Origin of the sequence: Pseudomonas sp. CCC4.1, from assembly GCF_035019225.1 — a bacterium.
GTDB lineage: Bacteria > Pseudomonadota > Gammaproteobacteria > Pseudomonadales > Pseudomonadaceae > Aquipseudomonas > Aquipseudomonas bubulae.
In genome coordinates, this window is sequence record NZ_JASJWL010000002.1 from 1 (window position 1) to 57,671 (window position 57,671).

The following is a 57,671-nucleotide window of genomic DNA, read 5'->3' on the forward strand; positions in this document are numbered from 1 at the left end:
AGATGTGTATAAGAGACAGCCCTGTCACTACAGCCACTTGCCCCGTAAACGTCATGCCCATCGTCTTAACCCTCAGCAGAGTGCATCTGTACCCCCGAAACGTTCGGGCACGGCCATCCGCCTATTTATCCGAGTGATAAAAGACTGCCTACAACCATCACCATCACTGATAAAAACCTATTCGTAAGCGCGTATTCACTTGCCCTGTAGCGTGAGAAGGTCTATCAACAGCCATCAATCTCTAAAGAGTTATAGCAATGACTGACCAGACAAACCGCCAATTCCTGCTCGCCAAACGTCCAGTCGGTGCAGCAACCCGCGATACCTTTACCTTCCAGCAAGTGCCCGTAGTACAGCCCAAGGACGGCCAGATCCTGGTCAAAAATGAATACTTGTCCCTCGACCCGGCCATGCGTGGCTGGATGAACGAAGGCAAGTCTTATATTCCGCCGGTAGCGCTGGGTGATGTGATGCGCGCCCTGGGAGTGGGCAAGGTGATTGCCAGCGCCCACCCGGGCTTTGCTGTGGGGGATTACGTCAACGGTGCCCTGGGAATGCAGGATTACTTCACCGGTGAGCCACGGGGTTTCTACAAGGTCGACCCGAAACTGGTACCGCTGCCCGTGTATCTGTCCGCACTGGGCATGACGGGCATGACGGCCTACTTCGCCCTGCTGGACGTCGGCGCACCGAAAACAGGAGACACCGTGGTGATTTCCGGCGCAGCGGGTGCTGTTGGCAGCATTGCCGGGCAAATCGCCAAGTTGAAGGGCTGCCGCGTGGTAGGCATTGCCGGCGGCCAAGAGAAATGTAAGCGGCTGGTCGAGGAGTTCGGCTTTGACGGTGTAATCGACTACAAGAACGAAGATATGCTCGCAGGCCTCAAACGCGAATGCCCCAAGGGTGTAGATGTGTTTTTCGACAACGTGGGCGGCGATATTCTCGACGCCGTATTGAGCCGTTTGAATTTCAAGGCGCGGGTCATCATCTGCGGAGCCATCAGCCAGTACAACAACAAGGAAGCCGTTAAAGGTCCGGCCAACTACTTGTCACTGCTGGTCAATCGCGCCCGCATGGAAGGCTTTGTGGTAATGGACTATGCCGATCGCTATGCAGCAGCCGGACAAGAGATGGCGGGCTGGCTGCTCAAGGGCCAGTTGAAAAGCAAAGAGCATATTGTTGAAGGCCTGGAAAGCTTCCCGGAAAGCCTGGCGAAGCTGTTCAGCGGGGAAAATCACGGCAAGCTGGTGTTGAAGGTCTGACACACCACATACAGGTGGCAGCGGACTTGCTCGCAATACAGGCACCGCGGCCTGTCAAGGCAGACCGCGGCGCGGCAATCGCGGGCTTGCCCGCGATTGCCGAATCAAAACGGTGGCAAACAGCCTTAAGCCAGCTCAGCTACCACGGCAGCGAGTGCCTTGGCCGGATCCACTGCCTGGCTGATCGGGCGCCCGATTACCAGATAATCAGAACCTGCATCCAGTGCCTGGCGAGGCGTCAGGATACGACGCTGATCGTCCTGCGCACTGCCCGCAGGACGAATCCCCGGGGTTACCAGTTGCAGACCCGGGTGCGCGGCCTTCAGCGCTTGCGCCTCCAGGGCCGAACACACCAGGCCATCCATACCGGCCTTGTCGGCCAGGGCTGCAAGGCGTAACACTTGCTCCTGAGGCTCAATATCCAGGCCAATACCGGCCAGGTCTTCACGCTCCATGCTGGTCAACACGGTCACGCCAATCAGCAACGGCTGCGGGCCGGTGCGCTTGTCGAGTACTTCGCGGCAAGCGGCCATCATGCGCAAGCCGCCCGAACAGTGAACGTTAACCATCCATACGCCCATTTCAGCTGCGGCCTTGACCGCCATTGCCGTGGTATTGGGGATATCGTGGAACTTCAGGTCCAGAAATACTTCAAAACCCTTGTCGCGCAAAGTACCGACGATTTCCGAAGCGCAACTGGTGAACAGCTCTTTGCCCACCTTGACACGGCACTGCTTGGGGTCCAACTGATCAGCCAGTTTCAATGCGGCGTCACGGGTCGGGAAATCCAGGGCGACGATAATAGGAGTCTGGCAGTCGGACATTAGCGGGTTCTCAGGCTGGTCGAAATCGGCGCGCATTGTAGCGGAACCAGCCGCTTACCGGCACCCGATGATCGCAAATACACGATTTTAGTCTTTACCAAGCTTATACCGCACATGACTGAATAACCGGCCTACACTGAAAGCAATCAACACTTACTCACTTAACAGGATAAACAGCAGCACACAGCGCAACCCCTGCCCTGTGCTGCACTCAACACGGAGAACACTCTATGCCTTGGTATGCCTGGTTAATTCTCGTCGTCGCTATCGGTGTCATTGTAGGCGCCCTGATGACACTACGTGACACAGCCAATAAAGTTGAACTGACCGATGAGCAACGCAAACGTGTTGCCGAACGCAATGCCGAAATGGACGCCAAGGAATCAAAAGACAGGTAGTCAGACAAGCGCTCAGGGCCTGCATGCCAAGGAATGAGCATCGGTGAGGAAAAACCTACAAACAGTTGCATGATTAACCACTGCATCTGTTTGAAGGTCGACGCTATGATGGTCCATTGCATAAAGAGACACCTGTCATGCGCTATTCACAAGATCATAAAGCCCAAACCCATCAGCGCATCGTTAAAGAAGCATCCGGGCTCTTTCGACGACACGGTATTGGCGCCACAGGCCTGCAACCCCTGATGAAATCACTGGGCCTTACTCACGGTGGTTTCTATGCTCATTTTTCATCCAAAAACGACCTGGTAGAAAAAGCCTTGCAGCACGCAGCCAACCAGGTTGACGGTATCTGCGCCGAACTGTTCAGCCAGCCCCACCCCCTGCACGCATTTATCGATGCTTACTTGTCTGAGTGGCATCTGACCTCCCCCCATGAGGGTTGCCCGTTGCCGACCATGTCCGCTGAAATGGCCCAACAGGGCCAGGCAAGTGTCACCACCGACCATGTCATCGATGCCAGGCTCAAACAGATCCAGGCGACCCTGCAAGGGTCAGACACTGAAGACAAAAGCATCGTGATTTTCGCTACCCTGGTAGGCGCACTGGTTCTGGCTCGCGGCGCAGAGAGTGATGCACTGAAACAGAAGATTTTCGAAGTCACGCGCAGTACATTGAAGTCGTCAGCGCCTTATGCCTGAACGCTTGCTGACAGCCACAAAAAAGCCAGTCTATGACTGGCTTTTTTCGTTCTGTTACCTGGCTTAGCTGATTACGATCTTGTCGCGGTTTCTCTCCAGAATAACCTTGCCTATGCCTTTGACCTCAAGCAACTCATCGACTGAAGTAAAATCACCATTGGCCTCGCGATAAGCCACGATCGCCTTGGCTTTAACAGCCCCTACACCAGAGAGTTCACGCTGCAGGGTAGCCTCATCTGCGCTATTGATATTAATCGTCACCACTTTGGCATCCAGCACTACTGGCGCAGCAACCACCGGTTCAACTGCTCCGGCCGCAGGTGCGGCATGGGCCACACTGGAAACACCTACCATCAAGGCAAAGAAAATCGAAGAGAGAAAAGCAGTACGCATAATTGACACTCCATAACATCGTTAATTTAAAAACAGCTTTCCTGAGCTGTATTTCAAACTTAGGCGATGGTTATGGAGTGTCAAAAACCAGAGCGTTGCAGGGTGTGTATATCTTTGATTCGCAGAAAAACCGCTCCACCAAACAAGAAAAAAACCACAAACTTGCAAAGGTTTGGCTATCGCTTTTAGGTGAATTTTACTCAAAAATGATAAATTTTCTAAACCTTCCCTAGCAGATTCCCCCTTAGGTCGATATGATCCAAAACCATGTCCGGTCTAGATGCCGACCCCCCCCCCGAGCAATCATCGACCTTACAGATGGCGAAATCTGTCACAATGCAACTCATAATGGACTGCCATATGAAATTTAAAAAATCGCATGGATTCTAACTAAAAAATGAATACTGAATTCACACTTGAATCACTCATAATCTCCATATCCATTATCTTGCTGTTTCTGCTCTCATCAACCTTGATCAAAAATAAAATAGAGCAAAATGAAATAAAGCACGAATACAAATTCATCAACGGCTTGCGTGGTCTAGCAGCAGTATTCGTCGTTATCAATCATGCCCCTTTCATGCTGACTAACATGGGCCTTAAGAACGACAACTTCTCCTCATGGGCGTGGATATATGCAAATCTTGGCTCCTTCGGCGTACAAATATTTTTTTGCATAACAGGCTTTTTGTTCTTCGATAAAATAATCAAATCCCCAAATATTCAGTGGGAAAAATTCTTTGAAGGCCGAGTAAGACGTGTAGCACCCTTATACTATTTCTCGTCATTTGTAGTTTTTTTAATTGCGACGTTATATTCCAACTTTGATATCTTCAACAAAGAATCACTTATGACAGTGGCCAGTATGTTAACATTCAATTTTTTGGATGGCCCCTCCAAAATCGGCGGCATTGCACTAACGCCTCTCAATTCAGTGACCTGGACACTGGTTCATGAGTGGCGATTTTATGCAGTACTGCCTCTTATCGCACTTACCTACAGATCCAGATATAACAAATTAATACTAAGCACTGCATTATTATTAGCCGCCGTCGATCTAAGCATGAGCACAGTTGTGTGCTGGCCGTACTTTCTGACTGGTATCATTGCAGCAGTTCTTCACCAAAAACTCACTTACATAAAACCGGCAAGCTGGCCTTTATCCATCATTGCACTATGCATCTTTATATACACTTGCGGGACTAAAGCACCTGAAGGATACGGCGCACTGCGATTCGCGCTCACGTCCTGTTTCTTCTTATGTATTACACTGGCAAATCCAAGAGCCCTGCATGCACAATGCCTAAACCGATTGAGTGACATCAGCTACAGCATATACCTGATGCATCTACCAATCCTGTATTTAACATTCAAAGCAGCGTCACACATGGTCGATTTATCCACCATGTCAAAGACAGCTTTCTGGTCAATCAATATGATTGCAGTACCGTTGATCACAATAGTCTCTACACTGACCTTCATTCATATTGAAAAGAGGTTCATGAGCAAAAAAGCCAACACGATTACTGTCGCTGCTGGCACCGCAGCTGCTGCCGAAAGTTAAAGCCTAACTTTATATGCCGCACCTGTGATGCCATCAAAACATTGCCAATGAAGCGTTCACCATTTTAGTGAACTCTGCATTGGCAAGATCTTGATACGCGCCGGCTCCATTGACCTAAAACAGCACCTTTCAAGATGGCTCAACACGACGCTGCTGATGTATCCAATCTACAATCTCACCTTCGGGTGCATAACCACTGACCGTCTCGCGCAGCAGCTGGCGAACACGCAAATAGTCATCCTGATCTACCGCTTCAAGCAGTTGCGTCAATCGCTGCTTCAGCTCATCCCAAGGTAACATGTCTTCGTTGGCAGACATGATCATGGGGTGTCGGGTCGCGACTACGTTATCGCCAATCAGTAACTCTTCGTAAAGCTTTTCGCCAGGACGCAACCCAGTGAACTCGATCTCAATATCGCCATGTAGATTTTTATCCGAACGAACGCTAAAACCAGAGAGATGGATCATTTTCTCGGCGAGCTCGACAATGCGTACCGGCTCACCCATATCAAGGACGAATACATCGCCACCCTGCCCCATTGAGCCGGCCTGAATCACCAACTGAGCGGCCTCGGGAATCGTCATGAAGTAGCGGGTAATCTTGGGGTGAGTCACGGTTAGCGGGCCACCGGTCTTGATCTGCTTGTGAAACAGCGGAATCACCGACCCTGAAGAGCCCAATACATTGCCAAAACGCACCATGGTGAAACGGGTTTTATTTACCCGCGACACATTGGCCGAGTCGCCAAACAGTACAGGCGCGACTTCCCGACTGAGTGCTTGAAGCGTCATCTCAGCCAGACGCTTGGTGCTGCCCATGACATTAGTCGGCCGTACGGCCTTGTCGGTAGAAATAAGAACGAAGTTCGATACTCCCGACTGCAGGGCCGCCTGAGCAGTGTTGAGCGTGCCTATAACGTTGTTTAACACACCTTCGGCAATATTGTGCTCAACCATTGGCACATGTTTATAAGCCGCAGCGTGATAGACCGTATCGACATGCCAGGTCTTCATCACATCCAGCAACTTGTGCGGATTGCGCACAGAACCCAGGATCGGCAGCACCTTCACCGAAAGAGACTCCAGATTGACCCGCTGCTCCAACTCGCCAAATATGCTGTACAGATTGAATTCGCCGTGTTCGTACAGCAGCAGCGTGGTTGGCTTCAAAGCCAAGATCTGCCGGCACAGTTCCGAACCAATCGAACCGCCAGCGCCTGTAACCATGACACATTGCCCCTTGATACAACGCTCCTGCAACTCACCTTGCGCGGGAACCGGGTCGCGACCCAGCAAGTCGGCAATATCCACTTCCTGGATATCATCAACCTTGACCCGGCCAGTGGCCAGATCCATAAACCCGGGCACACTGCGAACGTGGAGAGGAAATCCCTCAAGCAAACCCAAAATCTCGCGGCGCCGGGCCCGAGACGAAGATGGCACTGCCAACAGCAACTCCTGGGCGCCGGTACGTTCGATCATCTGCTGAATACGTTCGGGTTTGTAAACCTGCAAGCCAGAGATGATACGATCTGCAATACTTTCGTCATCGTCGATAAACGCTACAGGCCTCATAGCACGGCCCATGCGCAAGGCGGCAACCAGTTGGTTGCCAGCGGCACCGGCACCGTAGATGGCCACCCGCGGCAAACCGTCATCGCGATTGGTAAACGGCACGTGTTGAACTGCCGCAAACCAGTCGCCCAGAAAGTATTGACGCATGGCAAGGCGCAAACCACCGAGCAGGATTAGGCTTAGCCACCAGTAGTTGAAGATTATCGAGCGCGGCACAGTATTTTCAGGGGTGCTATACCAATACATCACCACTGCCAAGATCAATGAAGAAAGACTGACAGCCTTGATAATGGCGATCAGAGCATCATTGCCGAAATAGCGCATGACGGCACGGTACATGCCGAAACGGATAAACAGCGGGATGGCAATCAAAGGGGCGCAGATAAACAGCCACAGATGTAGCTTGACCGGATTGATCATATCGTCAATCCCTAGGCGCACGACAAATGCAAGCCATAGGGCGAACCAGACGAGAACCACGTCTGTCACCACTTGAATAACTCGTTTATCCCGTCTCGACAGGTTGAGTAAGTACGCTCGAATTTTATCCATATATCCTTTGAACACCTACGCTACTCCAAAAAACCATCAACAAGCTGACACTCTATACACCACTCTATTTATCCCTAAGTTGAGCGTCAGACCAGTGAAGCTTCCTGCACGACATCACTCAATACCTTGCAGGTCAATTCTATTTCTTGCTGTGTCAGTGTGGGATGAACCAGAAACATCATGCTCGTCTCGCCCAACTCTTTCGCATGCGCTAATCGTAACGAAGGACGCCAGCCCGTACCTTCAAATGCCTTTTCTAGATACACCTCAGAACATGAACCGGAAAAAGCAGGTACACCGCGCGCGACCATCTCGTTGAGAATGCGATCACGGGACCAACTAGCCTTAAGGGCTTGCGGACGTACAAATACATAGCACTTGTAGGCCGCGTGCACATCAGCGACCGGCAACACGGGTACACGAAGTGCAGGCAACTGCCGGGCCTGGGCCCAAATACGTGAAGCATTTTTCAGCCGAGCGGCATGCCACTCTTGCATCCGGCGCAACTGGATGCGTCCGATAACAGCCTGAACCTCAAGCATCCGCCAGTTCGTGCCGAAGCTTTCGTGCAGCCAGCGGAAACCTGGTGCATGCTCACGCTCGTAAACCGCTTCCCAGCTCTTGCCATGATCCTTGTAAGCCCACATGTCGGCCCACAGCTGGCGATCATTGGTGGTGACCATGCCGCCTTCGCCGCCCGTGGTCATGATCTTGTCCTGGCAGAACGACCAGGCGGCGATATGACCGATGGAGCCGACAGGACGGCCTTTGTAATGAGCTCCATGAGCTTGGGCGCAATCTTCGATCACCTTCAGGTCATGCTCAGCCGCCAAATCCATGATCGGATCCATGTCACATGGCCATCCAGCCAGATGAACACAAATGAGGGCTTTGGTACGGGGCGTCAACACTGCACTAATGGTTTCAGCAGTGAAGTTCTGCGAGTCAAGGTCGACATCTGCAAATACCGGCACAGCCCCAGCATTAACAATGCTTGAAACCGAAGCCAGGAAGGTACGAGAAGTAACAACAACTTCATCACCCGGACCGATATCAAGTGCCTTCAACGCCACATCCAGTGCTACCGTACCATTGGCTAGGGCCACGGCATATTCCGTGCCTGACCAGGCGGCAAATTCTTTTTCAAAAGAGCGGGTTTCTTGCCCAGTCCAATAGTTGACCTTGTTCGACAAAATTACCGCACGGACAGCGTCGGCTTCTTCTTCCGTGAAGGAGGGCCAAGGAGAAAATGGTGTATTCAGCACGATTCAGTACCCATGATTTGAATGATAGAAATTTGGTCCGTGCACGTCCGACTGTACAAAAACTCATGCAAATGAGTTACCACTATAAACCATTAATGCTGTAAAGCTTTCGCTGGAACACCCACAACAGTCATATTGTCGACAACATCATTGACCACGGCCGCACCTGCCCCAACCTTGACCCGGGATCCAATGCTGACCGACTGCTTAACGGATGCACCTATTCCAATCCAGCTCAATTGACCAACATGGACTGTACCCGCCAACCTTGCGCCTGGGCTGATGTGGACACATTCTTGCAAAATACAATCGTGGTCAATACTGCACCCGGTATTAAGAATGCTTCCATCACCTACGTTTGCGCCTGGATTTACCACTACCCCTGCAAATGCCACGACGCCTTTACCCATAGTGGCGTGTCGACTGATTGTCGCTGCCGGGTGAATAAGTGTGATTAGCATTGCTCCGGCATTATCGAGCTCTTTCATTTTCATGCAGCGAATATCATTATTGCCAATCGCAACTATGACACCGTCGAACTCCTGAAGGCGCTCCAATAATGCATGTGTATCACCCACCACAGGCCAATGGCCCACAAACTGGATAGATGGCCAGTTATCATCAAATACTTCAACAATGTCCCAGTCACAGCATTCAGCGGTATCTGCTACAACTTTGGCATGCCCACCTGCCCCCACAATGGCGAGTTTTTTTTCAGCTGGTGCAGTCCCTGTAAACTTTGATATCGTGACCTCGCCGGCAGCGGAGATACCCTCGCGGACAAGCACTTTCTTAAGAGTAAGCCCGATAATTTTGAGGTCGAGCCAAAATGATTGGTTTTCGACATACCAAATATCGTATTGGAATTTCTGCTCCCAGCTGATTGCATTACGGCCATTAACTTGTGCCCAACCTGTAATCCCGGGTTTTACATCATGTCGGCGCGCCTGTTCAACGCTATACAGTGGCAAATACTCCATTAACAACGGCCTGGGGCCAACCAGACTCATATCGCCCTTCAAGACACTCCAAAGTCCAGGCAACTCATCCAAGCTGCTTGAGCGTAAAAAAGCTCCGAAAGAGGTCATGCGTTCCGAATCAGGCAAAGGATTACCATGTGCATCAACCGCATCTTTCATGGTTCTAAATTTCAGCATTTCAAAAGGCACGCCGTGCAAACCGGGCCTTATCTGCCTGAACAATATTGGACTTCCCAATTTAAGTCGCACAGCTAAACCTAAACAAGCGATGACTGGTGAAAGAACAAGCAGACCAAAAAAAGATGCTGTTATATCGAATAGACGCTTAATCAATGTCAAGCTCCTGCAAGTAAAAATTCTGCATCCGTTCCCAATGAGCAGTACGATCAAAACGCTCAACAATTCTAGCGCGGGCGGAAGTTCCCATTTCAGTCATACGGTCATGGGGTGTTTCAACCGCTTGCATCATTGCACTCGTCAAGGACGTGACATCACGGGGCTGGGCCAACCAACCATTCATACCTGACTCAATAATTTCGTTACAACCACTGATATCTGTTACAACAGCAGGTATGCCCATGGCACATGCCTGCAACACGACATTGGGAAAGCCCTCCCGATAGCTTGACAAGACAAGGGCGTCGGACGCTGCCAGGGCATCACGTATATCTTCCTGAAACCCCAACGTATGAATCCTTGGATGCTGCTTCAACAATGCGAATGTTTCTGCATCTATCGGCGCTTCAGAGTCCAAGCCTCCGACCACAATCAAATGGGTGTGATCAGGAAGTCTCAAAAAAGCCTGCCCCAACTCCTTCAGACCCTTGTCTCTGTTCAAGCGTCCGATAAAGCAAAAAACGAACTCATCGTCCATTATTCCCAGGCTTTCTTTAAGCGCTTTAGAGTTAGTTATAACGAACTGGTTATCAGGTCGAAAAAAATCAAGATCCACACCCGCAATATTCCCATGCCCAATGACAGACATCTGCTTTTTAGTCACGCGATAAGCCAGCAAATCTTTTTTCACACCCAATCCTTCAGGGACGACTGTGGTGGCACAGACACAAATCAATCGATCTACGTTGATAAGAAGTGTTTTCTTGAAACCGGTCTGGGTGGGGAATATAAGTCCGGTAAACGTATGAATCCTGACAGGAACCCGGCACAAAAAAGCCGCAATCATCGTCACCAGGCCCGCCTTGGGTGTATACGATTGAACCACCGAAGGTTTTAATTTACGAAGCAACCTGCACATCGAGAGAATTGAAATAACGTCAGCGAATGGACTGATGCCCCGCTTCATTGCTACAGGATGAACGGGGACGGCTTCCCGAACAGCAATTCTATCTACCGGTCCATCAGCAGAACAAGCCAGATGTACCTTGAACGAATGGTTCAGAAACTTTGGCTGATGAGCCAATATGGTCATCAGTGTTTCCGGAACGGTTGTGACAATTAATAAAGTTGCTTCTTTCATGACTCAACCTTTAAACGGATCAAAACAGACAAAGCTCAAGCTGTATAAAGACGAGTCCAGATGCTGACGATCTCATCAATAGAGTAGTTTTCAACGATCCGCAATCTTGCGGCGCGCGACATGTTATTTTTTTCACTGGCCGTCTTAGCCAGAGCAATGCTCATGGCCTGAGCAAGACCCTTAGGATCCTTGGCTGGAACTAAGTATCCGCAACCACCCACGACTTCTTTAACGCCGCCGCAATCGGTTGCTACCACGACTTTCTCGGACGCCATGGCTTCAGCTACCACCAAACCAAAGCCCTCCCAGGCCGAGGAAAGCACGTATAAATCCGCTGCATTATATATATCATTGACGTCTGATCTGACGCCTAAAAATCTCACCAGCGGGGTAAGTTTCAAGGTAGCTACGAGATCTTTCAGCTCCTGTCTCAGCGGACCATCACCTACAATCCATAGCTTCACCGTTTGTTTGTTATCGGACAGTACTTTAAATGCATGTATTAGATTTTTATAGTCTTTGGCATCAACCAGTCGACCCACCGCTACAAGCAATTCGTCCTGATCAACAAGACCTTCCGAACTCCTGATGGCTGCCCGCGTAACCGGGTCAGGCTTGAAGCGTTGGGTATCAATACCATTCGGAATGGCCAGCATGGTACCTGGCGGACAGGCTTTTTTTTGTTCGAATATATGCACAGCTTCAACCGTTACATTGGTTGTCACATCAGCTAAAGAATGCGTGAGCCGATAAGCGAGCATTCTTGCCTTACCGCCTTCATTGGTATTGTGTGCTGTATTGATCAGTCTTTTGATGGTACAAATCGGCCTGATCATTCGAGAGAAGAGGTTCGCATGCACCATGTGCGCATGAACGACATCAGGATCAAAATCCTTGATAATACTCCTCAACTTAATAAAGCCTTTGAGAAATCCAGGTACTGTTTTCTCTAGATTCAACCCCAAAAGCTCAACACATGGACTTTTGGGTCGCAACAGAGCAGGCCCGGTTAGATAGCAGATTTTCACCTCATGCCCGCTCTCGTGAAAACGATCGGCAAGGTCCAGAACCTGTCTTTCCGCACCACCCACACCAAGACCTGTGATGATATATAAAATTTTCATACTAAATTTTTCGCCTGTTGCTCACACGAAACACGACACACTGAAAATATCGCACTATGCACTTTAACTTCCTGACAGCACCTGCCTCGCGCAACACCTGTTCTTTATAAAATAAACCAAAACCCTGGGGATTTCGTTTCAGATTATTGAAAAAATTAGCTGAATACCCATCCGGTAAATATTCGCACAAATAGATATATTTGCTGTAAAAGTACAGGATCTCACCTTCGTCGGATATTCTGTTCCAGATCAACAATTCAGGGACAAATATCTCGTCTTTAAAACGAGGAAAAGGATGTTTAAGCAATGCACTTTTCTTGAATACATAAGCCAGATCCCCTAGAAAGTGATTGGCTGCTTCAGTAGGTGTCATCTTCGAAGCGACAGTATCGTCGTCTGAGAATACGGCCCCGATAATATTACCGGCCAGATCGGCCCTCCTATAACAAAGCCCGGCAATACCATGGGTGTCCAGGTTCTGCAAGTCTTCGTTAATGACTTCAATAGCATTCGATGTAAGCGCATCGTCACTATCGACCAACAACACCCAATCCCCTGTTCCGGCTGGAACCCCGGCGTTAATCGCTATATGTTTTCCGGCGTTTTCTTGCTGCAAAATCTTGATAGAGAAACTGGAATTCTGCTGAAACTCCTCCAGCAATGAAAGCGTTTCGTCTTGGCTTCCATCATCAACTACGACCCACTCGAAGGACTTATTAGTCTGCTTCTCCAGGCTTTCATACAAGCGGCCCAAGGTGTAAGCACGGTTATAAGTTGCTGTCAGTACAGTAATCATAAATACCGCTCATCTATTTTATTTTGTACGCTAACAAAATCAGCGAGATGGAGAATAATACCTCAGCCAAAACCAGGCCATACACGATACCAGCCAAGTCATACCAGAGAGAAAACAGAGCTGCCAAACACAAGGAAAGCAACGAAAAAAACATCAAACACATACTGAGGATTTTATCTTTCCCTAAAGGCATGAATATCGTCAGACCTATGGCCTGATTCATCATGCGAAAGGGTATGATCATGACAAATACTTGCAGGATAGATTTAGCTTCATCAAAGCCAGGACCTAACATCAGATTAATTAAAAAATCGCCCAACGCATAAATTATTGTAGCCCCAGCAACGCCGGCAGCAAACAGGAATGCTACGATAAAACTCGACAGCTTCAAGTTGATACTGGTTGTTTTCAAAAGCCGCCTGCTTAAGTAGGGATACAACCCGATCAACACTGGCCCTACCAGACCAACAGAAGCTTTTATAATTTTTTCAGCAGGCACAAACTTTGCAACCGATGCCTGCCCACACATAACCCCGACAAGCGCGGGCCCTGCACTCAACATAATATTATTGGAGCTTTTGTAGATAAAACCATGAAAGCCCGACTTTATTTGCTCGACCCCACTTTTGAAATCAATATTGAAACCACCCACTATTTTGTACGCAAGATAGAGTCCAACCAAAGTATTAAACAGAGAAAAAGAGGACATGATCATTAAAGCAAAACTGGCATTGGCAGAGACATTCAGCAGCAGGTATAAAACTAACAAACCGGCAAATCTCAACACCAATTCGAAGGTCACAACAAACGTAAGCTTCTCCAGCCCCTGAAATAGCCAAATATTACTGAAGCTAAATGCCAGAAAATAAAGATACCCCCACAGGATTAATTGCAAATCGAGATCAAAATCCAGAATTGACAGCACGCCCATGGACACCGCAATCATGCCGCTCGAGAGTAATAACTTGGCTGAGTTGACACCATTATAAATCGCAGAAAGCAGCGACTTATTCTCTGGCCCGCACACTGCCACCTGCCTCGCCCCACTCAAGGAAAAACCATACTCGACGATGAGGGAGCACAACAAAGCAGTTGTTTGAATGATCAGCACCTGACCATATTGATCGACGCCCAGTGCTTTGGCCAGAATCGGAATTTCTAGAATGGGTATTAAATAGCTAACCAGCTGAGCTACCAACAACAAGCTGACATTTTTAAATTGCAACCTCATTTTCGTCATCACCCCCTGTGACCTGGACATGTTCGCTCATGATGAACTGACGCGACAATACCGATAGGGCGGATGTCATCAAGATCCATATTCCCCACTCAGATAGTTCTGTACTGAAAGGATGGAGCATCAACAATAGGGCAAAACCTAACGAACCGCCTAATGCAGCAATGGCATAAATAAAAATATATTTTGCTTTGTGTTCATGCATTGCGTAGCGACACAATCGTATTGCAAATATCAGCAAGGGTGAGAATATGAGAATCAGAAGGCCGATAAAACCCAAAATACCCAGATCGCCACCGGATGAAATAAAAGCGTTGTGCACAACCATCGGACTACCATCCACTTCAGACGTCGTACTGCCGAAACCGCAACCAAATGGCATGCACGTTTCAAAAGACCTCAGACCATCAGCTAGCATTCGAGCTCTTACAGGATCCCCTGCTGCCAATCTGTCCACGACTAGAGGATTCTGATTGAAATTAAGAATATCGTAGCCGGTGCTGTACAGCATCAACACGGCAGTGAATGAAATGATTGAAATAAAAAACAGGAGTAATGTCAGCTTTGGTCTGACATGCATGCTGAGCAGCAGTATCAAGAGTATCACAAGCAAAAATACAATAAATCCTGTACGACTGGAATCCATAACAAGTATGTACGCGCCGGCGATCATGACCAGTAGGCTAGTTACTTTACTTCTGCCATCAAAGAGCGTACCCACAATTACAAAACCTGCGAAGAATGCACACGTTTTCCACAACACGCCCGGATAGGCAAATAAACTTCCTTGCCGACCATCGCCCAACTCAATATATAAACCTGTCAGGTAATATTTCGCCATGCAAAAAACCAGGAAACCTGTCAATATCGATCGCGAGGCGATCGAATGATAGTCACCTTGTTCCAAAAACTGAGAGTGCGCATAAACACAAACAAAGACAACACCAATACACATCATCTTCAACCCTTGGTAAAAGGTTTGAATTTCAGCATTGGCCAATGCTGACAGTACAAAGGCGCTAAACAACACGAAAAACCCGAGGATATATACAGCCAACTCGGGACTTACCTTGAAAGACAATCGTTCAGGGGCTGAGATTAACCCGACCACTACGATCAAGCCCCATAAAGCCCAATATCCTGCGGGACTGATCAAACTTCTGACATCACCCAATACGACCAATAGGCAAGCACTCAACACGATACCGTAAGACGCTGCATTTTTTTTCACGTTTCCCACTTACACCTGCCTACTTACACGTGATTTAACAAACTTTAGCCTCAGAGTCACACAGTAAGCGTTTAGCCACTTGCAATAACCTCCTAAAACTCTGCATCTGTTCCAGCGCTTTAGCTAATGCACATCACATCACATCACGAACAATGCAGCAGCCTGATCTTTATCGTTGATAAGATACCCTCCAACGTCGGGCCAATGAATATTCAACGCTTCGTCATTCCAGCGAATGCTGCGCTCAGATTCCTTATTATAGAAATTGGTCGTTTTATAACTAAATATCGTGCTTTCTTCGAGCGCAAGGAAGCCATGGGCAAATCCAGCAGGTATCCACAGCATTTTTTTATTCTCTGTATTCAATTCCAGTCCAAACCATTCGCCATACGACGGAGACCCCTGACGAATATCCACAGCGACATCGAAAGCTGCGCCATGGTTCACACAGACCAGTTTGCCTTGCGCGAAAGGCTCTAGTTGATAATGCAACCCTCGCAGAACACCCTTTTTGGAACAGGATTGATTATCCTGAACGAAAGGATCAGGAACGGGCAGCCCCAAGTGACGCAATCCTTCCTCGAATTTTTGAAGATTGAAACTTTCCATGAACCAGCCGCGTTCATCTTCGTAAACGTCCGGCTCGATGATCACCACGCCAGGCAATGTTGATGGCATAAATTTCATGCACCGCTCCCCTCAGATAACAGCTTGCCCAGGTATTGTCCGTAACCGGTTTTTTTAAATCTTTCGGCCTGCTCAGCCAACACCTGAGAGGTTATCCAGCCATTGTTGAATGCAATTTCTTCCAGGCAAGCAACCTTCAATCCCTGGCGCTTCTCAATGGTATGGACAAAATGACTCGCCTCCAGCAGTGATTCATGGGTCCCAGTGTCAAGCCAGGCAAACCCGCGCCCCAATATTTCAACGCTCAGTTCTTTCTGTTCTAGATATGCCTGGTTGACATCGGTAATCTCAAGCTCGCCCCTTGCCGAAGGTTTGATCTTCTTCGCTATCTCAACAATCTGGTTGTCGTAGAAATACAGCCCGGTCACTGCATAGTTCGATTTGGGTTTAGGCGGTTTCTCCTCGATGCTAAGCGCCTGGCCAGAGCTGTCAAACTCCACGACGCCAAAACGCTCGGGGTCACTGACGTGATAACCAAAAACTGTAGCACCTACCGTCTTTGACATTGCTGAGCGCAAGTTGTCCGAGAAGTGCTGTCCATAGAAAATATTGTCACCCAGAATCAGGCAGACCGGATCTTGACCAATAAAGGCCTCACCAATAATAAAGGCTTGTGCCAGTCCGTCGGGACTAGGTTGTTCGGCATAACTGAGCTCAATACCATAATGACTGCCATTACCTAGCAATTTTTCAAAACTTGGCAGATCTTCCGGAGTAGAAATAATCAGAATTTCCTGTATCCCCGCCAGCATCAAAACAGACAGCGGGTAAAAGATCATCGGCTTGTCGTAGATCGGCAGCATCTGTTTAGAGACTCCCAGCGTGAGCGGATGCAGGCGCGTACCCGAGCCACCAGCAAGAATGATGCCTTTACGCTTGATCGAGATCATGTTTCAAGCACTTCCTTAATTATTCGAATGCACCACTCGCAGCGCTGGCCGGTGATGAGATAAATTTTAGTTTTAAAAAAGTACGCTACCGCCCCAGGATTCTTCGTCGATTTCCTGAGAACGGTTGTAAGACTATTGATAGCCCCGGCTTTAGTCTGCGTTTATTCAACGATTGGCGATACTCGCCAAAGGCAGGCTGATCTGTTGCTGACGATTCATCAAGTTAATAAGCAGGATGACCCGCTCTTCGCCGTCCATTGTCATGAAAATGGACTCAATACCTGCGAAACCTTGATCAAGGATGGTGACTTTATCGCCAGGGTTAAATTTGGCGATAATATGAGTACTCGCGCGACTCTGCAGCTGCATAATCAGCTCGTGACCGACTGCCAGCGGCCGACCACCAAAGGCCACCACGCGAGCTACGCCACGGGTGGAGCGTAGAGGAGCCCAGTTGGCACCTTCAGGCATATGTATAAACAAGTAGCCAGGAAACAGCGATTCCTCAGCGTAGTGCATCTGGCCACGCAGGGTTCGCTCACGCCTGCATGTGGGCCGTGAACACCCATAACCCTGGCGTATAAGGTTTTCTTCTGCACGCTCGTCCTGTCTGGGCTTGCATTGCACCAGATACCACTCGCCGGTTGTGGCCACTGTCGATTCCTGAGCTGCTGCGGTGCTGATCATGGGCATGGATAATTCATTTAGTAAGTTCTTCCGTGTTTTACCATCGTACAGTGCATGTGCCAATAACAGGGTGGCCTTCAGCTCGCCGGGATGAATGCCTCAACGAATCTGTTTTGAGTTTGATACAGGTTTGACAATTTCACTTCCACCACCCGTTCCGCCACTATTTCGCCATACCCCAAGCATATTTCTCGGCCCAATGCTTCATACCTGAAACAAAGCCGAGCAAACCATGCTGATCGGCATGGGAAAATTGCCACCCAAGATGCTGATGCCTGCGCGAATGATACAGCGCTTGCCCTCCAATTCAACATAACCGCTTGGGTGCCCGTACTTTTGTATCTGGTCTGCGTCTGCAGAGTGTCATTCTTGACTTATGCAGAACCACTGATGAGCAGGCATCTCGGTGATGTGCTGCTTCAGCCGTCTCAGACAAGGATCAATGTGTGCCGACTCTCTGCTCAATTCCAGGCGCAATTAGCCTTAAAGCACCAACGCCAATAATTTCGGCGAGGGAGCATCACTGCACACAATCGAATCCTTGAGACCTGCCGCCAAAAAATTATGGAATGCATCCGACATGATCAGCTTGGACATGGGTAAGCATCAGCACTTTGATACCGGCAAGTACAAAGTTTTCGCGGATGCAATGCACCGATGACACCGCTGACAGTGCGCTCATTACCCTGAAACAGACCGCCGTCGATTAACAGATTACTCAGGGTGCCCATCTGCAACTGATGGTGCGAACCCATGACGCCGTTGACGGCGCCATGTTGAAACATGAGCTGATAAGGTACAGGTTGCTCTCAGTACAGCTCCATGAAGAAGCAATTAATCCATCAACTAGTGGCTAGCAATGTGTCAGCCCAGCCCCCTATCAGCGCAGATCCTTTTGTAAAAGGTTACCAGCACCCGTTGTTTCAGTCGGATCTCTTCGGCTTTGCACCGAGAGAGGCTGGTGAAGCCCGTCACGACGCTGAGCTACAAAGTACTTGGCGATAACGATCAAGATGCCAAACAGAGCGCCCAGCACCAACCCCAACAAGGTAATCAAGGCTTTTTTTGGCTTGATTGGAGCCACGGGTTCCAGAGCCTTGCGGTCAATGGATACCAGCTTCAAATTAGTAAAATCGAGATTGCTAACCCCACCCAAACGGACAATTTCTGCACGCAGTGGCTCGACACCACTTAAAAAGAGGTCTTCATTTTGACGCAGCTTAAGAACTTCGACTTCACGGTTGCTTTGCAACAACAACAGTTCACGAGCGATCTGGGCGATACGGTTTTCGGTAAAATCGTCGTTACTACGATTCTTCAAAGCAGCACGCTCTGCCTCTAGCGCCTCTACACCAAGAAAGTACAAGGGGATCTGTTGATTGTTTATTTCGGTGCGCATAAGACTGGAATCAGCCGGTCGCGCAGAATCGCCCAAAGCGGAGGGGGTTGTAGGCTTTTGTATACCCAGCGCCTTGGCAATGCCAATGGCCTCACTCAACTGGGCCATACGATCCATGCGTCCAGTCTTGAGCTGTTGACGCAAAGCCTTGAGTTCGTCCTGCAATTGCGCGCGCTTGAGATTATCCGTCTCGAGCAAGGTAGCAATCCGCGCCTGCTTTTCGGTCTCATAGTTGGAGCGAGCAGCGTCGATCTTACCCTTGAGCTCGGTTAAACGATTATTGACGATAACCTTCAGATCGGCGGAAATTTGATCACGCTCAGCTGTAATGGCGTGATCCACAAATCCGTTAAGAATTTGCACACCGTCCACACCCTTGGGGTAGTTCAGCTCCAAGCCTATGGAAACATTAAGCGAATCAGCTTTTGTTGGATCAGGCAGAATCAGCTTCAGCGAGTCACGATTGAAATCTTCAAAACTCTGTTCCAAGGTCCGGCCCGGACGCTTGAATTGGCTGAACAGAGCCTGATTAGCTTTGAAAAAGCTCAGGCGCGTCTCATAGGACTCAAGTGATGAACCGACTTTTAACAAAGCTTCTTTAGGCGGCAAGGTGTAAACACCCGAACGATTGAGGGCATCCAGTTCGTTGATCGCGGCAGGCCGCAAGATGCTGCTCACCTGGTACTCAGGCGTCACGAAATAGGCATAACCCAATGCTGCAATGCCACAAAGCGCGCTCGTTGCAATGATGATGGATTTTTTGTTCCAGACCGCCTGAAATAAAGTGAACAGGTCCACTTCAAACGACGGATTTCCAGCGGGGATACGGGATTTGCTATTCACAACCGGGGCCTGCCTTCTAAAAGAAACTGCGGACTCGTTATGCAGGAATTCTTACATACGCTTAACTGGCTTTTATTGTTTTAATCATCAGGCTTGAGCATCAATGCGCACCTGATAAAGCATAAAAATCACTGGCAATCGAGAGCAGCCCGCATTTTGCCAGCATTCCAGAACATTTCAATATAAGAGTGGCACAATGATGTTATTTCCGGCTCAACGGAATGTTTGAGGCTTAAACCATTCTTTAAATACCAACTATCCAAACATTCCTTTCCCTGCCTAATGCGCCATCCATGGTGCAAATGGGATCCAGACGCGCCTAAATTGCTGGCTTGGCTTGCACCATCAGCTCGAGCTTCAGCTTGCGGGCTTTGCGACTGTAGGCTAGCCAACCCAGAACAGGGCCGATAGCCATACCTAGCAGCAGTGCGCAGATGATCAACAACGACCCAGGTAATTCGGGTGTGCGCCAGCCCAAAAACACCAATGCTACAGGCTGTTGATTTTCCAGGATAAAAATAAGCACCCCAAAAATGACAATCAGCCCAAATACCACTGACGCAGCACGCTTAAAGGTACGCATCGGCAACTCCTGTTCCCTGAAGGTTAAATGTCGTCTTCCTCATCCTCGTTCACCCGGTCTCGCAGCTCTTTGCCCGGTTTGAAATGAGGCACAAATTTTCCATCCAGGCTGACCGACTGGCCTGTCTTGGGGTTGCGACCTACACGAGGGGCGCGGTAATGCAGGGAGAAGCTGCCAAAACCACGGATTTCAATACGATCCCCGGTCGCGAGGCATTGAGACATTTGTTCAAGCATGGTCTTGATGGCCAACTCCACATCCTTGGATGAGAGTAGCCCTTGATGGGTGACAATTCGTTCGATCAACTCCGACTTCGTCATATTTTTCCCTTCTTTTTCAAGCAGCTAGATCAGCGCTCCCAAGGTTTTAGCATGATCGAATGAATTTGAACAGCCCAGGGATTGACTTATCTTTACAACCCGCATAAGCACTGTAAAAAATCGACTCCACCACCCACCATCATAGCCATCAGGCCCAAATAGCCCATGGTCGCTCACAGGCCGCACAACGACAGCACTCACCCTGCCCCACAGCTAGCTCCCTGACGTGCAGCAAACCGACCTACACAAGATCCTGCCAAGCACCATCACAAATCGCAGGCACAAAAAAGGGCGACCTAAGTCGCCCTTTTTCTATGGTCAATCAGAACTTAGTTCTGTTTTTCCATTTGTGCACGCAGCAGGTCGCCCAAAGTGGTCGGACCAGCAGCAATGTCAGAGGTAGCTGGCTTGTCGCGCAGGCTCTGGATTGCTTCTTTCTCTTCAGCATCATCTTTCGACTTGATGGAGAGTTGGATTACGCGGCTCTTGCGATCAACGCTGATGATCTTGGCTTCTACTTCTTCGCCTTCTTTCAGAACGTTGCGCGCGTCTTCAACGCGGTCACGGCTGATTTCGGAGGCTTTCAGAGTCGCTTCGATATCGTTGGCCAGAGTGATGATGGCGCCTTTAGCGTCAACTTCTTTCACGATGCCCTTAACGATTGCGCCTTTGTCGTTCTCTTGTACGTACTCGGAGAACGGATCGCTTTCCAGCTGCTTGATACCCAGGGAGATGCGTTCGCGCTCTGGATCAACAGACAGGATAACGGTGTCCAGCTCGTCGCCCTTCTTGAAACGACGTACGGCTTCTTCGCCAACTTCGTTCCAGGAGATGTCGGACAGGTGAACCAGGCCGTCGATGCCGCCGTCCAGACCAATGAAGATACCGAAATCGGTGATCGACTTGATGGTGCCGGAGATTTTATCGCCCTTGTTGAACTGGCCAGAGAAATCTTCCCATGGGTTAGATTTGCACTGCTTGATGCCCAGGGAGATACGACGACGCTCTTCGTCGATGTCCAGAACCATAACTTCCACTTCGTCGCCGACTTGTACGACTTTCGAAGGGTGGATGTTTTTGTTGGTCCAGTCCATTTCCGAAACGTGTACCAGACCTTCAACGCCTTCTTCCAGCTCTGCGAAGCAGCCGTAGTCAGTCAGGTTGGTTACACGAGCGGTAACGCGAGTGCTTTCTGGGTAACGGGCTTTGATAGCAACCCATGGATCTTCGCCCAGTTGCTTCAGGCCCAGGGAAACACGATTGCGTTCGCGATCATATTTCAGAACCTTGACATCGATCTCGTCGCCAACGTTGACGATTTCGGAAGGATGCTTGATACGCTTCCAAGCCATGTCAGTGATGTGCAGCAGGCCATCAACGCCACCCAGATCGACGAATGCGCCGTAATCGGTGAGGTTTTTGACGATACCTTTAACTTGCTGACCTTCTTGCAGCGATTCCAGCAGAGCTTCACGCTCGGCGGAGTTCTCTGCTTCCAGCACGCTGCGACGCGAAACAACTACGTTGTTGCGCTTCTGGTCCAGCTTGATGACCTTGAATTCCAGCTCTTTGCCTTCCAGGTGCGTAGTATCGCGCACTGGACGAACGTCAACCAGAGAACCTGGCAGGAACGCACGGATGCCGTTAACGTCGACAGTGAAGCCGCCTTTAACCTTACCGTTGATAACGCCCTTGACCACTTCTTCTGCTGCGAAGGCTGCTTCCAGAACGATCCAGCATTCAGCGCGCTTGGCTTTTTCACGGGACAGTTTGGTTTCGCCAAAGCCGTCTTCGACCGCGTCCAGCGCAACGTGAACTTCATCACCGATGTTGATGTTCAGTTCGCCAGCGTCGTTGTGGAACTGCTCCAGCGGGATGAGGCCTTCCGACTTCAAACCAGCGTGAACGGTTACCCAACCAGCTTGGTAATCGATATCAACGATGATAGCGGTGATGATCGAGCCAGCCTGAAGATTCAGGGTTTTTAGGCTTTCTTCAAAGAGTTCTGCAAAGCTTTCGCTCATTTTAATTCCTGTTGTTCAAGGGCGAAGGAATACGCCCATCAGCCACATTCCAGACAATGTGGGTTACGTTCATATAAAAGAAGGCATGCAGGACTATTTCTGGTCTCCTGCACGCTTTCTTGGTCATCCAGCGATATCGCGAAGTGCGATTTCGCTCATGATGCGTTCCAGCACCTGCTCGATGGACAACTCCGTGGAGTCCAGCTGTATGGCATCAGCCGCCGGCTTGAGCGGGGCTATTGCACGCTGTGTGTCACGCTCGTCGCGGGCACGAATCTCATCTAGCAGACCCGAGAGACTAACATCATCGCCCTTGGCCTTCAACTGCAAGTAACGGCGGCGGGCCCGTTCCTCAGCGCTAGCGGTCAGAAAAACCTTCAATGGCGCGTCAGGAAAGACCACGGTACCCATGTCCCGACCATCTGCAACCAGCCCCGGGAACTCAAGGAAAGCACGCTGACGCTGCAGCAACGCATCGCGAACAGCCGGCAAAGCCGCGACTTTCGAGGCTCCGGCCGCTACGGTCTCACTGCGGATGGCGTGAGTCACGTCATCACCTTCCAGAATGATCCGCGCCGGCTTACCGTCCGTCGCGCCGATGAACTGCACATCAAGATGCGCAGCCAGTTTTTCCAGCAACGCCTCGTTATCCAGGGCCACACCATGGTTACCTGCGGCAAACGCCAGCAGGCGGTACAGAGCACCGGAGTCGAGCAAATTCCACCCCAGGCGCTTGGCCAGGATGCCAGCAACCGTGCCTTTACCTGAACCGCTTGGGCCGTCGATGGTGATAACCGGTGCCGAAACCATCACGAGTTTGCCTCTTGAGCAACACGCATGCCCACTTGCTTGCACAGAGCAAGGAAGTTGGGGAAAGAAGTCGCCACGTTGGCGCAATCATGGATACGGATGGGTGCGGTTGCGCGCAACGAAGCCACACTGAAGGCCATTGCGATACGGTGATCGCCATGACCATGAACCTCACCACCGCCAATAGTGCCACCATCAATGATGATGCCATCCGGTGTCGGCTCGCACTTCACGCCCAGGGTCAGCAAGCCATCTGCCATTACCTGGATCCGGTCGGACTCCTTGACCCGCAGCTCTTCAGCACCCCGAAGGATCGTACGACCCTCAGCCACGGCCGCGGCCACAAAGAGTACCGGGAACTCGTCAATCGCCAGCGGCACCAGCTCTTCCGGAATCTCGATACCCTTGAGTTTAGCAGCCCGCACGCGCAGGTCCGCCACTGGCTCACCGCCCACTTCGCGTTGATTTTCCAGGGTGATATCCGCCCCCATCAGACGCAAGATGTCGATAACGCCGGTACGGGTCGGATTGATGCCCACATGCTCAAGCAGCAGATCCGAGCCTTCTGCGATCGAAGCGGCGACCAGGAAGAACGCCGACGAGGAAATATCCCCCGGCACTTCGATATGGGTCGCCGTCAGCTTGTGGCCCGACTCAACCGAAGCAGTAGGACCATTAACAGTTACCGGGTATCCGAAGCCTTGCAGCATGCGCTCGGTATGGTCACGAGTCGGTGCAGGCTCGGTTACCGAGGTCTTGCCTTCTGCATACAGGCCCGCCAGCAACAGGCAGGATTTAACCTGGGCACTGGCCATCGGCAAGGTGTAATCCATACCCTTGAGCGCATGACCACCACGAATGGTCATCGGCGGGCGACCTTCGGCAGCGGTCTCAATCACGGCACCCATTTCACGCAATGGATTGGCCACACGGTTCATCGGGCGCTTGGTCAGGGACGCATCGCCGGTCAGGGTGGTGTCGAAGCTCTGTGCTGCCAGCAGGCCGGACAACAGGCGCATCGAAGTACCCGAGTTGCCCAGGTAGATCGGGCCAGGTGGCGCTTTCAGACCGTGCAGGCCAACGCCATGAATGGTCACGCGACCATGATGCGGGCCCTCAATCACCACGCCCATGTCACGGAACGCCTGCAGCGTCGCCAGGGCATCTTCACCCTCAAGGAAACCTTCCACTTCGGTCGTACCTTCAGCCAGCGAGCCGAGCATGATCGAGCGGTGGGAAATGGATTTGTCGCCTGGTACGCGAATTCGGCCAGTTACTTGACCACCAGGATTTGCCAAAAAAATCAGATCGTTGGAATTCATAGCGTCCACATATGCCCGGCGGGCCAGGATTTTACTGAAATGCTCGCGGGCAACCCGGGCGCGAGTGAAAACGCCCAGCAATTGATGCCCATCCCCTGCATCGACCGCGTCGCGCAAAGCGTCGAGATCACTGCGAAATGTATCCAATGTGCGCAGCACTGCCTCGCGATTAGCGAGAAAAATGTCATGCCACATTACCGGGTCGCTGCCGGCGATTCTTGTGAAATCACGGAAGCCACCCGCTGCGTAACGGAAGATGTCCAGATTCTCGTTGCGCTTGGCAAGAGAGTCCACCAGCCCGAAAGCCAGCAAATGAGGTAAATGGCTGGTTGCAGCCAGTACCTCGTCATGTCGCTCGACCTGCATATGCTCGACGTCTGCCCCCAGGGCGCGCCACATCGCATCAACCAGAGCCAGCGCATCGGCATCGGTCTGAGCCACAGGCGTCAAAATCACCTTGTGCCTCTCAAACAGACTGGCATTCGAAGCTTCTACACCACTCTGTTCAGACCCGGCAATCGGATGGCCAGGTACAAAGCGCGCAGGCATGCCACCAAAGGCTTGTGCCGCTGCCCGCACAACATTGCCTTTGGCACTGCCCACATCGGTAAGCACCGCGTTACCCAGATCCATGCCCGCCAGAAGGCCGAGCATTTTTTCCATGGCCAGAATCGGCACGGCCAACTGAATCACATCTGCGCCCACGCAAGCAGCGGCCAGATTTGCTTCACAGCGATCGACCACTCCCAGCTCAACGGCCAGAACACAGGATTCGGGATCGAGATCAACACCGACCACTTCGTCGCACAGACCGCTCTCACGCATGCCCTTGGCGAAAGACCCGCCAATCAGACCCAACCCGACAACGACCAGCCGCCCTATTACAGGCCTTACAGATTGCACAGACATTACATCAACCACGAGCAAGAACCTTGGACAGCGCTTCAAGCAGGCGAGTGTTTTCCGCCGGCAAACCAATAGTGATACGCAGATGGTCAGGCATTCCGTAGTTGGCCACCGGACGCACTATGACACCTTCACGCAACAGCCCCTGATAGACGGGAGCCGCTACCTGACCGAGATCCAGCGCGATAAAATTGCCGCGCGACGGGATCCAGCCCAGGCCCAACTCACGAAAACCGTCCTGTAACTGCTGCATGCCGGCCTCGTTCAGGCGGCGGCTTTGCTCCAGGTAATCGCTGTCTTTCAGCGCCGCGCAAGCCGCAGCCAGCGCCAGACTGTTGACGTTGAATGGCTGGCGAACGCGGTTCAGCACATCGGCCACCACCGCCGTTGACAACCCATAACCCACCCGCAACGCGGCCAGGCCATAGGCCTTGGAGAACGTGCGGGAAACCAGCAGGTTGGGATACCCCGACAAAAACTCCAGACCATCGGGCAGATCACCGCCCTCTGCGTACTCGATATAAGCTTCGTCCAGCACCACAAGCACGTGTTCGGGCACGTCCTGCAAAAACTCGTTCAGCGCATCGACGCCAAACCAGGTACCGGTCGGGTTGTTCGGGTTGGCAATAAAGACCACCCGGGTATCACTGTCGATGGCAGCCAGCATGGCAGGCAGGTCATGCCCCCAGTCCTTGGCCGGCACAACGCGGGCCTGGGCACCTACCGCCTGGGTCACAATCGGATACACGGCAAATGCATGCTCACTGAACACGGCATTTAGCCCCGGCGCCAGGTAGGCACGCGCCACCAGCTCCAGAATATCGTTAGAACCGTTGCCCAGTGTTACCTGGTCAAGCTGTACGCCACACTGCTCAGCCAACAGGCTTTTCAGGGCAAAGCCATTGCCATCCGGGTAGCGCGTCAATTCGGCCAGCTCGGCACGAATGGCTTCCAGCGCCTTGGGGCTCGCACCCAAAGGGTTTTCGTTGCTGGCCAGCTTGACGATCGTGGCCGGATCCAGATCCAGTTCACGCGCCAGCTCATCCACAGGTTTACCCGGGACATAAGGCGAAAGTTGTTGTACGCCCGGCTGTGCCAGGGCGAGGAAATCACCGCTCATGTTTTATCGCCTCAGAGAACCGCTTTCGGGTAGGAACCCAATACTTTAAGCGCTACGGCTTCTTGACTGATCTGCTCCAGGACACTTTTGACCAAGGGGTCGCGGTGATGACCAGCAAAGTCGATGAAAAACACATAGGTCCATTTACCGCTACGCGAAGGACGCGTCTCAATACGCGTCAGATCGATCCCGTTCTCATGGAACGGCACCAGCAGCTCATGCAGGGCGCCAGGACGGTTGCTCATGGACACAATGATCGACGTCTTGTCATCGCCAGTGGGTGGCACTTCCTGACTGCCAATCATCAAGAACCGCGTGGAGTTGTCCGGGCGGTCTTCAATTTTTTCGGCCAGTCGGGTCAAGCCGTACAGGCCAGCAGCCATATCACCGGCAATGGCAGCGGAGTTCCACTCACCCTTGACCCGTTTGGCCGCTTCGGCATTGCTCGACACCGCAATACGCTCGACATTCGGGTAGTGTGCATCCAGCCATTTGCGGCACTGAGCCAGCGACTGGGCGTGGGAGTAAATGCGGCTGATACTGTCCGTCTTGGTGTTTTCGCCGACCAGCAGGTGATGGTGGATGCGCAGCTCTACTTCACCGCAGATCACCATGTCATGCTCAAGGAAGCTGTCGAGAGTGTGGTTGACTGCGCCTTCTGTGGAGTTTTCCACTGGCACCACGCCAAAATTCACTGCACCGGCAGCCACTTCGCGGAATACTTCGTCAATGGCAGCCATCGGCTTGCTGATCACGGCATGCCCAAAGTGCTTCATGGCCGCAGCCTGGGTAAAGGTACCCTCGGGGCCGAGATAAGCCACTTTCAGCGGCTGCTCCAGCGCCAGGCACGAGGACATGATTTCGCGGAACAACCGCGCCATCTCTTCGTTGCCCAACGGGCCTTTATTGCGCTCCATAACGCGCTTGAGCACCTGAGCCTCACGCTCAGGCCGGTAAAATACCGGCACTTCACCCTCAGCCAGGGAAGCCATCTTGACCCGCGCCACTTCCTGGGCACAACGCGCCCGCTCGCTGATAAGCTCCAGGACTTTTTCGTCCAGACTGTCGATACGCAGGCGCAGCGCCTTGAGTTCTTGCTCGGACATTAGCCGTGTTCCTTTTCGAACTCTGCCATGTAAGCCACCAGCGCGTTAACCGCGTTGATATCCACAGCGTTATAGATCGATGCGCGCATGCCACCAACGGAGCGGTGCCCCTTGAGGTTCAGCAGCCCGCGTGCTTCAGCGCCTGCCAGGAATGGCTTGTCGAGGCGATCGTCCGCCAGACGGAACGGGACGTTCATCCACGAGCGATCAGAAAGGTTGATCGGGTTGCTGTACAGGCCACTGGCGTCGATAAAGTCGTACAAGGTACGTTTTTTCACTTCATTGAGCTTGCCGATTGCCTCGACACCGCCCTGCTCCTTGAGCCATTCGAATACCAGACCTGACAGGTACCAGGCCAGGGTCGGTGGCGTGTTGTACATCGAGCCGTTGTCAGCCGCGACCTTGTAATCGAGCATGGTCGGGCAGATCGAACGCGCACGACCCAGCAGATCTTCGCGAATGATATTGACCACGATGCCACTTGGGCCGATGTTTTTCTGGGCACCCGCGTAGATCATGCCAAAACGGGACACATCAACCGGGCGCGACAGAATATCCGAAGACATGTCAGCGACCAATGGCACATCGCCAGTCTCAGGGATCCAGTTGAATTCCAGACCGCCGATGGTTTCGTTTGGCGCGTAATGAACGTAGGCCGCGTCTTTCGACAGATTCCACTCATTTTGACCAGGAATCGCGAAGTAATCGTAAGGTTTGGCGGTTGCTGCCACGTTGACGTGACCGAAACGCGACGCCTCTTCAATGGCCTTCTGCGACCAGATACCGGTATCGATGTAATCCGCCTTGCCATTTTCAGGCAACAGATTCAGCGGGATCTGGGCAAACTGTTGGCTGGCACCGCCTTGCAGAAACAGGACTTTGTAGTTCGAGGGAATAGACAGCAGGTCACGCAGATCCTGCTCAGCCTTGGTCGCAATGGACACGAACTCATCGCTGCGATGGCTCATTTCCATGACCGAGAGGCCCTTGCCATGCCAGTCGAGCAACTCGGACTGGGCACGCAACAGAACAGCTTCAGGTAGCGCAGCAGGACCTGCGCAGAAGTTATAGGCTCGTTTGCTCACTTCCACTCTCACTCTGATTTGGTGGTCACGCAATAAATCAACTCTCGACACATTGTTGCTTGTAGAAGCGGGCTTGCTAGCGATACGGGCAGTAATGTCTATCTGACATACCGCGCTGATGCCATCGCGAGCAGGCTCGCTCCCACAGTGTCGCAAACTTTCATACTGGACATACAACAAGGGGGCGAATTCTCATCCGCCCCCTGTGTGTCCGCTTATTCCTGCGGCTCTTCGTCAGCGCCAGCCTCTAGCGGCTGCTCGTCGTCTGCGCCATCCTGGATGGCCTCACCGTCGAACTCTGCACCGCCTTCATCTTCGAGCTCTTCGCCTTCAACTTCAGAAGGCTCCTGAACCCGCTCAAGCCCTACCAGCGTTTCGTCACTGGCCAGCTTGATCAAGGTGACGCCCTGGGTATTACGACCCAGGCTCGACACTTCGTCGACACGCGTACGTACCAGAGTGCCCTGATCCGAAATCAACATGATTTCTTCACCGTCCTGCACCTGAACCGCACCGACCAGACGGCCATTACGCTCGTTGCTGACCATGGCGATAACACCCTGGCCGCCACGCTTGTACTCTGGGAACTCGCTGATCGCCGTACGCTTGCCATAGCCACGCGCCGAAGCGGTAAGGATCTGGCTACCCTCCTCAGGGATCAGCATGGAAATCAGCTTCTGCCCTTCTGGCAGACGCATGCCGCGTACACCGCGGGCAGTACGGCCCATGGCACGGACATCGGACTCTTTGAAGCGAGTCACCTTGCCACCGTCGGAGAACAGCATGACTTCACGCTCGCCATCGGTGATCGCAGCGCTGATCAGCACGTCGCCTTCGTCCAGTTCCAGCGCGATCAAGCCTACGCTGCGCTGACGGCTGAAGGCTTCCAGAGGGGTCTTCTTCACGGTGCCGTTGGCGGTCGCCATAAAGATGAAGTGACCCTCGGTGTACTCTTCGACCGGCAGCATGGTGGTGATGTATTCACCCTCATCCAGCGGCAGCAGGTTCACCAGCGGACGACCACGGGCAGCGCGGGACGCCTCAGGAATTTCATAGGTCTTCAGCCAGTACACCTTGCCCTTGCTGGAGAACAGCAGCAGCGTGGTGTGACTGTTGGCAACCAGCAGGTGAGCGATGTAGTCCTCATCCTTGACGCCAGTAGCCGACTTGCCTTTACCGCCACGACGCTGGGCCTGGTACGCAGCCAATGGCTGGGTCTTGGCATAGCCACCGTGGGAAATGGTCACGACGCGCTCTTCTTCCGGGATCATGTCACCCAGGGTCAGATCAAGACGGTGATCCAGGATTTCGGTACGACGCACATCGCCGTATTCGGCGCGAATGACTTCCAGCTCTTCGCGGATCACTTCCATCAGGCGCACGGCGCTATTGAGGATGCGGATCAGCTCACCGATCTGGTTGAGAATTTCCTGGTACTCGGCCAGCAGCTTTTCGTGCTCCAGACCGGTCAAGCGGTGCAGGCGCAACTCAAGAATGGCCTGGGCCTGCTCCGGCGACAGGAAGTATTTGCCATCACGCAGACCGTATTGCGGATCGAGGTTTTCCGGACGGCACGAATCGGCACCGGCGCGCTCAACCATGGCCACTACCGCTGTCGACTCCCAAGGGGTGTTGATCAGCGCTTCCTTGGCTTCGGACGGGGTTGGCGAGGCCTTGATCAGTGCAATGACCGGATCGATGTTGGACAGGGCTACGGCCTGGCCTTCAAGGATATGGCCTCGCTCGCGGGCTTTGCGCAGCTCGAAAACAGTACGACGGGTAACCACTTCACGACGGTGACGTACGAAAGCTTCGAGCAGGTCCTTGAGGTTCAGGATGCGCGGGCGGCCATCGATCAGGGCAACGATGTTGATACCGAAAACACTTTGCAGCTGGGTCTGGGCATAAAGGTTATTGAGAATAACCTCCGGCACCTCACCACGGCGCAGCTCGATCACAACGCGCATGCCGTCTTTGTCGGACTCGTCACGCAGCTCGGTGATGCCTTCAAGCTTCTTCTCTTTTACCAGCTCGGCGATCTTTTCGATCAGGCGAGCCTTGTTCAGCTGGTACGGCAGCTCGGTGATGACGATCTGTTGACGACCACCGACCTTGTCGATGTCTTCGATCATCGAGCGGGCGCGCATGTAAATGCGGCCACGGCCCGTGCGATAGGCTTCGATGATACCGGCACGGCCGTTGATGATGGCGGCAGTCGGGAAGTCCGGGCCCGGGATGAACTGCATCAGTTCATCGATGCTCAGTTCCGGGTTGTCGATCAGCGCCAGGCAGCCGTCGATGACTTCACCCAGGTTATGCGGCGGAATATTGGTGGCCATACCCACGGCGATACCGCTTGAGCCGTTGACCAGCAAGTTGGGAATTCGTGTCGGCATGACGGCCGGGATCATTTCCGTGCCGTCGTAGTTCGGCACCCAGTCCACGGTCTCTTTGTGCAAGTCGGCCAGCAATTCGTGGGCCAGCTTGGTCATACGCACTTCGGTGTATCGCATGGCCGCAGCGTTGTCGCCGTCGACCGAACCGAAGTTGCCCTGACCGTCTACCAGCAGGTAGCGCAGGGAGAATGGCTGAGCCATTCGAACGATGGTGTCGTAAACAGCAGTATCACCATGCGGGTGATACTTACCGATTACGTCACCGACCACACGGGCAGATTTCTTGTACGGCTTGTTCCAGTCGTTGTTCAGTTCGCTCATCGCAAACAGCACACGCCTGTGCACGGGCTTCAAGCCATCGCGCGCATCAGGCAGTGCCCGCCCGACAATTACGCTCATTGCGTAGTCGAGGTAGGACTGTTTCAGCTCGTCTTCGATATTGACCGGGAGGATTTCTTTGGCCAGTTCGCCCATGAGAAGCCTGATTCCTTTTTCGGGTGAAACTTCGCCACATCCATTCGGGACGAACGAAGCTCGCCGCCGCTGGCCACGTGCCACGCAACGACTTACGACAAATCAACAAGTTATGTCACGGATTTGCGCAGTAAGGGCAACCCTTGCGGGTCACCCTGGAAACCGCCGAATGTTATCACAATCGCCGCCACGCACCTATCCCTCAGATGTGCATGGAGCGTAGTAATTACGACGTTTATCGGCCTGAAGGGCCCCAGAGGGACTCTGAAGGCGATTTGAAGCACCCGCGTTCCTCTTCGCGGCCTTCGGCAGCGACGACAGGCTTGCGTTTCAATGCAAGCGCTTGCGGCACATCAATTGCGCCATCTTTGCCGCATCCGGGCGTTCAATCACACCCTTCTCGGTGACAATCACATCGATCAGGTCCGCCGGCGTCACATCAAACACCGGGTTGAAGGCCTGCACATCCGCGCCGACCCGCTTGCCACCCACTTCCAGCAGTTCGCGGCCGTCACGCTCCTCAATCGGGATGTCATCACCCGAGGCCAGATCCATGTCGATGGTCGAGCTCGGGGCCACCACCATAAAGCGCACGCCGTGGTGCATGGCGTTGACCGCCAGTTGGTAGGTGCCGATCTTGTTCGCCACATCGCCATTGGCAGTGATGCGGTCAGCGCCCACGATCACCCAGGTGACGCCTTTGGTTTTCATGATATGCGCTGCTGCCGAATCGACATTGAGCACCACCGGGATGCCTTCATTGGCCAGCTCCCACGCAGTCAGGCGCGAACCCTGCAGCCAGGGCCGGGTTTCGTCGGCATAGACCTGCTCGATCATGCCTTCGAGCCAGGCCGCCCGGATGACCCCCAGCGCCGTACCAAAGCCGCCTGTGGCCAGGGCTCCGGTGTTGCAGTGGGTCAGCACCGCCTGGGCATTGCCCTGATGGCGGCGAATGACATCGACACCCAACTGCGCCATGGTCAGATTGGCCTCGCGATCACTTTCGTGGATGGCAACAGCCTCTGCCTCAAGCACCTGCAATACATCCGCGCGGTTTTGGCTTCGAGCCAGACGTTCGCGCATGCGATTCAAGGCCCAGAACAGGTTCACTGCCGTAGGACGCGAGTCCGCCAGCAGGGTGAAGTCCTCTTCCAGCGCTGCCAGCCAGTCACCACCTGCAGCCTTGCGCACACGCGCAGCCAGCACCACGCCATAGGCCGCCGCGATACCGATTGCCGGGGCGCCGCGCACGACCATGTCGCGAATCGCTTGCGCCACACCGTCAACGCCGGTGTACGCCAGCCAGCTCTCTTCAAAGGGCAGAATGCGTTGATCCAACAGATACAGGGCGTCATCCCGCCAATCGATGGCCTTAACCTTTTCCGCAGCCAACAGTCGATCGCGCATGCCTTCCCCCATTACCTGGTAACAAAGCGGCCGATTATAGCGAGCCCACCCCCAAGACGCTCGGGTATACTTCGCCTCCTTTTATAACGCACTGGAATCAGTTTTCGATGCCGACCCCAACCACGCCCCTGGACTTACTGCTGTTACCCACCTGGCTGGTGCCTGTAGAACCGGCCGGTGTCGTACTCAAGGATCACGGCGTGGGCATTCGCGACGGCTGCATTGTGTTCATCGGCCCGCGCGAACAGGCGCTGAAGCTCACCGCCACGCAAACCCGCGAGCTGCCGGACATGCTGCTCAGCCCGGGGCTGATCAACGCGCACGGGCACGCGGCCATGACGCTGTTCCGCGGCATGGCCGACGACCTGCCCCTGATGACCTGGCTCGAACAGCATATCTGGCCGGCCGAGGGCAAATGGGTCGATGAGCAGTTCGTGCGCGACGGCACCAACCTGGCCATCGCCGAACAGCTCAAGGGCGGCATCACCTGTTTCAGCGACATGTATTTTTTCCCGAAAGTTGCCAGCGAGTGCGTGCACAAGAGCGGTATCCGTGCACAAATCGCCATTCCGATTCTCGACTTTCCGATTCCCGGCGCCAGCAGCGCAGACGAATCCCTGCGCCAGGCCGTCGAACTGTTTGCCGACCTGAAGTTTCACCCGCGGATCAAAATTGCCTTCGGTCCCCATGCGCCTTACACCGTAAGCGACGACAACCTGGAGAAAATCCGGGTCATCGCCGACGAGCTGGATGCCGCCATTCATATGCACGTTCACGAAACCGCCTTCGAAGTGCATCAGGCCGTCGAGCAACACGCCGAACGCCCGATGGCCCGCCTCGCCCGCCTGGGCTTGCTGGGCCCGCGCTTCCAGGCCGTACACATGACCCAGATCAGCGATGACGACCTGGCCATGCTGGTAGAAAGCAACTCCAGCGTGGTTCATTGCCCCGAGTCCAACCTCAAACTGGCCAGTGGCTTCTGCCCGGTGGAGCGCCTGTGGCAAGCCGGGGTCAATGTGGCGGTGGGTACCGACGGAGCGGCCAGCAACAATGACCTCGATCTGCTCGGCGAAACCCGCACCGCCGCCTTGCTGGCCAAGGCCGTTGCAGGCTCTGCCACCGCGCTGGACGCCCACCGCGCACTGCGCATGGCCACCCTCAATGGCGCGCGCGCCCTGGGCATTGAAAGCGACACCGGCTCGATCGAAATCGGCAAGGCCGCCGACCTGGTAGCCTTTGACCTCAGCGGCCTGGCCCAGCAACCGGTTTACGACCCCGTTTCGCAGTTGATCTACGCCACTGGCCGCGATTGCGTTAAACATGTGTGGGTCGCAGGCAAGCAGCTGCTCGAGGATCGACACCTGACCCGCCTGGACGAGCAACAACTCTGCGCAACCGCAAGGGCCTGGGGCGAACGCATAAGCGGCCATACTCATTGATTCAGTACCTTCGGGCCTGCGCCCGGAGCTTTACCAGATTATTCAGCTTTAGAGGATTTACCCATGAGCAACGTTGACCACGCCGAGATCGCCAAATTCGAAGCGCTAGCCCATCGCTGGTGGGACCGTGAGAGCGAGTTCAAGCCGCTGCACGACATCAACCCGCTGCGCGTCAACTGGATTGACGAGCGCGTACAACTGGCTGGCAAAAAAGTCCTCGACGTCGGCTGCGGCGGCGGCATTCTCAGCGAGTCGATGGCTCAGCGCGGCGCCACCGTAATGGGCATCGACATGGGCGAAGCCCCGCTGGCCGTGGCACAGCTGCATCAGCTCGAGTCCGGCGTAAACGTTGAGTACCGCCAGGTCACTGCTGAAGATCTTGCTGAAGAAATGCCCGGGCAGTTCGATGTAGTCACCTGCCTCGAAATGCTTGAGCATGTACCCGACCCGTCGTCGGTGATCCGCGCCTGCTACAAAATGGTCAAGCCCGGTGGCCAGGTGTTCTTCTCGACCATCAACCGCAACCCCAAGTCCTATCTGTTCGCTATCCTCGGTGCGGAATACATACTCAAGCTGATCCCCCGTGGCACCCATGACTTCAAAAAATTCATTCGCCCTTCCGAGCTGGGCGCCTGGAGCCGCCAGGCCGGATTGAGCGTCAAGGACATCATCGGCCTGACCTACAACCCGCTGACCAAGCACTACAAGCTGGCCGCCGATGTTGACGTCAACTACATGATCCAGACCCTTCGCGAGGAGTAACACATGCGTTTAAGAGCAGTTCTTTTTGACATGGACGGCACCCTGCTCGACACCGCGCCGGACTTTATCGCCATCTGCCAGGCCATGCGCGCCGATCGCGACCTGCCTCCCGTCGCAGACAAACTTATCCGCGACGAGATTTCCGGCGGTGCACGCGCCATGGTGGCAGCGACCTTCAACATGGACCCTGACGCACCTGGCTTTGAAGAGCTGCGTCAGGAGTTCCTGGAGCGCTATCAGCGCGATTGCGCAGTCCATACCAAGCTGTTTGATGGCATGGAAGAGTTGCTCGCCGATATCGAAAAGGCCCATCTGGTGTGGGGCGTCGTTACCAACAAACCGGTGCGGTTCGCCCAGCCAATCATGGAACGCCTGGGCCTGGCCGAGCGCTCGGCGCTGCTGATTTGCCCCGACCACGTCAAAAACAGCAAGCCGGACCCCGAGCCGCTGATTCTGGCCTGCAAAATGCTCGACCTTGACCCGGCCAGCGTACTATTTGTAGGCGATGACCTGCGAGATATCGAGTCCGGGCGCGATGCCGGGACCAAAACTGCAGCCGTGCGCTTTGGTTATATCCACCCTGACGACAACCCTGATCACTGGGGTGCGGACGTGGTGGTCGATCATCCGGCCGAACTGCGCAAAGTGCTGGATAACGCGATGTGCAGCTGCTAACGATGACCGATTTTGTTGAGGTTTTTTATGTTTGATTATTCAGCCCGCCCCAACCTGCTCCAGGATCGGGTGATCCTGGTTACCGGCGCCGGTCGCGGCATCGGCGCTGCTGCAGCCAGGACCTATGCCGCACACGGCGCAACCGTATTGCTGCTGGGCAAGACCGAAGCCAACCTAAGCCAGGTCTACGACGAAATCGAAGCTGCGGGCCATCCGCAGCCAGTGGTTATCCCGCTCAACCTCGAAACCGCCCAACCCCATCAATACGATGAGCTGGCCGCCATGATCGAGACCGAGTTCGGCCGCCTTGACGGGCTGCTGCACAACGCTTCGATCATTGGTCCGCGCACGCCGCTGGAGCAGCTGTCGGGGGAAAATTTCATGCGCGTGATGCATATCAACGTCAATGCCATGTTTATGCTCACCAGCACCCTGCTACCCCTGCTCAAGCTGTCGCAGGACGCCTCGGTGATCTTCACTTCCAGCAGTGTCGGGCGCAAAGGCCGTGCTTACTGGGGTGCCTATGGCGTCTCCAAGTTCGCCACCGAAGGCTTGATGCAAACCCTGGCCGACGAAGTCGACGGCGTGGCCCCGGTACGTGCCAACAGCATCAACCCCGGCGCGACCCGAACCAGCATGCGCGCCCTGGCCTATCCGGGTGAAAACCCGGAGAACAATCCAGAGCCACACGAAATCATGCCGGTTTACCTGTACCTGATGGGCCCGGACAGTACCGGGATCAACGGGCAGGCTTTCAACGCACAGTAACAGGGCTACAAACAAAAACCGCGGGCTGCATCCCATGCAGCCCGCGGTTTTTTTATGCACTGAAAAGCCGGTGTTCAGCTCTCGACCAGTTCCCGATGCTCACGCGCCACAGCGGCCTTGTCGAACAACAGGCAACTTTGCAGAAACAGATACATATAGTCGTAGCTCTTGCAGATGGCTTTGCGCAGTTCAGTGATCTGCTCCTGACTCGGATTCATTCCCACGAGGGTACAGACAATTTCCAGCGCCTCCCAGGGATGCTCGTCATCGTACTGGGCGTGCATCTTCAGCCACTTCATCGCGCGCTTGCGTTGATCGACCGCAAACGACTCTTCATAGACATCGGCTGAGCAGACAATCGCCGCCCACTCACCCACGGCACCCTCGATGGCGTAGTTGGTGGCAGCCATCGCCACGGCCAGCGAATCCTTGGAACAGCTATGCCAGCACCAGTCGTTCAGCGCCTGAAACTCGGCAGGCAGGTCCTGGGCATTGAGGTCTTCAAGGCTGACCCCATGCGCCAGCGCCCAGTTCACCCAATAGTCGGCGTGGTTAAGCTCGACCCGGATATTGCGAATCAGCCAGCGGCGGGCCATGTCTTCGCCGGGGTGACGCCCGTAGCGGGTCTTGCCCAGGTTATGGCCCATATACAACGAAAACTGCTCGACCACCGGCCAGCCGCCCACGAGAAACATGCGCATTGCTCTGGGGCTCAAGGTGTTGTCACGCATGCGCTTGTAAATTTCGTGTTTGACTGCCCGACGTTTGCTTTCGCTACAGTCCCGAATCAACTGCCGGGCCCACTGGGGGTAACTGGCTTCCTCCATAAGAGGCCCCGTTCGGTTGAAGACTTCACTCACAATCCAAATCCTTTTTGATAATAGACTTTAGAAATGTAGAACAGATCAACGCAACGTGCCCGGGGACTTCAATGCCAACGCCCGGGCACGCTGAGGACGCTGAGGACGCTGCAACAAACTATCGAACGTGAATAACTGTGGCCGCTGGACAATATAGCCCTGCGCATAATCAACGCCGATTTCAATCAAGGCCTCTTCAATCTGCGTGCTTTCAACAAACTCGGCAATCGTGCGTTTGCCCATGACATGGCCAATATGATTAATGACTTCAACCATGGCACGATTGATCGGGTCGTCCAACATGTCCTTGACGAAACTGCCGTCGATCTTCAAAAAGTCGACAGGAAGATGTTTCAAATAGGCAAATGAGGACATCCCGGCACAAAAGTCATCCAGTGAAAAGTGACAACCCAGGGTTTTAAGATCATTGATAAAACGGATGGCATTACCCAGGTTGGCAATTGCACTGGTTTCAGTAATTTCAAAACAGATGAGTTTTGGCGACACGCCGTAACAGTCAAATTGTTCATGCAAAAACGCAAGAAAGTCATCATCGCCAATGGTTGACCCAGACAGGTTGATCGCACACATGGCCATTGGCCGCCCACCCGCCTGGGCTGAACATTCCGCAATGATCCTGAACACATTTTCGACCACCCAGCGGTCTATCGAACTCATCAAGCCATAACGTTCCGCCGCAGGAATAAAACTGTCGGGGAATACAATGCGACCGTTTTCATCTTGCAGGCGCAACAGAATCTCGATATGCCCGCCCCCGTCCTGCACAGGTCCCAGGGGGGTTATTTCCTGGGCATACAGACTGAAGCGGTTTTCTTCCAGTGCGACATGCAAGCGCTGTACCCAGGCCATTTCACCAAAGCGCAATGACAACTCCGTGTCATCCACATGATAAACCTGCACCCGGTTGCGGCCCTTTTCCTTGGCCATATAACAGGCCATGTCCGCAGCCCGCATCAAAGACTCAAGGGTGACTGGCGCTTTATGGATATGCACAAGGCCGATGCTGATGGTGCTCATGAACGGGCGCCCTTTCCAGGCAAAATGCAGGCTTTGCACCGCCTGACGCAAACCGCCGGCGATTTTTTCCGCCATGTCCACCGGGCAGTTTTCCAGCAGGATGCCAAACTCATCCCCACCCAGCCGGGCCAGGGTATCGCCTTCACGCAGGCCGGTACGCAGCAAGGTACAAATATGCCGCAACAGCTCATCACCCGCCGCGTGACCGCAGGTGTCATTGACCAGCTTGAACTGGTCCAGATCAAGAAACATCAGGGCATGCCGGCCCTGCTGGCGCCCCAGGTTCTTCAGTACCAACTCCAGGCGGTATTCGAACTCACGTCGGTTGGCCAGCCCGGTCAGTGCATCATGGGTCGCCTGCCAGGACAGGTTGGCAATGTACTGGCGCTCCTGGGTCATGTCATGCAGCACCAGCACTGCGCCACTGACATCGCCATCGTGAAGGATTGGCGCACCCACAAGGGTTACCGCAACGGTACTGCCATCCATGCGTTGAATCTGCCGGGAGTGCTCGCGACTGTTACCCAGCTCGCCAGTGAGAATACGCTCGACCAGCCTGGGGCCTTCGTCCTGATCGTTGTCATCAAGCAACTTGAACAGCGCAGCCAGGGAAATGCCTTGCGCCTGCTCGGACTTCCACTGGGTCAAGTTCTCGGCCGCAGGGTTCATATAGGCAATCGCGCCATTGACGTCGGTGGTGATAACACCGTCGCCAATCGACTGCAGGGTGATTTGCGCCCGCTCTTTTTCCAGCTGCAGCGCCTCGGCAAAAGCACGGCTCTGCTTGAGCACTTTATGGGTGCGCTTGAGTACCAGCAGGATCAGCGCCACCGCCGTGACCAGGTTTATGACCACCAGCAACCGCCAGATAAAGCGCGAGCCTTCACCCAGCGCATCACTGAAAGCCTTGGCAGAAGGCGCAATACCCTCGTTGATGGCGAAAATCTCGTCTTCCCAGCGCTGGGACTCCGCAGCATCGGCATTGCCGGCGAGGATGGCCTTGTGCATCTCCTGGGCCAGATTGTCGAGCTTGAGCAGGTAAGCATCACCTATGGCCCACTTCTCGATGGCGGTTTCCATATAGCTTACATGGCGGAAGTAGCGGTAAAACCAGATAATGCTGGAGGCATCTTGCGCGCTGTTGCCGCCCTGCAGAATGCCTTCGCGGGCAGCGACTTCATTGGGTGGGGACTCATCCATCGCCAGGCGTAACTTATGGTCGCCCTGGGGAACACTTATGGCCTGTGTGTATTTTTCGTAATAAACCGGGTCATGGGTATCGGAATACAGATAGAGAAAGTAGATGGCGTCCTTCTGCCCCTTGGACCATAAACTTTCGCCACCGACATAACTCCTCACGGCAGAAAGCATATACAGACTCACGCACCCCAATAACGCCTGGAACAGCACGACAGCAATAAAAGGCCAAACAATGCCCAATAAGCGTGGTGTACCAAGGGGGCGTTTAGATTTCATGAGTTCCCTTTGCTTCATGGAGTCAAATGAAAACCAGAGAGAAAATCTCACTACAAGTCAGCCTAGGCCAATTTTTCAAAAATTGAGTAGTCTGAGCCGATCTAAATCTTCAATAAGCGTGCAGCCGCATCATTATGTTCATTGAAGCAAGCAATGCGCCTGTGCAAAAGAACCTGCTCGAGAAGATCGTGAGCAATACCGTGTATTGGCCGGATAACTGCGATGTTCATGGGCTTTCGCGTGCAGGCTCGCCCCCACAACCCTGCGACATCACGTCTGCTGCAGATGCCCGTAGAGCTTGGCATAGAGCCCACCCTCTGCAATCAACTGCTGGTGATCGCCCTCTTCGGCAATGCACCCACCATCAAACACCAGCACCCGGTCAGCCTGTTTTACCGCAGATAAACGGTGAGCGATGATTAAAGTTGTGCGCCCGCTCAAAAATTTTCCCAAAGCGTGATGCAGGTTGTATTCGGTGGCAGCATCCAGGGCACTGGTGGCCTCGTCGAGGATCACCACCTTGGGTTCGGCCAATACCATGCGCGCAATCGCCAGGCGCTGACGCTGACCGCCGGACAAACGCACCCCCGAACGCCCCACGATGCTGTCCAGGCCCTGGGGCAGCGCATCAATGGTGCCATCGAGCTGAGCGATTTGCAGGGCGTGCCAGCACGCTTCATCGGTTCGTTCACGGCCCATGGTCAGATTGGCACGCACGGTATCGTTGAACAATGCCGGGTGTTGCAGCACCACCGCCACATGCTCGCGAATGGTCTGCAGGCCGATTTCGGGCTGGCTGGCATCAGCAAAGCGGATACTCCCCGACTGCGGCGTGTATAAGCCCAGCAACAGTTGCACCAGGGTGCTTTTACCACCACCGCTAGTGCCGACAATGGCCACCTTCTCACCAGGAGCAATGGTCAGGTTAAGGTGATCGAGTACCTTTTCGTCGCCATAGCTGAAGCTAAGGTCACGCACTTCGATGCCGACCGTCTGTCGCCCCACAAATGGATTGGCGCCGCCGGGGTATTGTGGCTCGTCGTTGCGCGCCAATAACTGATTGATCCGCGTAACGGCGCCATCAGCGGCATAGAAGGCATATTGCAAATTGAGCAACTGCTCAACCGGCCCGATCATGAACCACAGATAACTGAACACTGCGAGCATCTGACCGATCGACAGATCCGAAAACAATACCGTCAACATCGCGGCGGCTCGAAAAATATCGATCCCGAACTGGAACAACAAACCGCTGGCGCGATTGGAGGCATCGCTCTTCCACTGTGAAGCCACGGCAAAGTCCCGCACTTCTCGCGCCCGTAACCCCAGACGGCCCAGGAAAAAGCCCTGACGGTTACCTGCACGCACTTCCTGGATGGAATCCAGCGTCTCGGTAAGGGCCTGGGTAAAGCGCGCCGTGCTGTCGTTTTCAAGCTTTTTCAGGTGCTTGACCCGCTTGCCCAACTGCACCGTGGCGTAAATCACCAGCGGGTTGAACAGCAAAATCAGCAGCGCCAGCTGCCAGTGCATCCACAACAAAATCGCCGAAGTGCCCACCAGAGTGAGCATCGCCACCAAAAATCGGCTCAGGGTTTCTCCGACAAACTTGTCGAGCGTATCGAGGTCGGTGACCAGATGAGTCGTCACCGTGCCGCTGCCCAGGCTTTCGTACTCGGCCAGTGATATTCGCTTCAAGCGTTCGATCAGGCACAGGCGAATGCGAAACACAATGTCCTTGGCCAGCCGCGAAAACAGCCGCGCCTGCAGCACGTTAAACAGCAAAGCACCGCAGCGCAGCAACAGGGTAATCGCCAGCATCAGGCCGATATAGCCTGCCGCGCTTTGCCACGCAGTCGGCAGCCAGTGGTTCATGATCTTCAGCGCAGCGTCCCCGTTACCCAACAGCACCTCGTCCACCAGCAAAGGCAGAAGCAAGGGGATCGGCACACTGCACAGGGTCGCCAGCACGGCAACGCCGTTGGCAAGCCACAGGGCTTTTTTATGGCGCAGAGCCAGGCGGCGGATTTCGGCCCAGGTCAGGCGATCCGTCACCGCAGCCGCAGGCGGTACAGCAGAAGGATCAAACACGTGCAGCGCGTTCAAGCCAGCGAGCAAGCAAGTCAGACAAGGGCGCAAGCGGCTGATAGCCGTTGGTCAACAACGCCAGCTGGCCGTTGCGCTCGGCAAGCAAGGTCGGAAAACCGGCAATCCCCAGATCCTGCACCCAGGTAAAATCCGCGGCTGTCGCTGCATGCTGCTCGGCAGAGTCAAAAGCGGCAGCAAATTCGATACGCGGCACTCCCGCGATTTCAGCCAGTTCGACCAGCACACTGGCCTGGGTCACATCACGGCCTTGTACGTAAAACGCCTGCTGTATCAGTTTGACCAGCTGCCAGGCGCAATCGGGGGCAAGGCTGCGTACCGCGACAATAGCCCGGCAGGCAGGTTCGGTGTCGTAGATAAAGCCGTCGGGCAAGGCCCCCTCGAAGTTGAAAGGTTGCCCGGTGGCCTCTGTGACCGCCTGCCAGTGCTCAAGAATATAGCGCCGCGTAGCAGGCTCAAGCGCCGAGCCACTGCCGGTGCGCAAACCTCCCACTACCAGATGCAACTCAACGCCTGCGGCCTGCGCCTGCTCAACCAGCGCCTGGGCGATGGGCGAAAAACCCCAGCACCAGGAGCACATTGGATCCATCACATAGAGCAGGCGCGCTGTCATATCAGGCCTCGGCAGCTTTACGGTAGTTGTGACCGATCGGGTGCGGCTGATTACGCTCCTTGGCCAACTCGATCTGCTTTTGGCGATCAATGGCGCTGCGACGGGTTTTCTCGCTCAAGCTGTCCCAGCAATACGGGCAACTGATACCGGGCTGATAGTGCTCGGACTCGCGATCAGCGAGGCTGATCGGGGTGCGGCAGGCATGGCACTGATCGTATTCGCCGGCGCTGAGGTCATGGCGCACGGTAACGCGGTTATCAAATACAAAGCAGTCGCCCTGCCATTTGGTTTCTTCCTGGGGTACCTCTTCGAGGTACTTCAGGATACCGCCCTTGAGGTGATAAACCTCGTCAAAACCCTGGCTGAGCATATAGCTCGAAGCCTTTTCACAGCGAATGCCGCCGGTGCAGAACATCGCGACTTTCTTGTGCCTGGCAGGGTCGAAATTGGCTTTGATATAGTCGGGAAATTCGCGAAAGCTGGTCGTTTTCGGGTCGATAGCGCCTTCAAACGTACCGATCGAAACCTCGTAATCGTTGCGGGTGTCGATCAACAACACCTCTGGATCGCTGATCAGCGCATTCCAGTTCTCGGGGTCGACATAGGTCCCGACCTTCTTGTTCGGGTCCACGCCTTCAACACCGAGGGTGACGATTTCTTTCTTGAGCTTGACCTTGGTCCGATAGAACGGCTGGTCATCGCAGTAGGATTCCTTGTGATCGATATCGACCATGCGCGGATCAGTCTTGAGCCAGGCCATCAGCCCGTCAATACCTTCACGGCTGCCGGATACCGTACCGTTGATGCCTTCTTCGGCGATCAGCAAGGTGCCCTTGATACCGTTGTCGACCATGGCCTTGAGCAGTGGCTCACGCAGCTCGACATAGTCCTCAAGGGTGACGAATTTATACAGTGCAGCTACAACAACAGGCGAAGTCATCGCATCAATCTCCAGGTGGCTACCCTCGTAAAGGGTGAACCGGGCGCAAAAAAAAACGCGCCGACGAAGCGGCGCGTTGCGGATTCTAACAAAAAGCAGGCGGATTACGCCAACTCAGTGCCCACCGCCAGCACAGGTCGGCGATGCCGGGGCCGTGCCGATTTTCGCCCATTCCACAGGCGTGTACGTGTGCAAAGCCAGCGCATGGAACTCGCCCATCAGGTCACCCAGGGTGGCATAGACCTTTTGATGACGCTTGACGCTGTTGAGCCCGGCGAACTGCTCGCTGACCACCACTGCCTTGAAGTGGGTCTGCAACCCACGACTGTGCATATGGCTTTCATCCAGCACGCTCAGGTGCTCGGGTTGCAGAGCGCCTAGCGCCGCTTCAATACGCTGTTGCATGCTCATTCAGGCTCCGCTTACTTCTTTTTGGCCGGGGCCGCTTTTGGCTCCAGCTCGGCTGTCATGTCTTCTAGCAGCTTGTTGACAACCGGCACTGCACTTTCCAGTTTGGCCTGGGTCATTTGTGCCGATTGCTGGGTCAGTTGCGGCATTTTTTCCAGCACTTTCTTGCCCAGAGGCGACTGGTAGAACGCTACCAGGTCCTTGAGCTCAGACTCGGTGAAATTGGTGGTGTAGAGCTTGACCATGTCCGGCTTCAGCTTGTTCCAGCCAATGGCTTGATCCAGAGCGGTGTTGGCTTTGGCCTGGTAAGTTTCCAGTAGGGCTTTCTTGGAGGCTGGTGCTTTGGTTTGCTCGAAACGCTGAGCGAACATTTGCTGCACTTGCATATACACCGGGGTACCCAGCTTATCGGCATGTGCCAGTTTCAGGAACGTTTCAGCACTGGCAGCGTGGCTAGCTGCATCGGCGAAAACCTGGCCGCTGGCGCAAACCAGAGCTACCGCTGTACAGATGGCGCGAAGACGGGTCATCGAGTTTCCTTTTCTAGCAAGCGAGGTTTAACCCCAAGGGCGGCCATTCTGCGCCTAATAAAGTGTGTCACTCAACCCCGACACTGATAGACGTTCTCATCAGCCGACCAAAAGCACCGAAAACGCAAGATTGAACCCTTAGTGTGAATCAACGCCTAAGCTGTCAGGTCAGACTTCAAGGAGAAAGAGCCGATGAGCCGTATCGAAACCGACAGCCTGGGTGAAGTAAGCGTGGCCGATGAGGCTTATTGGGGGGCGCAGACACAGCGGTCACTGATCAACTTTGCCATCGGCAACGAAAAAATGCCGCTGGCGGTTCTGCATGCCCTGGTCTTGATCAAAAAGGCTGCCTCGCGGGTCAATGACCGCAACGGTGATTTGCCTGCCGATATCGCCCGCCTGATCGAACAGGCCGCCGATGAAGTGCTCAACGGTGAACACGACGACCAGTTCCCGCTGGTGGTGTGGCAGACAGGCAGCGGTACACAGAGCAACATGAACGCCAACGAAGTCATTGCAGGACGCGCCAATGAACTGGCGGGCAAAGGCCGTGGCGGCAAGTCGCCAGTCCACCCCAATGACCATGTCAACCGCTCGCAAAGCTCCAACGACTGCTTCCCCACCGCCATGCATATCGCCGCCGCCAAGGCTGTGCACAATCATTTGCTGCCCGCGATCAATGAACTGGCAGGAGGCCTGGCCGAGTTGTCGGCACGGCATATGAAACTGGTCAAGACCGGCCGCACCCATATGATGGACGCCACGCCGATCACCTTCGGCCAGGAGCTGTCAGCCTATATCGCGCAGCTGGACTACGCCGAGCAAGCCATACGTTCGGCCTTGCCCGCAGTGTGCGAGCTGGCACAGGGGGGTACCGCGGTGGGCACCGGGCTGAATGCACCCCACGGTTTCGCCGAAGCGATTGCCGCTGAACTGGCTGCGTTATCTGGCCTGCCATTTGTGACCGCGCCGAATAAATTTGCCGCGCTGGCCGGCCACGAGCCCTTGACCACCTTGTCAGGCGCCCTCAAAACACTGGCCGTGACCCTCATGAAACTGGCCAATGACTTCCGCCTGCTGGGTTCCGGCCCCCGCGCCGGGCTGGCCGAAATCAAACTGCCCGCCAATGAGCCGGGCAGTTCGATCATGCCGGGCAAGGTTAATCCGACCCAGTGCGAAGCCTTGTCGATGCTGGCGTGCCAGGTGATGGGCAACGATGTTGCCATCGGCTTTGCTGCAAGCCAGGGGCATTTGCAACTGAACGTCTATAAACCGGTGATCATTCACAACCTGCTGCAATCCATCCAGTTGCTGGGAGACGGTTGCAGCAACTTTTTCAAACACTGCGTCACCGGGCTTGAGGTCGATGCCGCCAAAATGGCCGAACACCTGGAGCGCGGCCTGATGCTGGTGACCGCACTCAACCCCCATATCGGCTATGACAAGTCAGCCGAGATTGCCAAAAAGGCCTACGCCGAAGGTTTGACCCTGCGCGAAGCAGCACTGGAACTGGGCTACCTCACGGACGCCGAGTTTGACCAGTGGGTTCGTCCTGAAAACATGCTGGGCGCGGGCAAGCACGGCTAGGCGGTTTTTTACAATCCTGGGCCCGGGGTTGCAACCTTGAACACCATCACTTCCTTGTCGGGGGTGATGGTGCCAACCAGTTTGAACAAGCGGCCATCTGCCCTGGCTTGCTGTACTGCCACAGCTGCAGGGTTGAATGGCACTTCCTCCAGGGATTTTCGCACGACGATATCGACCCATTCGTCAGACATCATGACTAGTTTACTCGCGGATCCACGATCAAAAAAAACATGCCCCCAAGTGTTGCCGGTAGCCCGTATATGCCTGACTTCCATCAGATACAGATCACCGTTGGGACCACGTAGCACCATACCGAAACCGGCAGCCCCCACTTTGTAGCGACCGCCATCAAGTAATGTGTAACCACGCTTTTTCAAGACCAACTGCATGACGCTTTTGGCCAGAGTGTTTCTCATATTAAACGTAGAGATCAATCCGGCACGCATTGCTGCATAGTTGTCAATAAGGGCGGCAACCTCCACATCCAGATCGCGGATCGACATATGACTGCGCAATTGACGCACGGCATCAATGTTGTAATACCTTCCGGATGTCGTCGGGAACACCGAGCGCATACCCTGCAGTTCGTCATAGACCGGTGCCCAGATCGGCAGGGGCTGCTTGTTGGCCATGGCCGTCAAGGCTTCGTCCAGCCTGCCCACCGGGAATTGCTTGCGGCGCAGGCTCTGCTCACACAGACGCTCCAGCTCCAGCACATCAGGTGCCCGTATCACCTGTGTGTCGACAGACTGGATGATCTGGCGCGTGTAGTTGCGCAAAAATGCATAGACTTCGTGGTCAAAACCGGTTGCAGGCAAGTCAAGCGCCTGGCGCACCAGGGCCTCCAGACTGGGATGTTCTCCGAGCCTTGGCATCAGGTGCCAGTTGCTGATGACCAACCGTTGTGTGACCGGATCAAATACCCCATCACTTTCGATAAACAGCGTGCTGCTACCCTCATCACCCGTGCGCACCACTTTCCAGGAAAACTGCTCAGTATCCAGTTGCACCCGATAGAACTTGTTGTCCATAAAGACAAAATCTTCGGCGACCTCTTCAAACAGATCGCTACCGGAGACTAGAGGCTGATCGGTGAGGCGATATACCCCTTCGGGCGTTAATACACCCTGAGCCTGCAGTCGGGTCGGATCAGCAGGATCAATACGATAGATTCCAAAATTGCCTGCACTATCAAGTTCGCTGGAAACAAACAAATCCCGATGGCCGATAACCACCCTGTCCATCGACTCGAGGCCTTGAGGATGTACGGCAGGAATTGGCGCCGGGGTAACCGCGGCCGTCACAGCGTATCCATCAGGAACCTTGCGCGTGGATGTAACGGGGGTTGAATCAACAATCAGCTCTTCCAGCTCCGGAAACGGCGCCCCTCCCTTGCCCCCGACATCGGCGTGATACTCCCAGCGCCCCCGTGCATCCATCCTGATCGGCGGTTCATAGTTCTTGGGCGGGCGCGCCTTGAGGCGAAGGGTTTTCTCACCTGAGCGACGATACACTTCGTACACTTTTTCATCGATCTGAATGTACATCTTGTTATTCAAGAGATAGACATTTTCGTTTTTCCCCCTGAGCCTCACGGCGTCATAGAGCGGGACTTTGACCTCATAGCCCTCGAATGCCTTGGTACGCCAGGGCTTGCGGGAAGTGACAGACGGCAATAGATCCTTAAGGCGTTTTTTCTGCAACGATTTACTGGCTCTCCACCCTGCGTCATATAGGGTTGCTACGGCCTTGGTCACCGTTTCATCCAGGCTGCCCAGCACTGCGCTTACTGCTCTGGGGCGCGCCACCAGAGGTGCGAGCGTAAGAACCGCCTCGCCCAAATTAAGCGCGGCAGAGAAAGCCAGCCACGCTCCCGCCTTGTAATCGCCTCGGGCAAACGCACTGATGGCCGCAGATGCGTCATTCCAGCCGTCATAGACACCAATGGTTGTGCCAATACCCGGAATAACCGACAGGCCAATCTTTATGTAGCTCAGATCCCGCTGCGCAATACGCTCCATCTGACGGCGCTCGATATCCAGCGCCGATCTGGAGGAACCATAGACCTGCTCCTTGAGCCGCCCCATGCGTGCCAGGTACTGCATGTCAGTCAGCGACACATGGGACGCCTTGACCGGGTCAATCACGAGAAAACCGTAAGTTCCGACACGCAAAATGGCATTGATGTTCTGAATATTCCGCGCAACGCTCGAACCGGTCTCTGTACTGTTTGCGAAGTAGGTGAGCAGCTCCCTGTTGAGCAGCACATGATTGGAGAGACGTTCAATCAGATGCTGGAACCCGGAACCTTCGAAGAACTTCTGATTACCCGGAGCGCCCGCCAGATACATCAGCGCCAGCCCCGAGGTTTTGTCATGCACCACAGACACCCCGATCAAGGCTTGTTCGGTATAGGAACTGTCCCCCCGGTCTGGTGAGCGTAACCAGGTATAACGGTATTCGATGTCGAATTCGGCGTCAGGTTTGTGATTACCATTGCCGGGTGCGGTCGCTGCCTGCGCCAGCCTGTACCCCCGCTCTGACAGGTGGCTGCGCTGACGTGCGACCCAGGCCTCTAGGTTGATGGCTTGCCTGAACACTCCCAGTCGCCTGGCAATATCGGGAGCTCCGGGCTGGCTACCCCCTACTGTGCGACCCAGAAAAGCACGGGTGATCCTCATGCTGTAAAGCATGGCAACATCCAGATCCGGAATGGTTTTGAGCAGATACTTAAGGTCAATACCCAGCGCCTTGGTATCCACGCCATCCAGAGTGAAGTAGCTGTGCTTGAGACGCAGCATCTGCTGTTCGTCATTCACATCAATATTCTTGCGAGCAAGCTCGGACAAGCTGAAGGTGTGACGCGCAAGACTGACGTCATCCCAGGTTGAAAAGCCGGTGATCGCTATGCTTTCCGACGTATCGCCCGCCAGATGCGGACGCTCGGCCCTCTCGCTCGTTTGCAACACCTCAACGATGACCCGATCGGGCATATCGACCCTGACCGCATCCGGATCGATATCTCGTTTTAAATCGGCCTTGAGCCGCTCAGCCAGCTTATCGCGGGTAAACACCTCGAATGACGGCAGATGACGGTTAAGATCGTCCTCCAGCCAAAGGGCATTACGTGCGTAAACCACAAGTCCCTTGGCATATTCGGCCCGCTCTTCGACCGATGCCCGCAGCAACCAGTCCGGCAAGTCCTGCGTAGCCTGTGCCGTACGCAATTGTTCCGCCACAAGGTCAATGCCCTGTTCACGGGCCTCATTGCCCGGTGCCAGCAGGTTTTGTGCGGTTTCCAGACGCAAGCGCTCAAGAGACTGCGCAACCGTCGATTCGCTGTACAACAACTGGCCCCTGGCTATAAGCGAAGCAATTTCTTTATAACCGGCGATTTGATCCTCAACCCCCAGACTGAAGGCATGACCATCTAGCACACGCAGGATAACGGGGCTTTCAGTACCCTCGAGCATTATCGCTGCCCGAGCAGCAGCGCGGTTTTTCAGCGAAACATGGCCGAGCCAGAACCCGTCCGGATCGGCCCGAACGCTGCGGGCCAGTTGGGTCTTGAGCTGAGCCACGGAAGTGAATGCGTGCAAACCGCCCGCATTGCCCGGAACGAACAGAAATACGGGCCCCGGATGTTGATGGTCATCAAGCGCAGGCTGACGAGTTATCACCATCGCCCCCTGCAGCAAATAAGAGCGTTGCGAGGTGCCCAGGGACAGGTCGCAAACGCAGCTGACACTTTGCCCGCGGAGTGAAGACCAGGGTTCGCTGACAACTTCTTTTATCTGTTGATACGCAGATTCGCTCAACCGGCCTTCATACACTTGCAACTGTGCTTCGGCCAGCAAGCTGCGCGACCTGCCCGTAGACAAACGCTGCAACAGACTAAGCCCGCCGGCATCCAGCCGGGTCCAGAAGTCGGTGCCCTGAGATTCGGCCCCCTCGAGCAGCCTGTCCGTTGCCTGTTGAGTTTCGGCACACTGGGTCAGAGCCTGCTCATGAGTATCCCGGTAAGCGGCCAAGCGAGTCATCGCCTGATCAGCAGTGCCTATAAATGACTGCAGGCTTGCTTCGTAGCGTGAGACTTTTCGCTCTCGCAGAGTACCGGGCAAATTGATAGACAGGCTGCCAAATGAAAGGTACTGGTCAGCGTTAAGGGTGTGGCTGTTTTCGGACATGAAAGCGTTCATCCCAAGTGATCGACAGTCACCTGATCTGAACAGAAACCCGGAGTGCATCAGTGGTAGATATATAGTCGCAGGCTAACCCCGTGTTGCCGCGCACAAGCGAAGCACCACAGGGTAAGTACCGTGTTACTTCTTCTTGCGCTTTTTTTCCTGCCTGTCGCGTTTCTCGAAGGCTGCTTCCAGAGCCTCGTTGATCGTGCGTAGCACCTTTACCCGTGCCCAGCGCTTGTCATTGGCTTCAACCAGGGTCCAGGGCGAGATTTCGGTGCTGGTGCGATCCACCATGTCGCATACCGCACTGCGGTACACATCCCACTTTTCGCGATTACGCCAATCTTCCTCGGTAATCTTGAAGCGTTTGAACGGGATTTCTTCACGCTCCTGAAAACGCTCAAGCTGGGTGTCCTTGTCGATTGCCAGCCAGAATTTGACGACAATCGCGCCTGCTGCCGTAAGTTGTTCTTCGAAATCGTTGATTTCGCCATAAGCGCGCATCCAGTCCGCTTTCGTGCAAAAACCTTCGACCCGTTCAACCAGCACCCGGCCATACCAGGAGCGGTCAAAAATGGTGAATTTGCCCCGCGCCGGGATATGTCGCCAAAAACGCCAAAGATAAGGTTGTGCTCGCTCATCCTCGGAAGGCGCAGCAATAGGCACAATGATGTACTGACGCGGGTCCAGCGCTGCCGCCACCCGCCGGATAGAGCCGCCTTTGCCTGCGGCATCATTGCCTTCAAATACGGCAATCAATGAATGCCGGCGCATCCGTTTGTCACGCATCAGGCCCGATAGACGCGCCTGCTCAGTGATCAATTGCTCCTGGTAATCCTCTTTTTCAAGATGCCGGGTCAGGTCCAGGCAATCGAGCAGGGTCAATTCGCCTTGCTTGTCCGGTAACGGCGGCACACCCGCCGGGCGGGCTGCAACCTTGGGGGTATGCAACGCCGCCTGCAACCCTTCAAGAAGGATTTTGCCCACAGTCAGACTGCGGTAATAGGGGTCAATACCTTCGACGATATTCCACGGTGCGTAATCACGACTGGTGCGGCGGATCGCCCGCTCGCCATAGCGTACGAACTTGTCATAAGTTTTGGACTGCTGCCAGTCCAGCGGGCTGATGCGCCAGCTGTGCAATGGGTCATCCTTGAGGGTTTGCAGGCGTTCTTTCATTTGTTTTTTGGACAGGTGGAACCAGAACTTGAAGATCACTGCGCCCTCATTGCACAGCATCTTTTCCAGACGTTCGGCGCCCGTGATCGCCTGATCAAGCACGGCATTCTTGAACAGGCCGTGAACCCGGCCCTGGAGCATCTGGCTGTACCAATTGCCAAAAAACACGCCCATCCGCCCCTTGGCGGGCAATTGACGCCAGTAACGCCAGGCCGGCGGATGAGCCAGCTCTTCATCGGTCTGGCTATCAAAAGTCCGCACTTCGATCAGGCGCGGATCCATCCATTCACTAAGCAGTTTGACCGTTTCACCCTTGCCGGCGCCTTCAATGCCATTGATCAGCACAATGACCGAAGCACGCTTTTGCTGATGGAGCTCAAACTGGGCTTCAAGCAACGCTTCACGTAAAGCGGGGGCTTCCCTGTCGTAGGTTTCTTTATCGATGAAATGGCCGATTTCAGCTGATTCGAACATGGAATGCTCCCTGGCAAGATGAACCAAGCCTAGCGGATTGCTCTGCAATATGCAGGAAGAAACCGAGCAAACCTGTCATGGATCAGTCCCGGCCTGACTGATCGGCTAGAATGGCTGCCTTGCCGTTGCCGAGCCACACATGACTACTGAAACTGCCAATGCCCAGATCGACTGGGATGACCAAGGTCGCCCCCATTCACGGGTGTTTGATGACGTGTATTTTTCGGACAAGTCGGGGCTTGAAGAAACCCGCTATGTCTTTATCGAACAGAACGCCCTTGCAGAGCGTTTCGCCGCCCTGCCCGCTGACGGCCATCTGGTTATTGGCGAAACCGGTTTCGGCACCGGGCTGAATTTTTTGTGCGCGTGGCAGCTGTTCGAGCAACATGCCCACCCCGATGCGCGCCTGCAGTTCATCAGCGTCGAAAAATACCCGCTGACCCGCAACGACCTGCAACGCGCGCTGGCCCTGTGGCCGGAGCTGACGCCCCTCAGCGAACAATTGCTGGCCGTGTATTTTGCAATCCATCCGGGCTTTCAGACCCTGACCCTGGCCGATGGCCGGGTCACGCTCACGTTATTGATCGGCGATGCACTTGAACAGTTGCCGCAACTCGACGCCAAAGTTGATGCATGGTTTCTAGACGGTTTTGCCCCGGCGAAAAACCCCGACATGTGGACCCCGGAACTGTTCGCGCAATTGGCACGCCTGGCGGCACCCGATTCGACAATCAGCACATTCACCAGCACCGGCTGGGTACGCCGCGCACTGAATGACGCCGGATTCAAGATGCGCCGCACGCCAGGCATAGGCCATAAGTGGGAAATCCTGCGCGGCACCTTTGTCGGCTTGCCGGACACCGCTTCAACAGCACCCACAGTCAAACCCTGGTTTGCCCGCCCGCCCCGGGTCAAAGGCCCGCGTACAGCACTGGTCATCGGTGGCGGCCTGTCGGGTTGCGCCAGCGCCAATAGCCTGGCCCGCCGCGGCTGGACGGTGATATTGCTGGAGCGCCACGAAAGACTGGCCAAGGAAGCGTCGGGCAACCCGCAAGGCGTTCTGTACCTCAAGCTCTCGGCACACGGTACGACTTTGTCGCAGATGATCGTCAGCGGCTTTGGCTACACCCGTCGTCTGCTGGAACACCTGCAGCGCGGGCGCGACTGGGATGATTGCGGGGTCCTGCAATTGGCTTTCAACGCCAAGGAAGCCGCACGACAGGCCCAACTGGCCGCAGCCTTTCCCCCGGCGCTGGTGCATCTGCTTGACCAACCCCAGGCACAAGCCCTGGCCGGGATCGAACTGGCCCACGGCGGCCTGTTCTACCCCGAAGGCGGCTGGGTTCACCCTCCAGCGCTTTGCCACTACCAGGCCTTGCACCCCAAGGTTCGGGTGCTGACCCACCATGACGTTTTGCAACTGCACAAGGTCAATGACCAATGGCAGGCGTGCCATAACGACCAGGTACTGGCCAGCGCTCCGGTTGTCATTCTGGCTGGCGCTGCCGAGGTCAAGCGCTTCCCGGCCAGCAGCGGCCTGCCACTCAAACGGATTCGCGGGCAAATCACTCAACTGGTAGAAACCCCTGCCAGCGCCGTATTGAAAACCGTAGTGTGTGCCGAGGGCTATGTGGCTCCTGGCCGCCTCGGTGAGCACACGCTGGGCGCCAGCTTCGACTTTGATAACGAAGACCTGACCACCACCCCGCAGGGGCATCAAGGTAACCTCGAGCTGCTCGAGGAAATCTCACCGGACCTGGCCCATCGGCTCGGTGACGAACAACTCAACCCTGACACCCTGAGTGGATGGGCAGCGTTCCGCTGCACCAGCCCGGACTACTTGCCAATTGTAGGCCCGCTCGCAGATCCGGAGCAGTTCGCCAGCGCCTATGGCGTGTTGCGCAAGGATGCCCGACAGGTGCCTGACGTCCCCTGCCCGTGGCTTGATGGCTTGTACGTCAACAGCGGCCACGGCTCTCGCGGGCTCATCACCGCACCCCTGTCTGGCGAAATACTCGCCGCCTGGATCAACGATGAACCCCTGCCCGTATCCAGAGCAGTGGCCGAAGCCTGCCTGCCGAACCGGTTCGGGCTGCGGGCCCTGATCAAAGGGCTGTAGAGGGCGACCCCTCAAGGGACTTGGGCGCCAGCAGCGCCTCGGTCTTTTGCAGGCTCCAGACATCGACAGCCGCGTCCATCTGATGGCGAACTTCGCTGACCTCGCGCAGATAGCGCTCACTGTTCATTTCTGGAGATCTTTTAAGCAAGTTGCTTAACGCCTCGAAGTACGGCTCGGTCAGCGCGCCATATTGCGTCCTGTGGGTACGTATCAAGTACTCCCGCCAAAACTGGCGGGTGCTGATAAAGATGTTCAGCGAGGCCGTTTTCTCGGCCTTTTCGACTTCCAGCCGCGCAATGTCCAGATCTGCCTGAGTCACCCCGGCCAGTGATTTAAACGCCATGCTTTCAGGTTGCCCCGGCAGCTCAAGGGCTCGCGCCAGGCCCACACGGTAAGCCAGGTGCATCTCAAGCTCGTCCGGTGCCGGGCCTGCCCCCTCAAGGCGTAACAAAAAGTGCTCGTGGGCGATTCTGGCGAGCCTGTCGAGCCTGAAAAGCCCTTTGCCCAGAGTCAGCAGTTGCTGCTTCTGAGGCGAGCCCGCGCCTGAAAGCCCGGACAGTTCCATTTGCACTTCCATCTCGCTGAACGTAAAAGCCACACTGTCTGTACAGCTACGCGGCGAAGCCGCAATATCCAGCACATCACGGCGCAAGGAGGAGCTCTCGTTGGCCGCTTCAATCATTTCCCAGACACGTCGGCTGAAATCCTGACGCACTTCATGGGCGTCCGCAGTCGATGTCAAACGGCTGAGCACCGTAAAAAAATCGTCTGAAGCCGCATCGGCTCGCAAGCTGTTCCATAACAGCTCTCTTCTTCGCAATTCCTGAGCGGTAATACCCGCCGTCCAGAACTCGAACGCCGCCGCCTCGCTCATCAACTGTTCGCTGTTGATGCCCATGCTGCTGCCACCCTGCATGGCATAGCGGGCCAGACGCAGGCGGCTGGTGGCGGACAACGGGTTGCCGGCCAGGGAAATATTGCGCGTCACAGTGGGTGAGGCCTGATAGACATGTTCAGGTATGTCGATAATACGGTTTTCCCGCAGATCGGCCGACTCAAGAAACGGGCGGGATATCAGGTCTTGCGGCCATTGGTCGATCCAGGTACGACGCAAATAGACCCGACGCAAAAAACCCAGATTACTGAGGCTAAGGTTCGGACCCAGCAGGTTGTCATTGAGGTTGAGCACTTGCAGCTTGCCCAGCGAGTTCAATACCGACAGGTTGCCCGGGTTCAGATACAACAGGTTACGGGCCAGGGACAAACGCTGCAGATTGGGCATGCGCTCCAACTGCCTGGGCAGGTTGACCATGCGATTGTTATCCATTTCAAGGGCAACCAGCCCGCTGAAATGTTCAAGGAATGCATTGGCCGTGTCCCGGCAATTCATGTTGCTGAGTTTCAATTCCCGCACATGGCTGAAGTCGGCAATGGCTGGCAGATCCGGAAAGTTGCCCAATCGAAAGCCGTCCAGGCTCAGGCTGTGCAACTCTTCGTTGTGAGCCCAGGGAATATGAGCGGGGTTTTTACGCCAGCAACGCTCAATCAGCCCTGCAGCCTGATATCGGTTCTCGGGGTAGTCATATAGGGTATCGGTCGGAACAACTTCACCCGGAGTGGCATCGATCCAGGCTTGCAGGCTCGTTAGCAAGGCCCTTCTCTCGCGCTTGCGCTCACGCAGGATATTGAGCGGTTCAAGCCCCCGCTCGACCAGGGTGTCGAGGTATTCAATGACTTGCTCATCTTCAAAGTCGGAGTAAATCCTGCGCACACGGCGCTGCAATTCCCAGGAGTGCTCACCGGATGTCATTCCGCACAGGGGGTAGCCCACCTGACCATCTGCCAGGGTAATCGGCGGTTTGAACCCCGGTTTGATCGGCTGTATGCGCAACACCTGGGCGGACTCCTGACGGGCATTGGCCGCCCGCTTTGCCAGGGCCGCATTGAACGCCGGGGCATCCGTGTTTGCAGCAAAGCCCATGGCATCGCGCTCAAGATCGGTCAGGGATTCAAACACGGCAGTGGATAATGGCAGAGGACCGCCAGGCTCAAGCAAATGGACATGACCGCGTGGCCGGTAACGCTCGTAGCCCCGCAGCGTTTTGACCAGCACGTGCGGTGGGGTCGTCTGTACGCCGCCCCAATAATGAGTCATGGCGCCTGAAATCGAATCTTCGCGAATCTCCAGCGCCTTGTCAGCAGGCCAGCCGGGCAGTTGATCCAGATAATGCAAGGCCAGCCGCTCAGTGTCGTCATTGGCCTGATGCTCAAGATAAAAGCCTTCGATCGCCCGGTTTATCCTGGCCTCACGCAGGTGCATGCGCGCCAGCTCGGCCAGTTCCAGCGGCACTCTGCCCCTGCGCAAATGTTCAAGCTGCGGATTACTGGCCGACTCAACCAACGCTTGCGCTACCGTACGGGGCAACCCCGGAAAGTCACGTTCGATGGGCAAGGCTTCTGCCGCAGACGAGATATTGAAAAGCCCATACAACCTCTCGAAGACCTGACGTTTGTTATCCCGCGCATGACTGCCCAATACCAGGGCCAGTCTGCGGGCCAGTGCCCCCGGAGCAGGCAGGTCATTGCCCAGCAGTTCCCTGACCTGTGAGTCGGACAAGGCCGCAAGAACAGCATCCAGCAACTTGCCTTGCTCAACGACAGAGCTTGTCAGGTTGATATGGGACGTAGCCGGCCACATCACACTGGCATAGTGCGCAAGGCGGTTTCCCGTATCGTCGGCAACCGTCAACACCTTGCCCGCTGGCCATTTCGGCAATGCCGGCAAGAGCTGTAATTGCAGCTCGCTCCAGCGCCGGGAGGCATACTGGTCGGTACTCATCTGTGCGACAAAGGTGTCGATAAGCTGGTTGATTTCAAAACGCTTGAGGCTGACTTTCAGCAAGGAAGGCGGCGCCAGACTTTCCAGATGCATGCGGCGCAGGACGCCCGGTGCCGTGTCAGTCAGTTCCCGAATCCGTTCCAGTGTCTGCCTGTCCAGTGCTGCTGTTGCCGATCCCAAACGGCCCAGCAGCGTCGCACTGTCTTGCCACTCCAGTGGCCGCTCATGGGCATGCT

Annotated in this window: 44 protein-coding genes and 1 pseudogene (1 of these 45 running past the window's edge); 10 read left to right on the top strand and 35 right to left on the bottom strand. The window is 54.5% G+C overall.

Annotated features, from left to right (window positions below):
* Window positions 1–257: 257 nt before the first annotated feature.
* Window positions 258–1,262 (top strand): NADP-dependent oxidoreductase, encoded by a 1,005-nt coding sequence (locus QN377_RS01145; RefSeq protein ID WP_095002778.1) that lies wholly within the window; start codon window positions 258–260, stop codon window positions 1,260–1,262.
* Between the two features lie 125 nt (window positions 1,263–1,387).
* On the opposite strand, the gene pyrF is transcribed toward QN377_RS01145, so the two are convergent.
* On the bottom strand, window positions 1,388–2,086 hold the full coding sequence (gene pyrF / locus QN377_RS01150; protein ID WP_165446498.1) for an orotidine-5'-phosphate decarboxylase: 699 nt from the start codon (window positions 2,084–2,086) through the stop codon (window positions 1,388–1,390).
* 230 nt (window positions 2,087–2,316) lie between these two features.
* Here pyrF and QN377_RS01155 point away from each other — a divergent pair, with 230 nt between their 5' ends.
* Both QN377_RS01155 and QN377_RS01160 read left to right on the top strand, forming a co-directional pair.
* Window positions 2,317–2,484, top strand: coding sequence for a DUF2897 family protein (locus QN377_RS01155; RefSeq protein ID WP_095002780.1), 168 nt, complete (start codon window positions 2,317–2,319; stop codon window positions 2,482–2,484).
* Window positions 2,485–2,621: 137 nt separating this feature from the next.
* Window positions 2,622–3,185 (top strand): TetR/AcrR family transcriptional regulator, encoded by a 564-nt coding sequence (locus tag QN377_RS01160; protein WP_095002781.1) that lies wholly within the window; start codon window positions 2,622–2,624, stop codon window positions 3,183–3,185.
* A 63-nt stretch (window positions 3,186–3,248) separates the two neighbouring features.
* Here the strand turns inward: QN377_RS01160 and QN377_RS01165 are convergent, their stop codons facing one another.
* Window positions 3,249–3,578: a ComEA family DNA-binding protein gene (locus QN377_RS01165; RefSeq protein WP_095019013.1), complete on the bottom strand. Its 330-nt coding sequence runs from the start codon at window positions 3,576–3,578 to the stop codon at window positions 3,249–3,251.
* A gap of 397 nt (window positions 3,579–3,975) precedes the next feature.
* Between QN377_RS01165 and QN377_RS01170 the strand changes: the two genes are divergently transcribed.
* A complete protein-coding gene (locus QN377_RS01170) occupies window positions 3,976–5,142 on the top strand; it encodes an acyltransferase family protein (RefSeq protein ID WP_095019014.1) in 1,167 nt (388 codons plus the stop codon).
* Window positions 5,143–5,271: 129 nt separating this feature from the next.
* Here QN377_RS01170 and QN377_RS01175 read toward each other — a convergent pair whose 3' ends face one another.
* From QN377_RS01175 to mtnA, 23 genes and pseudogenes are all read right to left on the bottom strand, one after another.
* On the bottom strand, window positions 5,272–7,269 hold the full coding sequence (locus QN377_RS01175) for a nucleoside-diphosphate sugar epimerase/dehydratase (RefSeq protein ID WP_322214125.1): 1,998 nt from the start codon (window positions 7,267–7,269) through the stop codon (window positions 5,272–5,274).
* A gap of 86 nt (window positions 7,270–7,355) precedes the next feature.
* Complete coding sequence (locus QN377_RS01180; RefSeq protein ID WP_095019016.1) at window positions 7,356–8,534, bottom strand: DegT/DnrJ/EryC1/StrS family aminotransferase; 1,179 nt, start codon at window positions 8,532–8,534, stop codon at window positions 7,356–7,358.
* Window positions 8,535–8,626: 92 nt separating this feature from the next.
* The gene (locus tag QN377_RS01185) at window positions 8,627–9,232 is read right to left on the bottom strand and encodes an acetyltransferase (RefSeq protein ID WP_315263309.1); all 606 of its coding nucleotides are present in this window, start codon (window positions 9,230–9,232) and stop codon (window positions 8,627–8,629) included.
* A 27-nt stretch (window positions 9,233–9,259) separates the two neighbouring features.
* Window positions 9,260–9,847: pseudogene (locus tag QN377_RS01190) on the bottom strand (sugar transferase); the annotation flags it as partial.
* Window positions 9,840–10,991: a glycosyltransferase family 4 protein gene (locus QN377_RS01195; protein ID WP_095019018.1), complete on the bottom strand. Its 1,152-nt coding sequence runs from the start codon at window positions 10,989–10,991 to the stop codon at window positions 9,840–9,842. The pseudogene QN377_RS01190 and the gene QN377_RS01195, both read right to left, overlap by 8 nt.
* Before the next feature lie 35 nt (window positions 10,992–11,026).
* Complete coding sequence (locus tag QN377_RS01200; RefSeq protein WP_095019019.1) at window positions 11,027–12,115, bottom strand: glycosyltransferase; 1,089 nt, start codon at window positions 12,113–12,115, stop codon at window positions 11,027–11,029.
* A 1-nt stretch (window position 12,116) separates the two neighbouring features.
* Window positions 12,117–12,911, bottom strand: coding sequence for a glycosyltransferase family A protein (locus QN377_RS01205; protein WP_095019020.1), 795 nt, complete (start codon window positions 12,909–12,911; stop codon window positions 12,117–12,119).
* 13 nt (window positions 12,912–12,924) lie between these two features.
* The gene (locus QN377_RS01210) at window positions 12,925–14,172 is read right to left on the bottom strand and encodes an oligosaccharide flippase family protein (RefSeq protein ID WP_095019021.1); all 1,248 of its coding nucleotides are present in this window, start codon (window positions 14,170–14,172) and stop codon (window positions 12,925–12,927) included.
* Window positions 14,126–15,379, bottom strand: a complete 1,254-nt coding sequence (locus tag QN377_RS01215) for a hypothetical protein (RefSeq protein ID WP_133144944.1) — start codon at window positions 15,377–15,379, stop codon at window positions 14,126–14,128. Before QN377_RS01215 ends, QN377_RS01210 begins: the two co-directional genes overlap by 47 nt.
* A gap of 138 nt (window positions 15,380–15,517) precedes the next feature.
* A complete protein-coding gene (gene rfbC, locus QN377_RS01220) occupies window positions 15,518–16,066 on the bottom strand; it encodes a dTDP-4-dehydrorhamnose 3,5-epimerase (protein WP_095019023.1) in 549 nt (182 codons plus the stop codon).
* The gene (gene rfbA / locus QN377_RS01225) at window positions 16,063–16,956 is read right to left on the bottom strand and encodes a glucose-1-phosphate thymidylyltransferase RfbA (protein WP_095019024.1); all 894 of its coding nucleotides are present in this window, start codon (window positions 16,954–16,956) and stop codon (window positions 16,063–16,065) included. Before rfbA ends, rfbC begins: the two co-directional genes overlap by 4 nt.
* A gap of 165 nt (window positions 16,957–17,121) precedes the next feature.
* Window positions 17,122–17,643, bottom strand: a complete 522-nt coding sequence (gene rfaH, locus QN377_RS01230) for a transcription/translation regulatory transformer protein RfaH (protein ID WP_374116686.1) — start codon at window positions 17,641–17,643, stop codon at window positions 17,122–17,124.
* 880 nt (window positions 17,644–18,523) lie between these two features.
* Window positions 18,524–19,885, bottom strand: a complete 1,362-nt coding sequence (locus QN377_RS01235; RefSeq protein ID WP_178084398.1) for a Wzz/FepE/Etk N-terminal domain-containing protein — start codon at window positions 19,883–19,885, stop codon at window positions 18,524–18,526.
* A 319-nt stretch (window positions 19,886–20,204) separates the two neighbouring features.
* Window positions 20,205–20,468, bottom strand: coding sequence for a lipopolysaccharide assembly protein LapA domain-containing protein (locus QN377_RS01240; protein WP_095019026.1), 264 nt, complete (start codon window positions 20,466–20,468; stop codon window positions 20,205–20,207).
* Between the two features lie 23 nt (window positions 20,469–20,491).
* Complete coding sequence (gene ihfB, locus QN377_RS01245; protein WP_003447108.1) at window positions 20,492–20,788, bottom strand: integration host factor subunit beta; 297 nt, start codon at window positions 20,786–20,788, stop codon at window positions 20,492–20,494.
* Between the two features lie 329 nt (window positions 20,789–21,117).
* Window positions 21,118–22,812, bottom strand: coding sequence for a 30S ribosomal protein S1 (gene rpsA / locus QN377_RS01250; protein WP_016780248.1), 1,695 nt, complete (start codon window positions 22,810–22,812; stop codon window positions 21,118–21,120).
* Window positions 22,813–22,935: 123 nt separating this feature from the next.
* Window positions 22,936–23,622, bottom strand: coding sequence for a (d)CMP kinase (gene cmk / locus QN377_RS01255; RefSeq protein WP_083369851.1), 687 nt, complete (start codon window positions 23,620–23,622; stop codon window positions 22,936–22,938).
* The gene (locus QN377_RS01260; protein WP_095002825.1) at window positions 23,622–25,853 is read right to left on the bottom strand and encodes a bifunctional prephenate dehydrogenase/3-phosphoshikimate 1-carboxyvinyltransferase; all 2,232 of its coding nucleotides are present in this window, start codon (window positions 25,851–25,853) and stop codon (window positions 23,622–23,624) included. Before QN377_RS01260 ends, cmk begins: the two co-directional genes overlap by 1 nt.
* A 4-nt stretch (window positions 25,854–25,857) precedes the next feature.
* Window positions 25,858–26,970 carry a histidinol-phosphate transaminase gene (hisC, locus tag QN377_RS01265; protein ID WP_095002805.1) on the bottom strand — a complete coding sequence of 371 codons (1,113 nt, stop codon included), beginning with the start codon at window positions 26,968–26,970 and terminating at the stop codon, window positions 25,858–25,860.
* 11 nt (window positions 26,971–26,981) lie between these two features.
* On the bottom strand, window positions 26,982–28,076 hold the full coding sequence (pheA, locus tag QN377_RS01270) for a prephenate dehydratase (protein ID WP_016780245.1): 1,095 nt from the start codon (window positions 28,074–28,076) through the stop codon (window positions 26,982–26,984).
* Window positions 28,076–29,161 (bottom strand): 3-phosphoserine/phosphohydroxythreonine transaminase, encoded by a 1,086-nt coding sequence (serC, locus tag QN377_RS01275; RefSeq protein WP_095002826.1) that lies wholly within the window; start codon window positions 29,159–29,161, stop codon window positions 28,076–28,078. The genes pheA and serC overlap by 1 nt, the downstream gene beginning before the upstream one ends.
* Window positions 29,162–29,376: 215 nt before the next feature.
* Window positions 29,377–32,031: a DNA gyrase subunit A gene (gene gyrA, locus QN377_RS01280; RefSeq protein ID WP_095019027.1), complete on the bottom strand. Its 2,655-nt coding sequence runs from the start codon at window positions 32,029–32,031 to the stop codon at window positions 29,377–29,379.
* Between the two features lie 330 nt (window positions 32,032–32,361).
* Entirely contained in the window at window positions 32,362–33,438 is a 1,077-nt protein-coding gene (mtnA, locus tag QN377_RS01285) for an S-methyl-5-thioribose-1-phosphate isomerase (RefSeq protein ID WP_095002807.1), read from the bottom strand.
* 107 nt (window positions 33,439–33,545) lie between these two features.
* Between mtnA and QN377_RS01290 the strand changes: the two genes are divergently transcribed.
* From QN377_RS01290 to QN377_RS01305, 4 genes are all read left to right on the top strand, one after another.
* Window positions 33,546–34,877, top strand: coding sequence for a TRZ/ATZ family hydrolase (locus QN377_RS01290; RefSeq protein WP_095019028.1), 1,332 nt, complete (start codon window positions 33,546–33,548; stop codon window positions 34,875–34,877).
* A gap of 63 nt (window positions 34,878–34,940) precedes the next feature.
* On the top strand, window positions 34,941–35,639 hold the full coding sequence (gene ubiG, locus QN377_RS01295; RefSeq protein ID WP_095002809.1) for a bifunctional 2-polyprenyl-6-hydroxyphenol methylase/3-demethylubiquinol 3-O-methyltransferase UbiG: 699 nt from the start codon (window positions 34,941–34,943) through the stop codon (window positions 35,637–35,639).
* A gap of 3 nt (window positions 35,640–35,642) precedes the next feature.
* Window positions 35,643–36,314 carry an N-acetylmuramic acid 6-phosphate phosphatase MupP gene (mupP, locus tag QN377_RS01300; RefSeq protein WP_095002810.1) on the top strand — a complete coding sequence of 224 codons (672 nt, stop codon included), beginning with the start codon at window positions 35,643–35,645 and terminating at the stop codon, window positions 36,312–36,314.
* 27 nt (window positions 36,315–36,341) lie between these two features.
* Window positions 36,342–37,082, top strand: a complete 741-nt coding sequence (locus QN377_RS01305; protein ID WP_322213219.1) for a YciK family oxidoreductase — start codon at window positions 36,342–36,344, stop codon at window positions 37,080–37,082.
* 74 nt (window positions 37,083–37,156) lie between these two features.
* On the opposite strand, the gene QN377_RS01310 is transcribed toward QN377_RS01305, so the two are convergent.
* From QN377_RS01310 to QN377_RS01340, 7 genes are all read right to left on the bottom strand, one after another.
* Complete coding sequence (locus tag QN377_RS01310; protein ID WP_178126940.1) at window positions 37,157–37,942, bottom strand: TenA family transcriptional regulator; 786 nt, start codon at window positions 37,940–37,942, stop codon at window positions 37,157–37,159.
* A gap of 45 nt (window positions 37,943–37,987) precedes the next feature.
* A complete protein-coding gene (locus tag QN377_RS01315) occupies window positions 37,988–40,456 on the bottom strand; it encodes an EAL domain-containing protein (RefSeq protein ID WP_322213220.1) in 2,469 nt (822 codons plus the stop codon).
* Window positions 40,457–40,726: 270 nt separating this feature from the next.
* The gene (locus QN377_RS01320) at window positions 40,727–42,508 is read right to left on the bottom strand and encodes an ABC transporter ATP-binding protein (protein WP_322214126.1); all 1,782 of its coding nucleotides are present in this window, start codon (window positions 42,506–42,508) and stop codon (window positions 40,727–40,729) included.
* A 28-nt stretch (window positions 42,509–42,536) separates the two neighbouring features.
* The gene (locus QN377_RS01325; protein WP_095019031.1) at window positions 42,537–43,172 is read right to left on the bottom strand and encodes a DsbA family protein; all 636 of its coding nucleotides are present in this window, start codon (window positions 43,170–43,172) and stop codon (window positions 42,537–42,539) included.
* Between the two features lies 1 nt (window position 43,173).
* Window positions 43,174–44,112, bottom strand: a complete 939-nt coding sequence (locus QN377_RS01330; RefSeq protein ID WP_095019032.1) for a rhodanese-related sulfurtransferase — start codon at window positions 44,110–44,112, stop codon at window positions 43,174–43,176.
* 114 nt (window positions 44,113–44,226) lie between these two features.
* Window positions 44,227–44,523: a BolA family protein gene (locus QN377_RS01335; protein ID WP_130871743.1), complete on the bottom strand. Its 297-nt coding sequence runs from the start codon at window positions 44,521–44,523 to the stop codon at window positions 44,227–44,229.
* Window positions 44,524–44,534: 11 nt separating this feature from the next.
* Entirely contained in the window at window positions 44,535–45,050 is a 516-nt protein-coding gene (locus QN377_RS01340) for a DUF2059 domain-containing protein (protein ID WP_095002818.1), read from the bottom strand.
* 192 nt (window positions 45,051–45,242) lie between these two features.
* Between QN377_RS01340 and QN377_RS01345 the strand changes: the two genes are divergently transcribed.
* Complete coding sequence (locus tag QN377_RS01345; protein WP_095002819.1) at window positions 45,243–46,637, top strand: class II fumarate hydratase; 1,395 nt, start codon at window positions 45,243–45,245, stop codon at window positions 46,635–46,637.
* An 8-nt stretch (window positions 46,638–46,645) separates the two neighbouring features.
* Here the strand turns inward: QN377_RS01345 and QN377_RS01350 are convergent, their stop codons facing one another.
* Together QN377_RS01350 and pap are read right to left on the bottom strand one after the other, a co-directional pair.
* The gene (locus QN377_RS01350) at window positions 46,646–50,884 is read right to left on the bottom strand and encodes a dermonecrotic toxin domain-containing protein (RefSeq protein ID WP_323567607.1); all 4,239 of its coding nucleotides are present in this window, start codon (window positions 50,882–50,884) and stop codon (window positions 46,646–46,648) included.
* Between the two features lie 75 nt (window positions 50,885–50,959).
* Window positions 50,960–52,477, bottom strand: a complete 1,518-nt coding sequence (gene pap / locus QN377_RS01355) for a polyphosphate:AMP phosphotransferase (protein WP_095002821.1) — start codon at window positions 52,475–52,477, stop codon at window positions 50,960–50,962.
* Window positions 52,478–52,616: 139 nt separating this feature from the next.
* Here pap and mnmC point away from each other — a divergent pair, with 139 nt between their 5' ends.
* The gene (gene mnmC, locus QN377_RS01360) at window positions 52,617–54,596 is read left to right on the top strand and encodes a bifunctional tRNA (5-methylaminomethyl-2-thiouridine)(34)-methyltransferase MnmD/FAD-dependent 5-carboxymethylaminomethyl-2-thiouridine(34) oxidoreductase MnmC (protein WP_322213223.1); all 1,980 of its coding nucleotides are present in this window, start codon (window positions 52,617–52,619) and stop codon (window positions 54,594–54,596) included.
* Here the strand turns inward: mnmC and QN377_RS01365 are convergent.
* On the bottom strand, window positions 54,583–57,671 hold the 3' portion of the coding sequence (locus tag QN377_RS01365) for an NEL-type E3 ubiquitin ligase domain-containing protein (RefSeq protein WP_130871747.1). Its footprint extends 1,726 nt past the window's final position; the window shows 3,089 of its 4,815 coding nt (coding positions 1,727–4,815); its start codon lies beyond the right edge, outside the window; its stop codon occupies window positions 54,583–54,585. The two genes, mnmC and QN377_RS01365, sit on opposite strands and share 14 nt — an antisense overlap.

Coding starts and splice junctions, on each gene's coding strand:
- QN377_RS01210 (WP_095019021.1), bottom strand. CDS start 14,172: ATGTCCAGGTCACAGGGGGTGATGACGAAAATGAGGTTGCAATTTAAA.
- pap (WP_095002821.1), bottom strand. CDS start 52,477: ATGTTCGAATCAGCTGAAATCGGCCATTTCATCGATAAAGAAACCTAC.
- cmk (WP_083369851.1), bottom strand. CDS start 23,622: ATGGTTTCGGCACCGGTTATCACCATCGACGGCCCAAGCGGTTCAGGT.
- QN377_RS01200 (WP_095019019.1), bottom strand. CDS start 12,115: ATGAAAATTTTATATATCATCACAGGTCTTGGTGTGGGTGGTGCGGAA.
- hisC (WP_095002805.1), bottom strand. CDS start 26,970: ATGAGCGGTGATTTCCTCGCCCTGGCACAGCCGGGCGTACAACAACTT.
- mnmC (WP_322213223.1), top strand. CDS start 52,617: ATGACTACTGAAACTGCCAATGCCCAGATCGACTGGGATGACCAAGGT.
- ubiG (WP_095002809.1), top strand. CDS start 34,941: ATGAGCAACGTTGACCACGCCGAGATCGCCAAATTCGAAGCGCTAGCC.
- QN377_RS01155 (WP_095002780.1), top strand. CDS start 2,317: ATGCCTTGGTATGCCTGGTTAATTCTCGTCGTCGCTATCGGTGTCATT.
- QN377_RS01330 (WP_095019032.1), bottom strand. CDS start 44,112: ATGACTTCGCCTGTTGTTGTAGCTGCACTGTATAAATTCGTCACCCTT.
- rpsA (WP_016780248.1), bottom strand. CDS start 22,812: ATGAGCGAAAGCTTTGCAGAACTCTTTGAAGAAAGCCTAAAAACCCTG.
- QN377_RS01145 (WP_095002778.1), top strand. CDS start 258: ATGACTGACCAGACAAACCGCCAATTCCTGCTCGCCAAACGTCCAGTC.
- pyrF (WP_165446498.1), bottom strand. CDS start 2,086: ATGTCCGACTGCCAGACTCCTATTATCGTCGCCCTGGATTTCCCGACC.
- mupP (WP_095002810.1), top strand. CDS start 35,643: ATGCGTTTAAGAGCAGTTCTTTTTGACATGGACGGCACCCTGCTCGAC.
- QN377_RS01335 (WP_130871743.1), bottom strand. CDS start 44,523: ATGAGCATGCAACAGCGTATTGAAGCGGCGCTAGGCGCTCTGCAACCC.
- rfbA (WP_095019024.1), bottom strand. CDS start 16,956: ATGATCTCGATCAAGCGTAAAGGCATCATTCTTGCTGGTGGCTCGGGT.
- ihfB (WP_003447108.1), bottom strand. CDS start 20,788: ATGACGAAGTCGGAGTTGATCGAACGAATTGTCACCCATCAAGGGCTA.
- QN377_RS01205 (WP_095019020.1), bottom strand. CDS start 12,911: ATGATTACTGTACTGACAGCAACTTATAACCGTGCTTACACCTTGGGC.
- QN377_RS01345 (WP_095002819.1), top strand. CDS start 45,243: ATGAGCCGTATCGAAACCGACAGCCTGGGTGAAGTAAGCGTGGCCGAT.
- QN377_RS01195 (WP_095019018.1), bottom strand. CDS start 10,991: ATGAAAGAAGCAACTTTATTAATTGTCACAACCGTTCCGGAAACACTG.
- QN377_RS01315 (WP_322213220.1), bottom strand. CDS start 40,456: ATGAAATCTAAACGCCCCCTTGGTACACCACGCTTATTGGGCATTGTT.
- QN377_RS01325 (WP_095019031.1), bottom strand. CDS start 43,172: ATGACAGCGCGCCTGCTCTATGTGATGGATCCAATGTGCTCCTGGTGC.
- rfaH (WP_374116686.1), bottom strand. CDS start 17,643: ATGATCAGCACCGCAGCAGCTCAGGAATCGACAGTGGCCACAACCGGC.
- QN377_RS01165 (WP_095019013.1), bottom strand. CDS start 3,578: ATGCGTACTGCTTTTCTCTCTTCGATTTTCTTTGCCTTGATGGTAGGT.
- QN377_RS01340 (WP_095002818.1), bottom strand. CDS start 45,050: ATGACCCGTCTTCGCGCCATCTGTACAGCGGTAGCTCTGGTTTGCGCC.
- QN377_RS01305 (WP_322213219.1), top strand. CDS start 36,342: ATGTTTGATTATTCAGCCCGCCCCAACCTGCTCCAGGATCGGGTGATC.
- QN377_RS01160 (WP_095002781.1), top strand. CDS start 2,622: ATGCGCTATTCACAAGATCATAAAGCCCAAACCCATCAGCGCATCGTT.
- mtnA (WP_095002807.1), bottom strand. CDS start 33,438: ATGCGCGATCGACTGTTGGCTGCGGAAAAGGTTAAGGCCATCGATTGG.
- rfbC (WP_095019023.1), bottom strand. CDS start 16,066: ATGAAATTTATGCCATCAACATTGCCTGGCGTGGTGATCATCGAGCCG.
- QN377_RS01175 (WP_322214125.1), bottom strand. CDS start 7,269: ATGGATAAAATTCGAGCGTACTTACTCAACCTGTCGAGACGGGATAAA.
- pheA (WP_016780245.1), bottom strand. CDS start 28,076: ATGTCCGAGCAAGAACTCAAGGCGCTGCGCCTGCGTATCGACAGTCTG.
- gyrA (WP_095019027.1), bottom strand. CDS start 32,031: ATGGGCGAACTGGCCAAAGAAATCCTCCCGGTCAATATCGAAGACGAG.
- QN377_RS01260 (WP_095002825.1), bottom strand. CDS start 25,853: ATGTCTGTGCAATCTGTAAGGCCTGTAATAGGGCGGCTGGTCGTTGTC.
- QN377_RS01290 (WP_095019028.1), top strand. CDS start 33,546: ATGCCGACCCCAACCACGCCCCTGGACTTACTGCTGTTACCCACCTGG.
- QN377_RS01240 (WP_095019026.1), bottom strand. CDS start 20,468: ATGCGTACCTTTAAGCGTGCTGCGTCAGTGGTATTTGGGCTGATTGTC.
- QN377_RS01170 (WP_095019014.1), top strand. CDS start 3,976: ATGAATACTGAATTCACACTTGAATCACTCATAATCTCCATATCCATT.
- QN377_RS01350 (WP_323567607.1), bottom strand. CDS start 50,884: ATGCACTCCGGGTTTCTGTTCAGATCAGGTGACTGTCGATCACTTGGG.